Raw genomic sequence first — 41,664 nt, 5'->3', positions numbered from 1 at the left:
TCGTCGGAAGCGTAAGATGTATATAAGAGAAAGGGAAGAGCTGGGGCTGTTCATTAGATGAGCCGGCGACCACCGAGATCTACACTGGAGATGTCGTCGGCAGCGTCAGCTGTGTACGAGCGCCAGACCCCCGACCGCGCACCTTCCAGCACACGCGCACGTTGCAACCTGCGCAATTGCTGCAACCTGCGCGGATCAGCGGATCTTGAAGATCACCGCACGCTGCACGACGAAATTGATGACCGTCGCGGTGCCCTGGGCGATCACGAACGCGGCCGCGCTGTACAGGATTTCCTCGGGCCACAGGTGGCCGAACACCGTGTACAGCAGGTTCTGCACCCCGAACGTGGCTGCGTAGAGCAGGACGACCGCGATGAACCGAGCTCTCGACGGTTCCGCCTTGAACGTCCAGCGCCGATTGATCAGGTAGGCGACGGTTGTTCCCACCACGAATCCGACCGCCTTGGCGATGGACAGCTGCAGGCCGAGTCCGTACTGCAGCGCGATCGTGATCGAGAAGTCGAAAACAGCCGACAGCACACCCGTCGCCAGGAATCGGATGATCTGAGTCTTCAGGTCGAGCGCCTCGTCGGCGATGTTCTCGGTCAGTGGCAGTTCGACGGGGAGAGGCGCGTGATGCTCGTCGCCGGTCGGCCGGTCGTCTTGGGTGGACACGACCACAGAGACTAGCCCTCACCCCTGAGCCTCAGCGCAGCCTGCGGAGCGACCCGTCGAAGCGGGTACCCTCTACACCGATGTCCACGACAGCCGACGACGCACTCTTCCCCCTGGAACCCCAGGCCGGGAACACTGCGCCGCTACCCACGCACACCCGCACACTCACCGGATGGGGACGCACGGCGCCCTCGACGGGTGAGGTGCTCTCCACCTCGGACCCCGAGCTCATCGCGAAGGCCGTCAAGCAGGTCGCAGAGCAGAACGACAGCAAGCCGTCCCACCTTCGCCGCGGCGTCATCGCACGTGGCCTTGGCCGGTCGTACGGTGACAACGCTCAGAACTCCGGCGGCCTCGTCGTCGACATGACCGCGCTGAACGGCATTCACAGCATCGACGCGACGACACGCATCGTCGACGTCGACGGCGGTGTGAGCCTCGACGCTCTGATGCGTGCGGCCCTGCCGTTCGGCCTGTGGGTTCCGGTGCTGCCGGGTACGCGTCAGGTCACCATCGGTGGCGCCATCGGCTGCGACATCCACGGTAAGAACCATCACAGCGCCGGAAGCTTCGGCAACCACGTGCGCTCGATGGAACTGCTGACCGCCGACGGAGAAATTCGTCACCTCACCCCCGCCGGCCGCAACTCCAAGCTGTTCTGGGCCACGATCGGCGGAAACGGTCTGACCGGAATCATCCTGCGCGCCACCATCGAGATGACGCCGACGGAGACCGCGTACTTCATCGCCGACGGCGACGTCACGCAGACTCTCGACGAGACCATCGCGCTCCACACCGATGGCAGCGAGAACAACTACGACTACTCGAGCGCCTGGTTCGACGCCGTCGCCGCTCCCCCGAAGCTGGGTCGCGCTGCGGTTTCACGTGGATCATTGGCTCGACTGGATCAGCTGCCCGAGAAGCTGCAGAAGGATCCGCTGCGGTTCAACGCCAAGCCCCTCGTCACGTTCCCGGACATCTTCCCGAACGGTCTGGCGAACAAGTACACGTTCTCCGCCGTCGGCGAGGTCTGGTACCGCAAGGCGGGCAACTACCGGAACAAGGTGCAGAACCTCACGGCGTTCTACCACCCACTCGACATGTTCGGTGAGTGGAACCGCGCCTACGGATCCAAGGGATTCCTGCAGTACCAATTCGTGGTGCCGCCGGAGGCCGTCGAGGAGTTCAAGAAGATCATCGTCGACATTCAGCGTTCGGGTCACTACTCGTTCCTGAACGTCTTCAAGCTGTTCGGCCCGGGAAACAAAGCGCCACTGAGCTTCCCGATTCCGGGTTGGAACATCTGCGTCGACTTCCCGATCAAGCCGGGGCTGAACGAATTCGTGCGCGAACTCGACAAGCGCGTCCTCGAATTCGGCGGACGCCTCTACACGGCGAAGGACTCGCGGACCACCGCCGAGACTTTCCACGCGATGTACCCGCGGATCGACGAGTGGATCAAGGTCCGCCGATCCGTCGACCCCACAGGCGTTTTCGCCTCCGATATGGCCAGAAGGTTGGAATTGCTGTGACGATCGACGCTGTGGGTAATCCGCAGACCATTCTCGTACTCGGTGGCACCAGCGAGATCGGTCTCGCCATCACCGAGGAGTACCTGGCGAAATCGCCCGCCCGCGTCATCCTTGCGGCTCTGCCGAACGACCCGCTGCGCGACAGTGCCGTCGCACAGTTGACGACCAAGGGCGCCAAGGCAGTCGACGTCATCGACTTCGATGCTCTCGACACCGCGTCGCACCCGAAGGTCATCGACGAAGCCTGGTCCAAGGGTGACGTCGACGTCGCCATCGTGGCATTCGCCGTCGACTTCGACGCCGAGGAACTGTGGCAGGACCAGCGCAAGGCGGTGTTGACGGCCAACATCAACTACACCGCGTCCGTCTCCGTCGGCGTGCTGCTCGGCGAGAAGATGAAGGCACAGGCGTCGGGACGCATCATCGTCATGTCGTCGGTCGCCGGTGAGCGCGTGCGTCGCTCGAACTTCGTCTACGGCTCCACCAAGGCGGGTCTCGACGGCTTCTACCTCGGACTCGGAGAAGCGTTGCGCCCGTTCGGTCCTCGCGTCACCGTCATCCGCCCGGGCATGGTGCGCACCAAGTTCAGCGCCCACGTCAAGGAAGCACCGCTGACCGTCGACAAGGAAGACATCGCCGCGCTGGCAGTCGCCGCGTCGCAGAAGGGCAAGGACCTGGTCTGGGCACCCGGACCGTTCCGCTTCGTGATGATGATCCTGCGGCACGTCCCGCGGCCCATCTTCCGCAAGCTGCCCATCTAGATGAAGCGAGCGCTCGGGACCGCCGTCGACGGCGTACTGGCCGCTCTCGTCGCGACAGTCGTTGCGACGGTCGGGCTGTACGCCTTCTCGCTCGTCGAGTGGCCGGCGTTCAACTCGTCCAACGTCACACGGGCACTCACGACGCTGGGGCAGGTCGTGTGTGCCGCCCTGCTCGGTGCGGCCATCGTGCTGTACCGACGCGGCACTCGTGCATGGCTGGCACGCGGGCTCACGTGGGTGGGCCTGTCCGGCTTCGTGACGGTCACGCTCGGAATGCCTTTGGCGGCAACGAAACTCTATCTGTTCGGCATCAGCGTCGACCAGGAGTTTCGCACCGAATACCTGACGCGGTTGACGGATTCGGCTGCGCTGCGCGACATGACGTACGCGGACATTCCGCCGTTCTACCCGGCCGGATGGTTCTGGATCGGCGGACGCGTCGGCAACCTGCTCGGCATGGACGGCTGGGAAGTGTTCAAGCCGTTCGCAATCGGCTTCCTCGCCGTCACTGCCGTCGTCGCCTACACACTGTGGCGCCAACTGGTTCGCGCGGACCTGGCCGTCGCGGTCTCTGCAGTCACGACGGCTCTCGTCGTCGCCTATGCATCTCCCGAGGCCTACAGTGCCGTCATCGCTCTCCTGATCGCGCCGGCCTTCCTGCTCGCGTGGGGTGCGCTGAATCGGCCGGTGACTGCCGGCTTCGTCGGCATCGATGGTCCGCGGCATCCGATAGACGGCAACAGCGGTCCATCGATGCCGACAAAGGCGGGCAAGAACTGGGGCTGGGGCGCCGTCGTCGGGACCGGCCTGTTCCTCGGTCTCGCTGCGACGTTCTACACCCTCTACCTCGGGATGGCCGCGTTCGCCGTCGTACTGATGGCAATCGTCTCGGCGTTCCTGGGCATTCGCGCCGAGAAAACGTGGCGCGCAGCGATACCCGTCGTCGTCAGGCTCGCCGTGATCGCGGCGATCTCCGGGCTCGTCGCGCTGACGGTGTGGCTGCCGTATCTGATCGATGCGCTGACCGGTACACCGGCGACGTCCGGGACCGCACTGCACTATCTACCGGAAACCGGTGCGACATTGCCGTTCCCGATGTTCGAGTTCTCGCTCCTCGGCGCGCTCACGATGATCGGAACACTGTGGCTCGCCGTGCGGACCGCCACGTCGCGACGGGCACAGGCACTGACCATCGGCGTCGTCGCGGTGTATCTGTGGACGCTGCTGTCCATGGCCGCGACCGTCGCGGGAACGACGCTGCTGAGTTTCAGACTCGAAGCGGTACTGATCGTATTGCTCGGCGCCGCAGGCATTTTCGGTTTCATCGGGGGCTCGAAGGCGATCTACCAGGCGATCAACGAGCCGGTGCGGTTCAAGGCCGCAGCGGTCGTCGTCGCGGCCGTGGGGGCGTTGGCGTTCGCCCAGAACATCCCGCAGGTGCTTCAGACCGAGATCACCGTCGCCTACCAGGACACCGACGGTGACGGGGTGCGCGCCGACAAGCGGCCACCGAGCGCGGTGTCGTACTACGGCGACGTCGACAAGGCCATCGGTGAGCAACTCGGCAAGCCTCGCGACGAGACGATCGTGCTGACGGCAGACACGTCGTTCCTCAGCTACTACCCGTACTTCGGCTTCCAGGGTTTGACGTCGCACTACGCGAATCCGCTGGCTCAGTTCGATCAGCGGGCCGCAGCCATCGAGGACTGGGCGGAGCTGGGGTCGCCCGACGAGCTCGTCGCAGCGATGGACAGCAGCGAATGGACAGCTCCCGACGCCTTCCTGTTCCGCCGCGGCGCAGACGGTTACACGCTGCGCCTCGCCGAGGACGTCTACCCGAACGACCCCAACGTACGGCGCTACACCGTCACGTTCGACGAGTCGCTGTTCGAGGATTCGCGGTTCACCGTCACCGACATCGGACCGTTTGCGCTGGTCACGAGGGTTTCGTAGGCAAAACACATAACGTTCACGTAACGTTCGATTCGATGACAACCACCGACCAGACCGTTCTCGGGCCTTCGGGGACGACGCAGGAACAGAAGACCGGGGCGCGACGACGGCTCGACCGCGCCGACCTCGCGGCCGCCGTAGCGTTCACCGTCGGCGCCCTGTTCGTCCTGCAAGGTCAGTGGCGAAACCTGTCGAGCGGGTACCTGTACAACAGCGGCCAGGACCAGGCCATGTGGGAATGGTTCTTCGCCGTCGCAGCGCATGCCGTCGCGCACCTCGACAATCCGATGTCGAGCGATCTGCAGAACTACCCGCTCGGCGTGAACCTGATGGCCAACACGGCGATGTTCGGGCTGTCGATTCCGCTCGCACCCGTGACGTTGCTGTTCGGCCCGACCGTCACGTGGGCCATCGCCCTCACCGCGGGCCTCGGCGGCACCGCGTACGCGTGGTACTGGCTGTTCTCGCGACGCGTCGGCGCCTCGAAGGGAGCGTCGGCACTCGGAGGAGCGCTCTGCGGATTCGCCCCAGGGATGGTGTCGCACGCCAACGGTCACCCGAACTTCGTCGTCCTGTTCCTGCTGCCGGTGATCGCATCGCTCGTCATCGGCATCGCACAGGACGGCCCCACCCGCCGCAGTACCATCACGCTCGGCCTCGTCGTCGCGCTGCAGATCATGTTGGGCGAGGAGCCGCTGCTGATCTTCGCGATCGCGTTCGGCGTGTTCGCCTTCGCCTACTACCTCGGCAGCCCGCGAAGCTTCGTTCCTGCGGTGAAGAACGCGTCGAAAAGCCTTCCGTTGGCCGCGATCCTGACGCTGCTGCTCGTCGCGATTCCGTTGTACTGGCAGTTCTTCGGGCCGCAGAGCTACTCGTTCCTCGAACACGGCAACATGGGCAACGACGTCAAAGCTCTGTTCCAGTTCCCGGCTCAATCCATCGGCGGCACGGCTACACCTGGCCAGGACGTCAGCATCAACGCCACCGAGGAGAACGCCTACTTCGGCTGGCCGCTGCTCGTCCTGGGTCTGATCGCCACCCTGTGGATGTGGCGCGAGGCCCGAGTGCGCGCCGCGGCCGTGACGGTCGTCGTCGTGAGCGTTCTGTCCCTCGGATCCGAGCTGTACATCGGCAAGCGCGACACCGGAATCGAATTGCCGTGGACGTGGCTGGCCGACGTGCATCTCGTCGAGTCGGTGCTCGAAACTCGTTTTGCGCTGGCCGCCGTGCCCGCGCTCGCGTTGCTGATCGTCGTCGCCACCGACAAGGCATTCGGACGCGGATTGCGTCCGGTTCCTGCGCTGTGGTCGATCGCGTTGGCGCTGGCCCTGATTCCGCTCGTACCGACGCCGCTGCAGGCCGTCGATCGGTCGCCGACGCCTCAGTTCTTCGCGGGCGACGAGTGGAAGAACTACGTGTCCGACGGCTCGGTCGTCACCGTGCCGCTGCCGCGCCCCGAGGACGCACGTCCGCTGCGCTGGCAGATCCAAGCCGACATGCAATTCCCGCTCGCCGCAGGCTATTTCGTCGGGCCGAGCGACGCGGCCGACAAGAAGGCGAAGTACGGTGCCGTCGATCGTCCGACCGCTCTGCTGCTCGGATCCGTGCAGAACTCCGGCACGGTCCCGGACATCACTCCCGACCAACGGGCACAGGCCGTCGACGATCTGCGCTTCTGGAACGCCGACGTCGTCGTCCTGCCGCCGGGAAAGAACGCCACCGCGCTGCGCGGAACCGTCGACCAACTCCTTGGTTCGGAAGGCGAATTTCACGGCGGCGTCTGGGTGTGGGACGTGCGCCCGTTGGTGAACACTCCCTGACCTGCGAGAAACAGGGGCCCACAGGACCGTGCCCTAGCATCGACAATCGTGTCCACCGCAGCAGCCACCGCACCGAAACCGCCTTCCGCAAAATCGACGTCACGTATCTCGGCGGGACTGGTCGCTGTCGTCTCCGGTGTCATCGCCGTCCTCGCGGCGATCGTGACGCCACTGCTGCCGGTCACTCAGGATTCGGCGTCGATCAGCTGGCCGCAGAACGGAACGCTGAACTCCGTCGAGGCGCCGCTGGTGTCGTACTCGCCGCTGTCGATCGACGCGTCCATCCCGTGCGACGTGATCTCCGGTGCAGCTCCCGACACGGTCGTTCTGTCCACGACCGCACCGGGCGCGCCCGACGCCCAGGGCGTCGGACTCGTCGTGACCCGCACCGAGGGCGGCCTGCAGGCGGTGTTGCGCGAACAGGTACTGCTGTCGTTGACCGACGCCGAGCTGGCGTCGTGCTCGTCGGTGGACATCAGCTCGACGGACGTCGTGAGCACCGCGTCGGCCGCGGGCACCGACGTCACGACCACGATCGAGGGTGACCAACGCCCCCAGACGGTCGGTATCTTCTCCGAACTCGACGGCGCCGCGCCCGCAGGTCTGAGCGTGGACGTGCAGATCGACTCACGGTTCTCGTCGACCCCGACGTTGCTGAAGAAGCTCGCGATGGCCGTCGCGGTGCTCGGCACGATCGTGTCCCTGATCGCGCTGCATCGGTTGGACCTGCTCGACGGCCGTCGAGGACGCCGTTTCTTCCCCGCGCATTGGCTGCGCGTCACCGTGGTGGACGGGATCGTCGTCGGCGTGCTGGTGGTGTGGCACTTCATCGGCGCGAACACGTCCGACGACGGCTACCTCCTCACCATGGCCCGCGTCTCCGAGCACGCCGGGTACATGGCCAACTACTACCGCTGGTTCGGCGTCCCCGAAGCGCCGTTCGGCATGCCGTACTACGACATGCTCGCCGCGTTCGCGAAGGTATCGACGGCCAGCCCGTGGATGCGCCTGCCCGCGCTCGTCGCCGCGGTGCTGTGTTGGGCGGTCATCAGCCGTGAGGTGATCCCGCGTCTCGGTCGCGCCGTCCGCTTCGACAAGGTCGCCATCTGGACGGCGGGACTGGTGTTCCTCGCGTTCTGGCTCCCCTACAACAACGGCCTACGTCCCGAGCCGGTCATCGCTCTCGGCGCGCTGCTGACGTGGTGCTCGATCGAGCGTGCCATCGCCACCGGCCGACTCCTCCCTGCCGCCGTCGCCGTCCTCATCGCCGCGTTCTCGTTGGCCGCCGGGCCGACGGGACTCATCTGCGTCGCCGCCCTTCTCGCCGGCGGACGCCCCCTCGTTCGCGTCGTCATCGCACGAGCACGCATGGTCGGGTACGCCGCCGTTCTCGCCCCGATTCTCGCGTCGGGCACCGTCATCATCGCTGCCGTCTTCGCCGATCAAACGGTGACGACGGTTCTCGAGGCGACGAAAGCGCGTGCGGCCGTCGGCCCGAACGTCCCCTGGTTCGACGAGCGCACCCGCTGGGATTCGCTCATGGAGATCACGCCCGACGGCTCGCTCGCTCGCCGATTCGCGGTCTTCGCGATGGTGCTGTGCGTCATCACGACGATCGTCGTCATGCTGCGTCGCAACGGCCGCATTCCCGGTGTGGCGCTCGGCCCGTCGCGTCGCATCGTCGGCATCGTGATCGGCGCATTGGCGCTCATGATGTTCACCCCGACCAAGTGGACGCACCACTTCGGTGTCTACGCGGGCCTCGCCGCATCGCTCGCAGCCGTCGCCGCGGTCGCAGTCGCCTCCGTGACGCGGGAGAACGCGCGCAACCGCACGCTGTTCACCGCGGCGGTCCTGTTCCTGACCGCGCTCGCGTTCACCGGCTCGAACGGCTGGTGGTACGTCTCGAGCTACGGCATCCCGTGGTTCGACAAGCCGCCCATGATCCTCGGCAAAGGCTTCTCGACGGTCTTTCTCGGACTCACCGTGCTCGCGCTCCTGTACGCCGGGTGGCAGCATCTCCGCGCGCCCTATCGCGCGCCGGCCCGATCCGCGCGCTTCGGCGTGTCCGCGCTGACGGTGATGTCCGCATTCATCGTGCTGTTCGAGCTGTTGTCGTTCGCCAAGGGCATCGTGGCCCAATATCCGGCGTACTCCGTGGCCCGTTCGAACCTGAACGCACTGGCCGGGAACTCGTGCTCGCTCGCCAATGATGTTCTCGTCGAACGAGATCCGAATTCCTCGATGCTCACGCCGATCGATTCGTCCGTCGCGGACTCCCTCGCCGGGCCGGGAACCACCGGATTCACACCCGACGGCGTCCCGACCGACCTGACCGCCGACGAGGAAGACGTCTCGCAGCAGAGCACCCGCGGATTCGGCGACGACGCGGACACCGACCAGCAGACGGCATCCGCGTCCGGGGCTTCCGGCACCGAAGGCGGCACCACGGAGGCCACCGGTATCAACGGAAGCTCCGTCGCCCTGCCGTTCGGGCTCGACGCGTCGCGCACCCCGGTTCTGGGCAGCTACGGCGCCGACACGGCGGAACCCGCGACTCTCGAGACCGGGTGGTTCGCCCTGCCCGACGACCCTGCCAACGACTTCGTCGCCATCAGCGCGGCAGGACGCATTCGCTCGGTCGACTCCGACGGCATCGTCGCGTCGGGCCAGCCGCTCGAGGTGGAGTACGCGTCGGGAGACCAGGTTCTCGGACGCATCACGCCGATCGACATCGGACCGCAGCCGTCGTGGCGCAACCTGCGGGTGCCGCTGGCCGACATCCCACGTGACGCCGACCGCATCCGCCTCGTCGCCACCGACTCCGACATCTCGCCCGACCAGTGGCTCGCGGTGACGCCGCCGCGCATTCCGCGCACGACCCCGCTCGTCGACGTCATCGGACCCGATGTCCCGGTGATGCTCGACTGGACCGTCGCGCTCGGTTTCCCGTGCCAGCGTCCGTTCGGTCACAAGGACGGCGTCGCCGAACTGCCCGAGTACCGGATCCTGCCCGACCGCAGTGGTGCGGCAGCCCACAGCCCCGTCATGGACGCGTACGGCGGCGGACCGCTCGGATGGCAGCAGCTCGTCCTGTCTGCGCAGGTCGTACCGACCTATCTACGCGACGACCTGGACCGCGACTGGGGTTCGCTCGAGCGGTTCACGCCGATCGATTCATCCGCGGCGCCGGCCGAGCTGACGGTCGACACGGTCACCCGCAGCGGATGGGAGTCGGAGGGACCCATCAGAGTCGGATGAAACGGGATTCTTGCCGGTTTCTTTTCGACGCGGGTGCGATGAACCGATCACGGTCGCATAACATCGTCAATCGTGCCCGACGTCGTGACAGATACATCCGCTGTGCCCCCTGCTCCGTCGAAGAAGGGCTCGGCGGTCGATCTGCGATCCCAAGTCCGCACGACGCGGCTGGTCGCGATAGTCACGGGTCTGCTCGGCGCGCTGTTGGCGATCATGACGCCGTTCCTGCCCGTCGTGCAGACGACGTCGACCATCTCGTGGCCGCAGAACGGATCGATTCAGGACGTCGACGCGCCGCTAGTCTCCCAGGCGCCGATTTCCTTCACCGCGACCGTTCCGTGTAGCGCCGTCGCTCAGCTGCCGCCGCAGGGAGGACTGCTGCTCGCGACGGCCCCTGCGCAGGGTGAGGGCGCGGCGCTGAACAGCTTGTTCGTGCGCGTCAGCGAAGGGTCGGTCGATGTTCTCGACCGCAACGTCGTCGTCGCGTCGGCACCTCGCGCCGACGTCGAGGGCGCAGCCTGCGGGTCCATCGAGATCAACTCGGACATCGACTCCACCACGGCCGAATTCACCGGGTTGTCGGACGACGCGGGCAACCCACGCGCCGGACGCCTCGACGGCGATCTGCGACCTCAGGTCGTCGGCGTCTTCACCGACCTCCAGGGCGCAGCACCGGCGGGCATGTCGGTCACGATCGACGTCGACTCGCGGTTCTCGTCGACACCGACCCTTCTCAAGCTCCTGGCCATGATCGTCGCCGTCGTCTGCACGATCTCCGCGATGGTCGCGCTCGGACGTCTCGACGGCATCGACGGCCGCGGTCACCGCAGGTTCTTCCCGTCGCACTGGTGGAAGTTCACCGGCGTCGATGTCACCGTCGTCGGCGTGCTCGTCGGCTGGCACTTCGTCGGCGCGAACACCTCCGACGACGGTTACCTGCTGACGATGGCCCGCGCTGCCGAGAAGTCGGGCTACATGGCCAACTACTTCCGCTGGTTCGGTGTCCCCGAGGCACCCTTCGGCTGGTACTACGACGTCCTGGCCGTCTTCGCGAAGATCTCGACGGCAAGCCCGTGGATGCGTCTGCCCGCGCTGATCGCAGGCGTGCTCTGCTGGATGGTCATCAGCCGCGAGGTCGTCCCGCGCTTGGGCCGGGCAGTGCGGAAGTCCAACGTCGCACTGTGGACCGGTGGCCTGGTCTTCCTCGCCTTCTGGCTGCCCTACAACAACGGCCTGCGACCCGAACCCATCGTTGCCGTCGGTGCGCTGCTCACGTGGTGCTCGATCGAGCGCGCCATCGCCACCGGGCGGCTGCTGCCCGCCGCGGCCGCGTTCCTGATCGGCGCCTTCACGCTCGCGTCGGCGCCCACCGGTCTGATGTGTGTGGCTGCCCTGCTCGCAGGTGCCCGCCCGATGGCCCGCATCGTGGTGCGTCGTCATCGTCTCGTCGGAACGTTGCCGCTGCTGGCGCCGCTGGCTGCCGCCGGCTTCCTCGTACTCGTCGTCGTCTTCGCCGACCAGACGTTCGCGACGGTCATGGAGTCGACGCGGGTGCGTACCGCCATCGGTCCGAGCGAGGCGTGGTACCAGGACTTCCTGCGCTACTACTACCTGTTCGTCCAGACCGTCGACGGTTCCGTGGCACGCCGCTTCGCGTTCCTCGCCATGATCCTGTGTCTCTTCACGACGCTGTTCGTGCTGCTGCGTCGCCGCCGCGTTCCCGGCATCTCCAACGGGCCCGCGTGGCGTCTGATGGGCGTCGTCTTCGGAACGATCTTCTTCATGATGTTCAACCCGACCAAGTGGACCCACCACTTCGGTTCGTACGCGGGCATCGCAGGCAGCCTTGCAGCCCTGACGGCCGTTGCCGTCTCCGCGAGCGCACTGCGTTCGCGCCGGAACAGGACGATCTTCCTCGCCGGCCTGATGTTCGTTCTCGCACTGTCGTTCTCGGGCATCAACGGATGGTGGTACGTCTCCAGCTACGGTGTGCCGTGGTTCGACAAGACGGTGTCGCTGAGCGGAAACCAGTCCAACACACTGTTTCTCGTGCTCTTCGCGCTCGCGCTGGCACTCGCCGCATGGCAGTATCTGCGTGAGGGCTATGCCCCGCCGCAGCCGCGCGCAGGTACCGAACGCGGACGACGCATCAAGAAGTTCGCGGCAGCACCGTTGACCGTGATCGCAGGACTGATGGTGCTGTTCGAAGTGCTGTCACTCGTCAAGGGCGCCGTGTCGCAATACCCGGCCTACTCGCTGGCGCGCTCGAACATCCAGGCACTGACCGGAAACACGTGCGGACTCGCGAACGACGTCCTCGTCGAATCCGACGCCAATGCCGGCGTGCTGCAACCGATTCCGGACGACTTCGACCCCGAGACCGGACCGTTGGGAGGATCGACGCCGTCGAACTTCACACCGAACGGTGTGCCGACGGACCTCAGCGCCGACGCCGTGGAAGTCAAACCGGGACAAGGCAATACGGATCAGCAGAGCGTCGGACCCGCATTCGAGGAAGGCCAGAGCTCGGGCACCGGAGGAGGCGTCGGCGCCCGTGGCGTCAACGGTTCCACCGCGGCACTGCCGTTCGGACTCGACCCCGCCACCACCCCGGTCCTCGGCTCCTACCAGCCGGGCATCCAGGAGCCTGCGTCGGCTACGTCGAGTTGGTATGCGCTGCCGGAGCGTTCGGACTCTGCACCGCTGATCGTCATCTCGGCCGCAGGCCGCATCCTGTCGTACGACGACACCGGCGCGATGACCTACGGCCAGTCGCTGCTCGTCGAATACGGCACTCGCCAGCCCGACGGCACCGTCGACGTCAAGGGCACCTACCTGCCCCGCGACATCGGCCCCGCCCCGTCGTGGCGCAACCTGCGCATCCCGATCGCCGATCTGCCGGGCGACGCCGACGCCGTTCGCATCGTCGCCAACGACCCGAACCTGACCGGTGACCAATGGTTCGCGTTCACCCCGCCGCGCGTTCCGCAGCTGGAGACGCTGAACTCCGTCATCGGCAGCGAACAGCCCGTGCTGCTCGACTGGGCCGTCGGACTGCAGTTCCCGTGCCAGCGTCCCTTCGACCACCAGTACGGCGTCGCCGAGGTGCCCGGATACCGCATCCTCCCCGACCGCCCGCTGGCCGTCAGCTCCACCGACACCTGGCAGTCCGCGGACAACGGTGGCCCGCTGGGATGGAGCGAACTCCTCGCCCAGCCCGTGACCGTGCCCACCTACCTCAACCGGGACTGGGCGCGCGACTGGGGCTCCTTGGAGCGTTACGACCCGTACTACCCCCAGGCCGTCCCGGCGACCATCGACACCGCCGAAGCCACGAGATCGGGCTTCTGGACGCCCGGGAACCTGCGCGTGTTCGACAGGTAGGTTCTGCGGGTTCCCGCTGAGCCCTTCCGGCATCGATGGACCACGGCAACTGTCTAACGGTTGTGGCGGGCCATCGATGCCGTTGCTTCAGCGCACCTTTTCGGCATCGATGGTCCGTGGCAACCGTCTAACGACTGTGGCGGGCCATCGATGCCAACCGGTGCGACCGCACCAGATCGGCACCACAACGGCGCGTCGACTGTCCTCGCCCATCGCCGACACGACCATAGTTGTCCACAGGACTCCGCTATCCACAACCCAATTCGCGACCTGCGGGATACCGATCTTCATGTCGGCGCGAACGTCGAGGGTGAGCGCATGAAGAAACCGAAATGGTCACCGTCTCAACTGCACGATCTCAGCACTCACGGCGTCGTCACCCGGGCAATGCTTCGGGAAGCGAAGGTCTCTGACAGCACCCTCACCGCCCGGTGCGCGCCCGGCGGGCCTTGGCAGCACGCGCTGCCGAGCGTCTATCTACTGCACAACGGGTACCCGACGCCTCTTCAGCGGTCGATCGCCGCACTGGAGTACTGCGGTCCTACGAGCATGATCACCGGTCGCGTCGGCCTCGGCGCGCACGGTTACGGGACGGGCGCCACGCCCAGCGAGGTGCATGTGCTGATCCCGTCGGACCTACGACGCGCCTCCAAATCTTTTGTGCGCGTGGAGCGCACGGGCCGATTGCCCGACCCGACCATCAAAGGTAGCCTCCGCGTCGCGCCTTTGGTTCGGTGCCTGGTCGACACAACGCGTGCAGTGACCAGCGACAAGTTGTGCACTCAGTTGTTTGCCGAGGTTCTCCAACGCGGCGAAGTCACGATCGCCGACATCGACCGCGAACTGCGCGATGGGCCAAGACAATACGGCGCTATAAGCCGACGAGTAGTGAACGAGTTACGCGACGACGCGCATTCGGTCGCGGAAGCCGAAGCACAGAAGCTCTACGCCCGCAGCGGGCTCCCACCGATGCTGCACAACTGCAACGTGTACACCGAATCCGGCGTGTTCATCGGATGCTTCGACAACTTCCTCGACGAGGTCGGTTGGGTGTGGGAAGTCGACTCCTACGCTCACCACCTCTCCCCTCCCGACCACGCGAAGACCATGGAACGGCGAACGCATATACAGAATCAAGGTCTTCTCCTGCTGTCCACACTGCCCAGCGAGATTCGTGACAACCCTGAGAAAGTGTTGGCGGACTTGAGGTCTCACTACGAACTCGCGCGGAGCCGGCCAAGACCGCGGATCGTCGTGAAGCCCTGACCACCGACCGCATCGTTGGCCCGCGGCAACCGTCCAACGGATGCTGCGGGCCATCGATGCCAACAGGCCCGAGTCGGCCACCAACATGAATGGCCCGCGGCAACCGTCTATCGGATGCTGCGGGCCATCGATGCCGAAAAGGCCGGGACACTAGATCGGAAACAGGTGATGCTTCCGCGGGTTCTTGAACACCTTCTTCTCCGTCAACAGCTTCAACGCCTTACGGAGCTCGAGGCGGGTCTGCGACGGCTCGATGACGGCGTCGATGTAGCCACGCTCGGCCGCGACCCAGGGGGTGGCGACGTGCTCGTTGTAGAAGTTGATGAGCTGCTGACGCACGGCGGGGGCGTTCTCGCCTGCCGCGGCGAGCTGCTTGCGTCCGATGATGTTGACGGCACCCTCGGCGCCCATGACCGCGATACGGGCCGTCGGCCAGGCGAAGTTTATGTCGGCACCGAGCTGCTTGCAGCCCATCACCGCGTAGCCGCCGCCGTATGCCTTGCGGACCACGACGGTGATCTTCGGGACGGATGCTTCGATGTACGAGAACAGGAATCGGCCACCGCGCTTGATGACGCCGACCTTCTCCTGGTCGACGCCGGGCAGGAAGCCGGGTGTGTCGACGAGGAACACCAGCGGAATGTTGTACGCGTTGCAGATGCGCACGAAACGCGCTGCCTTGTCGGCACTGTCGGCGTCGAGCGCACCCGACAGGTACATCGGCTGATTGGCGACGACACCGACGGACTTGCCGTCCACCCGCGTCAGACCGGTGATGACATTCGGCGCGATTTCCGACGACAGTTCGTGGAACTCGCCGTCGTCGAACAGGCGCAGGATGATGTCGTGCATGTCGTAGCCGGCGTTGTCGGCGTCGGGCATGATCCGGTCGAGCGACAGATCGGACTCGGTGATCTCGGGCTCGAGACCCGGGTTCACGACGGGCGGATCTTCCTGGCAGCTCGACGGCATGTAGCTCAGGTAGTTACGCACCCAGTCGAACGCGGCCTTCTCGTCACGCGCGACGTGGTGCACGTTGCCGTACTGCGCCTGCTTGCGTGCACTGCCGAGTTCGTCGAGGCTGACGTCCTCACCGGTGACGGACTTGATGATGTCCGGTCCGGTGACGAACATGTACGCCTCTTCGGTGGCGACGACGATGTCGGTGTTGATCGGCGCGTAGACGGCACCGCCTGCGCACTTGCCCAGGATGACCGAGATCTGCGGGCACATGCCCGACAACGGCTCGTGACGACGGCCCAGCTCGGCGTACCACGCGAGTGACGTGACGGCGTCCTGCACGCGCGCGCCACCGGAGTCGTTGATGCCGACGACGGGGCAGCCGACCTTGATCGCGAAGTCCATCAGCCCGGCGACCTTGCGGCCGAACATCTCGCCGACGGTTCCACCGAACACGGTCTGGTCGTGGGAGAAGACCGCGACGGGACGGCCGTCGACGGTTCCGTGGCCGGTGACGACGCCGTCGCTGTACAGCGCGCCCGGATCGTTCGGAGCTTTGACCAGCGCGCCGATTTCGACGAAGCTGCCCGGGTCGAGGAGCATGTCGATGCGCTCGCGCGCGCTCGGGATGCCCTTCTTCGCCCTCTTGGCGACACCGACCTCCCCTGCCGGTTCCCTGGCAAGTTCGAGGTTGGCGCGTAGCCCGGCCAGCTTTTCCGCGGTGGTACCAGTCAAGATTCTAAACTCCGGTTCTAGCTGACTCGATGTCGTTCAGCGTCGTCGTCAGGTGTGCCGCAATACGGCCGATGTACGGTTCGTCGACGACGGCAAGGTGGTCGCCTCCGATGTACACGATCTCGAGATCCTTCACGACCGGACCCCAGCCGCCGTGTTCCTCACGGGTGGCGTACGCGGGTTCGAGCGCGATGGCGTCGTCGTGGTACTTGTCCGCCATGTACAGCGTCACGTGTCCACCGTACGGCTTCAGTTCCGCCGTCTGGATGGCACGGTTGTCGAGCCACGACGTGCGCTGGTGCTCGATGATGCCGCCGGGGATCTTCGCACCGCTGAGCTTGACCAAGTCCGTGATGATCCGGATCTGGCCCTCGTCGTCGGCATCCACGAGCTTCTCGTACGGGATCGGGTAGTCGACGCCGTACGTCTTCTTCGCGAACGCGGCGTACCGCTCCCAGCGTCGACGCACTTCCTCGCGCGTGTCCGGAATCTCGGTGCCCGGCATGACCGTGTCGAGCAGTCCGACGTACGCGACCTCGATGCCCTGCTCTTCCATCTGCCGCGCGACCTCGTAGGCGAGGATGCCGCCGAGCGACCAGCCGACGAACACGTAGGGACCCTCGGGCTGGATCTCGCGAATGAGCGGCACGTACTCGGCGGCCCGCTTCGAGATCGGGCCTTCGACGCGCTCGAGTCCGTACATCGGCGTGCCCGCGGGCAGCTTGCGGAGCAGCGGCTCGTAGGCGACGGTCGAGCTACCTGCCGAGTGGAACGCGAACACCGGTGTGGCCGTCGACCCTTCGGGACGCGGACGCAGATTGCGTACGAGCCCGTCCATCTCCCCGCCTTCGAGGTGCGGACGTACCTTCTCGGCGAGCTGCTCGATGGTCTCGGAATCCAGGACGTCGTCGAACGTGACCTCGCCGCCCGCACGCTCGGTCAACCGAGCAGCCAATTTCTCGGCGGTCTCGTCGTCGAGAATCGGCAGCGTGTTGAAGATGCCCTTCGCGGACTCCTTCGTCACGACGGCCCATGTGGCGAACGTCAGACGCTCGGCGTTGTCACGCGGCGGCACATCCGACCCGGCCGCCTCGGCGAACGCTTCACGATTACCGACGTCGGCAGCCCCGGTCTCGGGGGCAGGCTGGTATTCGGCACTCGGCACGTCGGTTTCGGGGGTCGCGACGGCCTTCTCCAGCGCCTCGTCGCGCGCCTGGCCACCGGCTTCGGCCGCGGCTTCGGCTTCCTTCTCCGCCTTCTGCTGATCTGCCAGCGCCTGAACCTCGTCGCGGTTCTCGAGCGCGTAGCGCAGGTACTTCTCGACCTCGCGCAGATTGGCGTCACGCACAGCCTGCAATTGCACTGTGGGGATGTCGAATTCGTACTCGACGCGGTTCTTGATGCGCACCGCGCTGAGCGAATCGAGACCCAGCTCGATCAGCGGAATCTCCGGCGGCAGATCCTCGGGTGCGTAGCCCATGGAGTCGGCGACGATGATAGCGAGCCGCTCCTCCATGGTCTGCTTGCCTGCCGGATCCCAACGATCACCGAAATCCTCGACCACCTCAGGCAGCTCTTCCACTCCGGTCTGGTCGCTCCGCAGGCTCCGCTCCTGTGGCGACGAAGAAGGCACTGCGACAACAGGTTCCGGCAGCGCCTCACCCGATGTCACGACGGCTTCGTGCAGCAGCGTGAACGTCGACCCGGCGAGCGCATGAACCTGGATCGACGCGCCTCCGAGGTGCGACGTCAGCGTCGTGACCAGCGTGCCACCGGCAGGCACCGAACCGTGCGACACGGACGCGCCGAGCGTGACGCCCGAGAACACCTGTGCGGCAGCCGCATTCACCAACGCGTCCAACGAATCCACAGCCGACGCGTCGACCTCCCACACGTGGCGGCCGTCCGGCAGCGCTACCCGAGATCCGGGAATCCGGGCGCTTCCGCTCGAGTTCACCCGAGTCGACAGCCAGAATTCCTTGCGCAGGTACGCGGTTCGTGGAATCGCCGCGTACGCACCGTCGTCGAACAGCGTCGTCAGGTCGAGCGCGTGACCGTGCACGTAGAGCTGCGCGAGCGCGGCCAGGAACGTCTCGGCCTCGTCTTCCTTGCGCTTGAGCGTCGGGATCAGCGTCGAATCGGCGACGCCCGCAGCCCACGCCGTCGCGGCGACCGACATGAGAGCGACCGGGTTCGGCGCCAGCTCCACGAACGTCGTATGCCCATCTCCCACAGCCACATTGACAGCCTGCGTGAAGTAGACCGGGTACCGCATACCCTTGGTCCAGTAGTCGACGCCGTGGATCGGCTCGTGGCCGGCGCGGTAGTGCGCTTCCTTGTCGACGGACGAGTACACGCCTGCGCGCAGCTTGCCCGGCTCGATACCTGCCAGTTCGGCCGCGAGTTCACCGAGCAGCGGGTCGACCGCAGCCGTGTGGCCTGCGCCCTTCACGTCGAGGATGCGGGCCATCTTCTCGGCCGCTTCCGCTTGCGCGACAAGCTGTTCGACCTGTTCGCGCGGCCCACCGACCGTGGTGTGCGTCGGTGCTGCGTAGACGCAGGGTTCGACGTCGGGGAATTGATCGGTCAGCTGAGTGACCTCGTCGGGGGTGTATTCGACGAGTGCCATCGCGCCCTGCGACGCGGCACCGAGACCCTCCTGGCCCTCGGCGAGCAGGCGGGATCGTGCGTAGATGATGCGCACGGCGTCCTCGAGGTTCAGACCACCGGCGACATAGGCCGCGGCGACCTCACCCATCGAGTGCCCGATGACGGCAGTCGGCTCGGCGCCGTGCGCGCGAAGCGTTGCCGCCAAGGCGATCTGGATGACGAAGATGGCGACCTGAGAGTTCTCGAACTCGTAGGTCTGCGAGTCGTCGAGGACGATCTCCTTGATGGAGTACCCAGCCTCGTCGATCAGCAGTTCGTCGACCTCGTCGAGCGCGGCAGCGAAGATCTTGTTCGTGCGGTACAGCCGCGACGCCATCTTGCGATGCTGCGAGCCGAACCCGGAGAACACCCACACCGGCCCGTTCGACGCGGGCGAGTCGGCCGAGAACACACCGGGCCCCGGCTTGCCTGCGGCGACCGCGCGAAGTCCGGTGATGGCCTCGGCCGTCGTCGACGCGAGAACCACTGCGCGCGAACGACCGTGGTTGCGCTTGGCCAGCGCGCGGCCGACGTCGACGAGCGGGGTCGTGCTGCCCTCTTCGGTCTCGAGCCAGTCCGCGAGATCCGAGGCAGCGCGCTTGCGTCGCGACGGCAGTGCCGCCGACACGGCGAGCACGATCGTCTCGGGAGCGAGCTCCTCGGCGAGCGTCTCCTCCGCAGCGGGCGTCTCGAGAACCACGGGTTCTTCCTCGACGGGTCGTTCCGCGGGCTCTATTCCTGCCGAAACACCCTCCGCCAGAACGGCTTCCGGGTCCACCGACGCCGCGTCGAAACCGGCTTGTCCATCGGGTCGTTCCGCAGGCTCCACTCCTGCCGTTTCGTCGGCGACGTACTCCTTCACGACGACGTGCGCGTTGGTGCCACCGAAGCCGAAGCCCGAGACACCCGCGACGGCCTTGCCGGTGTAGCGAGGCCACTCCGCGCCGTCGGGAATGACCTTCAGATGCGCCTTGTCGAAATCGATGTACGGGTTGGGGCCCGCGAAGTTGAGCGACGCAGGCAGACGGTTCTGCTGCATCGCGAGGACGACCTTGATCAAACCTGCTGCGCCTGCGGCGGATTCGAGGTGGCCGAAGTTGGTCTTGGCCGAACCGAGCAGGGCAGGCTTGTCGGCGTCGCGCCCACGGCCGACGACGCGTCCCAACGCGTCGGCCTCGATCGGGTCTCCGAGGATGGTGCCGGTGCCGTGCGCCTCGATGTAGTCGACGCCCGACGGGGCGATACCTGCATCGCGGTACGCGAAACGAAGTGCGTCGGCCTGGGCGTCGGGGCTCGGAGCCAGAAGACCGTTGGAACGCCCGTCCTGATTGACGGCGGAGCCCGCGATGACGGCGAGGATGTCGTCGCCGTCGCGCTTGGCGTCCTCGAGACGCTTGAGCACGACGAGACCGCCGCCCTCGGAGCGAATCATGCCGTTGGCGTCGGACGAGAACGCTTTGATCTTTCCGTCGGGCGCGAGCACGCCGGTCTGACCGAATCCGACGGTGATCGGCGGCGCTAGCAGCATGTTGACGCCACCGGCGACGGCGAGATCGGACTCACCGGAACGCAGGCTGCGGACTGCTTGGTGGACGGCGACGAGCGACGACGAGCACGCGGTGTCGACGGCCACGGACGGGCCACGGAAGTCGTAGAAGTACGAGACGCGGTTGGCGACGATGGCGGTCGACGTTCCGGTCAGCGCGTACGGGTGCGCGTTCGGGTCGCTGACGGCGAGCAACTGGTAGTCGTTGGACGAGCTGCCGATGAAGACACCGACCTGCGAACCCTTCACCGAGCTCGCCGGGATGCGTGCGTGCTCGAGCGCTTCCCACGTCAGTTCGAGAGCGAGTCGCTGCTGCGGGTCGACGTTGACGACCTCGTTGGGCGACATCGCGAAGAATTCGGCGTCGAACGTCTTGACGTCGTCGAGGTATCCGCCCTTGGTGACGGTCGCGTCGACGGCTGCCTTGATCGCCGGATCGGAGGTGAACTCCTCCCAGCGGCCCTCGGGCAGATCGGTGATGCCGTCGCGTCCTTCGCTCAGCAGCGACCACATCTCCTCGGGCGTCGACCCTGCACCGGGGAAGCGCGTCGACACGCCGACGATGGCGATGTCGTGCGAGTCGCCGGGCTGCAGCCCGTGCGTGTAGAACGAGTCGTCGACCGTGTCCGTGACCTCGGGCTCGCCCTCGATGATGATCGTGGCGAGCGAGGCGATGGTCGGGTGCTGGTAGACGACCGTCGCCGTGAGCGTGACGCCGACGAGCTCCTCGATCTCACCACTGAGAGCGACGGCGTCGCGCGAGGACAGCCCGAACTCCTCCATCGGCCGGTCGTCGGAGATCTGCTCTGCCGACTGGCCGGTGGCCTCGGCAACCCAGTTGCGCAGCCACTCACGAAGCTGAGCGACGGTCATGTCACCCCCAGCGCCGTCGCCGGCCACGGTGGGCATCGTCTTCTCAGCATCGTTTTCGTGGTCTGCCATCAACTCACCAAGTTACCTGTCGATTGAGGAACGGGACGTCTGCGCGCCGAGGTCAGTTCTGCAGTTCCGCGTCCGGGAACGCGGTCTGCTGGTATCCACCGCGCAGCGTGCCCTCGATGTACGCCGCCTTGCAGGCACGGCGGGCGATCTTGCCGCTGGACGTACGCGGGATGGACCCGGCGGGAACGAGCAGGATGTCGCGAGCGGTGACGCCGTGACGAGCCGAGATCGCAGCGCGCACCTCGTCGGCGATCGGCTGCGGATCCGCCTTGCCTGCGCCGGGAGCACGCTCGGCCACGATGACGAGCTGCTCGGACGAGTCGCCCGGATCCTTCGTCAGTGCGGCGCCTGCGAATTCGAAGACGACGTCGGGCAGCTGGTTGGCCGGGACCGCGAACGCTGCGACGAAGCCGGGGCGCAGGGCCTTGCTCGCTTCCTGCGCCGAGAACTCGATGTCCTGCGGGTAGTGGTTGCGACCGTCGACGATCACGAGGTCCTTGACGCGACCGGTGATGTACAGCTCGTTCTCGTAGTAGACACCGAAGTCGCCGGTGCGCATCCAGTTGGCACCCTCGGGCGCTTCCTCGGCGTGCGACGCGGTTCCGCTCAGCGTCAGGAGCTTGTTGTGGAACGTCTCGCTGGTCTCCTGCTCACGACCCCAGTAGCCCTGACCGATGTTCTCGCCGTGCAACCAGATCTCGCCTACGCGCTCGTCGGGCAGCTCGGTGGCGGTCTCGGGATCGACGATGGCGGCCCACTGGCTCCGCGCGACGTGTCCGGTGGAGACCTGCGGAATCGCTCCCTCGGCGTCCTGATCGACGACGACGAACTCGCCCGCGTTGAGCTTGTTCCGATCGACGTAGACGACCTTGGCCTCGTCGGTGTGCCTCGGGGTGGAGACGAACAGCGTCGCCTCGGCCATGCCGTACGACGGCTTGATGGCGGTCTTCGGAAGCCCGTAGGGGCCGAACGCCTCGTTGAACTTTCTCATCGACGTCGTCGTGACCGGCTCGCTGCCGTTGATGAGGCCGATGACGTTCGACAGGTCGAGGGTCTCGCCTGCTTTCGGCAGGCCGCGGGTCGCGGCGTGCTCGAACGCGAAGTTCGGGGCGGCGGCGAAGGTACCTGCACCGTCGGAGACGGCAGCGAGTTCCTTGATCCAGCGCCAGGGACGCTGGACGAACGCGCGCGGGGACATGATGGTGATGTACTTGCCGCCCAGCGCCGGGAGGATGACGGTCAGCAGACCCATGTCGTGGAACATCGGCAGCCACGTCACGCCGCGCGAGTCCTCGTTGAGCTCCATGCTGTCGACCATCTGCAGCGCGTTGACGCCGACGGCGCGGTGCGTGATCTCGACACCGGCGGGCACACGCGTCGAACCCGACGTGTACTGCAGGTAGGCGATGTCGTCCAGCTTGGCGGGCGGCTCGACCCAGGTCTCGCCGACGCTGTCAGGGATGGCGTCGACGGCGATGACACGGGGACGCTGAGCGGCGGGAAGAGAGCGGAAGAAGTTACGTACACCGGCGGCGGAATTCGTGGCGGTGAGGATGGCCGTCGGCTCGCAGTCACCGAGGACCGCGTGCAGCCGGTCGGTGTGGCCGGGCTCGTCGGGATCGAACAGCGGGACGGCGATGGTGCCCGCGTAGATGGCACCGAAGAACGCGACGACGTAGTCGAGCCCCTGCGGCGCGAGGATGGCGACGCGGTCTCCCGGCTGGGTCACCTGCTGCAGACGCGCGGCGACTGCGCGGAGTCGGGTGCCGAACTGAGACCAGGTGAGCTCGTGAGCTTCCCCGTCGCGTTCGCGGGAGTAGTCCATGAAGCGGTATGCCAGCGTGTCGGCGTTCTCCGCGACGTTCACCTCGACGTGGCGGACCAGCGTCTTGCCCTCGCCGATGTTGATGTGGCCGTTCTCATCGATGTACTCATCGAATTTGTGGCTCATTGTGTTCAATCTCCTCCGACGGGATTCCGCTGCCGGCTGTGCCCCGAACGGCAACGGCCCGCGCCCGACTATGCTCCGGCTCACGCCTGGTTCGAACAGCGTGAATATTAGTAGCTGCTAACTATCTCGATGACCAAATCTTTTCGTCGCACCGCGTCCGCGGTCATTCGCCTTTCAGCAGATCCACGACGGGTGCGAAGGCTTCCATCTGTGTGGGGAAAACCCCGACATAGGACATCGTCGTCATCTTGCGAACGTTACGGATCTGGTCGGCTATTTCCTCGTACGTGCCGAATGCCAGGTACGGGGACGTCAGAATGTCCTCGACGCTGAGCTTCACGTCGACGTCGACGTTCGGCGGGTACCCGTTGTCGAGCGCGGCCAACGCCATCTCTGCCATCTGCTCGCGGTCGTCGGTGACGACGATGGTGGTGATGGCCCAGTTGAGCTCGATCGAGTCGAAACGATCGCCCGCTGCCTTGCGGATCAGTTCGACGCGCTCCAACGTCTTGTCGAGGGTCATTCCCGACAGCTGGAGCTTGCCCTCCTTCGTCGTACTCGGCACGACGGAGATGATGTCGGCGTACTTCGCCGCGAGCGCCAGCATGCGCGGTCCGCCGCCTCCGACGCAGATCGGCGGGCGCGGACCCTGACGCGGGCGTGGGCTTCCCTTGAGACCGGTGATCGTGAAGTGCTTGCCCTCGAAGTTGCACTCCTTGCCGCGCAGCAGCGTGTCCAGGATCTCGAGGCTCTCTTCGAGCTTCTCGATACGGACACCGGGCCGGTCGTACTCGATTCCGGCCTTGTCGTACTCGTCGCGCATCCAGCCGGCGCCGAGACCCAGTTCGAGACGGCCACCGGAGAGGACGTCGATCGTCGCCGCGTCCTTCGCGAGGATCGCCGGATGACGGAACCCGCTGGCGAGGACGGCGGTGCCGAGGCGGATCTTGTCCGTCGCGACCGCGAGTGCTCCGAGGGCGGCAATCGGCCCGACCTGGTTCCCGAGGTGATCGGGGATCATGAAGCTGTCGTAGCCCAGCTCTTCGGCCTGCTGCGCCAGCTTGATGAACTTACGCGCCCCGCCCTCTTCGGCATTGCCCTCTCCGCCTGCGGCGAAGCGGAACTTGCGCAGTGCCGCGGTCTGCCCTTCTGCGGGCTGAGCTGAGCCCCCGGGAGACAAACCTGGGGCCTGGGCGGAACACATCTATTGGTCTCCTCGGTGCGGGTTTCGGCGTGGTCGATCGATGCCGATCTCGGCTGGTCCAAGGCGTCACTCTATAGGTTCGCCACGTGCGAATACACCTGGCGGGGTCACCCACGACCAGCTTTGTGCCCGATCATCGACCGTCCCGAGCGGTCGTTGTGAGAACTACACGGCCGTAGTCAGGAGTGCGCAATCTCCGGTGCCGACTCGATCAGACCAGCTGCCCACGACGCCGTCCACTGCGTCGAAGTGGTACCCGCGTCGTCGACGACGAAACTGTTGTACGACGCGTGCACCGGGTTGCCCGCGGCCCCCAGCAGGATGCCGATGCTTTGCGGAATGTTCCGCAGCGACAAGCCTTCCGACGGCGCGGCGCAGATCAGATCGCCTGCCGCGCAGATCTGATTGACCTTGTCGTCGAGCGTTCCGAAACCACCGGGACGCGGTCCTGTCATCGTGATTCCCGGCAGGTCCAATCCGCCGAGAGCCACCTCGGCTCCGACGCCGTCGACGGCCGGTCCGATGTCGTTTCCGGACGTGCCGTCGCGCCTGCCGTCGGCGATGAGTGTCACGCCGAGAACGCGGTCCGCGGCGATCGGTCCGTTGCCCGCGCCGATGTCCGACGCGATGTCACCGGCGATGACCGCGCCCTGCGAGAAGCCCGTCAGAACGAAGTTCGTCAGGGGGCAGTGCTCGCTGTAGCGAGTCATCTCGTCGCGCGCCACTGCCGAACCCTCGGTGCGGCTGTTGTTGTACGACTGCTGCCCGTCCGGCGGGAACGCGATCGGATTCGAGAACTGCGCGACGTACGGAACGGTGTAGACCGTTGCACGGCTCGGGTCGAACTGCTGCTGCAGCGCTCGCGTCACGTTCAGCATCAGGGACGCGGGGTTCGCGGTCGGGTTGTACGGGTCGTCGTTCGCCGCGGATTCCCACGTGCCCGGAATGGCGATGACCGCGACGTCGGCGCAATCGGCGGGTTGCGACGACGGCTGTTCGGGACCCGGCCCCGGAATCGGCGACGGAATCTCCTTCGGGAGCCTTCCGGCCAACAGGTACCAGAGCGCCACGATGACAAGCCCGAGTACGACTGCTACCGCGAGAAGCTTCGGTAGCAGTCGTCTTCTGCGTTTCGTTCGATTCGCCACGACGTGTCTCGTCAGGACTTGCAGTAGGTGTTCTGCGCGGCCGTGATGTAGGTCTGGGCCTGCTGGCCTGCCTGCTCGGCGCTGATCTCCGTGCCCGACGCGCTGGCCTCGACGCCGACGTTCGCGGTCACGAAGGTCGAGATCTCGTCCGCTGCGACACCCTGCGACTGCGCAGAGCAGATGTAGTTGGCGGTCGAGATCGCGATCTCACCGTTTCCTGCCGGCGTGATGCCGTCCTTCTTCAGCTCGTCGAGGAACGCCTGCCCGCGTGCGTCGATCGGACTCTCGGTCGTGCCGGGGAAGTCGTCGGGCACGGGCTGCGGCTGCTCGGGGGGAGCCGTCGCCGCCTCGCCCGGAGTCGTCGTCGGCGCAGTCGAACTGGTCGTCTCCGACGCCGACGTGGTCGCCTCCGCCGATGTGGACGTCGACTCGGCGGCGGCGGAGGTCGTGGTCGACGGAGTTCCGGTGGCAGTGGAATCGTCGCTGCCGCACGCCACCAACAGTCCACCGGCGGCGACGGCCAGTAGGCCCATGGACAGTGTTCGGGCCAGAGTCGTGTGCATCATCGTGTCTACGTCCTTGGTCGTCGTCGTTTCAACGCGTCACGGTACAGAGAACCGCTGAGAGAACTCTGAGGGACTACTCGTCGGTAACTGCGGGAGTTACGGGGCGATCGTGACCTTGCCGTCCTTGACCGTGATGATGCCGAACTGGAAGTTCTGCTGGATTCCGCCGCCGTCCATCTCGAACTGATCGCTCGTGATGTAGCCGAGGCGTCCGTTCTCGTAGCCGACGCTCTTCCACGCGTCGAAGATCTCGCCGTTGCGGATGGCCCATGCACCCGTCACAGGGCTCCAGTAGATGTTGCCGTTCTCGAACTCGTTGAACCGACCGCCATCCTTGAGCGGACCCATCTCGCTGGTCTTCGGGAAGCCGAGAGCGCTGTTCTCCCAACCCAATTGACCGTACTTGTCGAGAATCATGCCCTGCACGGAATGCGTACCGAGATCGGGGCTGTGGTACATCGCTCCGATCTCGAAGCCCTGGACCGCGCCCGGCTTCGACGGCGTCGCGACCTCGTCGAGGACGGGGTAGCCGAGCGGTCCGGTCTCGTAGCCCTGACGCGCCCACTCGTCGAGGATCGCTCCGCGGACGGCGTGCGCACCGGTCTGCGGCGTGAAGTAGATCATCCCGTTCTGGAACGCGCCCGCGCGTCCGCGGCCGTCCGGCGTGCCGAACTCACCGGTCTTCGGGAAGCCGAGCGGGCCCGCAGGTCCGCCGGATCCCTGGTAGTTTCCGCCGATCGCGCCTGCCACGACCTGCGCACCGGAGTCCTGCGAGAAGAACACCCGTCCGAAGCGGAAGTCCTGGGCGCGTCCACCCGCGACGTTGTATTCCGGCGTCAGGCAGTCGCCGAGCCAAGCGTTGGCTCCCGACGCGTTGCCGATGGCACCCGTCGGGCTGCACGCGGGCTTGTCCGCTTCGACACCGAGAGCGTTGGCGAGCTGCGGCCACAGCTGGTGCAGCTCGAACTGCCAGTACTCCCACGAGTGCGTGCCGGACGGCCGGTAGTTGACCTGCGCGGGAATGCCGAGCTTGTTGAGCTTGGTCGCGAACGTCTGCGACGTCAGTCGCGACAGAATCTCGAGGCCCATGCCGGCGTAGTTGGAGCTGACGCCGGGGATTCCCGACGGTGCGTCGTACGGCCCCGCGGCACCGTTGCCGCTCGAGATGTACAGGCTGACGCCCTTCAGCTTCTCGGCGAGCAGGTACGGATCGTGCTGCGCCCACAGATCGTTGGTCGGCGCGCCCCACATCGCCTTCGAGTCGAAGCCACCTGCGTCGGCCATCGCGTACTGGATTGCCTGCGGCATGCCGAGCGTCGTCGTGGTGAGCATTCCGGACAACGATCCGGCGAACTGGAAGAAGCCCTCGTTGCGCGCGGCGAGGAACATGGCCGCGGTGCCGCCCATCGACAGGCCGACGACGCCGCGTGTCTGGTTGGTGCGCCAGTCCCGCTCGAGAATCGGGGGCAGTTCCTTCGTCAGGAACGTCTCCCACTGGTAGTTCTTGCCGTTGTCCTGGTCGACCCAGTCCGAGTAGAAGCTGGACTGTCCGCCGACCGGGAGGACTACGTTGACGTTCTTGTCCGCGAAGTACGACTCGGCGTCGGTCTCGGCGGTCCAGCCGTTCTCCATGTCGGTGGCGCGCAGACCGTCGAGCATCCACACGGACGGGAAGGACGCCTGAGGGTTCAGATTCCAGTCACGCGCGAGCAGCAGCTGCACCTGAATCGGAGTGCCCATCGACGGCGACTGGATCCAGAGTGCGACGCGGCGGTCCGACAGCCAGTCGACGGCGGTGACCGTCGCCCCGGACGCCGTCTGCGTACGGTCGGGCGACGACGCCACAGCTACCGGCGACGCCTGCGCGATTCCGACGGCGCCGAACGGCGACGCCAATGCGACGGCCACTGCCGCGGCGATCGCAGCCCGACGAGCCTGAATTCCGGCTGTGCGGCGCCGATCGGTCCGAGCAAGCCCAGTGCGCATGATGGTGACTCTCCTTCTGCAAGTGCTGCTGCGAGGTCGCGTCGACCCGTGTCGGATGCCGACGAGGGGTAGGTCACCGACCTCTTTAGCTGTCTTTCTTACACGCGAACGACGTAGAAACGACCGAGGCTCGCTGTGGCTGGTGATGCAATTGTGAATTTGTCTTCGGAATGCCGACCGGTCCGTACACGCGCGAAAGCCGTCCTACGCAGGGCGCAGGACGGCTTTCGACGATCATGAGACGAACGACCCGAATCAGGCGTTCAGGGCCTCGAGGATCTGGCCGCGAGCCTTCCAGAGCTCTGCGGACCAGTACGGCCACGAGTGGATTCCGTTGGACGGGAAGTCGAACGTCGCCGGGATTCCGAGCGTTGCCAGGCGGACCTGGAATGCGCGGCTGTTGGCGAGCGCGAGCGCTTCGAGAGCCATGCCGTTGGCCGTGTTGTAGAAGTCGATCGGTGCGCGCGGGTGATCGAACTCGCCGGGCAGGCCGCTGGCTGCCGAGATGTACATCGACAGGCCCTCGAGCTGCGGAGCGAAGACGAACGGATCGTTACGCAGCCATGCCGGGCTCCACGGAGGTCCCCACATGGAGTCGACGTTGAACCAGGACTGCGACAGCATGGCGACGCGGATCGCTTCGCGCATACCGGGAGCCGAGATGTTCAGGTAGCCCGAGAACGAACCGGCGAACTTGAACTGCTCGCGGTGGTACGCAGCCAGCGTCAGAGCGGCCGATCCACCCATCGAGATGCCGAGAACGGCGTTGTTGGTACGCGAGACGCCGTAGCCCTCGAGGAACGCGGGCAGGTCCTGCGTCAGGAAGGTCTCCCACTTGTAGGTGACTTCCTGGCCGTTCAGGTTCGACGCGGCATACCAGTCGCTGTAGAAGCTGGCCTGGCCACCGACGGGCATGACGAGCGTGACGTCGTCGTTCGCGAACTGGTCCTGGGCGTTGGTCTCGAACGTCCATGCGTTGCGGTCGTCGCGAGCACGGAGGCCGTCGAGCAGGTACAGAGCCGAGCTGCCGCCGCGGGCTGCCCACTGGACCTGGACCTTGATGGGGCCCATCTCGGACGGAACCCAGAGGTCCTCACGGCCACCGGCCGGAGCCTTGTGGGTGATGGGGCTGGGAGCCGCTACCGCTGTGGCACCGCCGACGGCTCCGAGAGCGATCGGAAGTACGAGTGCGGCTGCACCGAGTCCCATGAGTCGCTGACGCCATCGCTGGGTCAACCTCGGTTTGTTGCTGAGGCCGGCAAATCGCATGAATCGTGCTCTCTCTCGTCTTCTGCGGATTCCGCGTCTGCTGCGGCCCCCGGCAATTCCAACAGGGCTGTTCTTCGGCCCTGTCGGGCCGTAGTACGGGCTGTTCAGTTATTCGACAATCAAGTGTGAAACAGGTACGGACCCGTCCGCGCCCGCGAGGGTCGGCGGCCGTGACCGAAAGGGAGGCTATTGCACCCGGCGGCCCCGATGCAAAACCGTGATCTTGATCTCAGGTTTGCTTCGGGGCCGATATCAAGTCGTGACACTATCCTGTCGGCCCCCCGCGCGACACCCCGTGAAAGTAGTGAAATATCACAGCAAGTTGTCGTGCGGGGACCGCCGTCAGGTGTTTCAGCCGATGTTGGCGCTCAGGTCCGGTGCCATGATGTGCACCTGCTCCTGCCAGTAGCCCCACTGGTGGGTGCCGACGGCCGGGAACGCGTACGTCACGTTGTTGGCGCCGATGCTGGCCATCCGGACCTGGAATGCCCGGCTGTTGGCCAGTGCGATCGCTTCGAGTCCCATCGCGTTGCCGGTGTTGTAGTAATCGATGAAGCTGCGCGGCTGATCGAGACCACCCGGGAGACCGCTACCGGCGAAGACCCACACTCGGGTGCCGTTGTCGCGCAGTCGCGGGGCGAAGACGAACGGGTCGTTGCGCAGCCACGCCGGGTTCCACGGCGGGCCCCACATCGCGTCGATGTTGTAGCGGCCCGAATCGAGCAGAGCCAGACGCATCGCTTCGCGCATGCCAGGTGCCGAGATGTTCAGGTAGCCGGACAGCGAGCCCGCGTAGGAGAACTGATCGGGGTGGTAGGCCGCCAGCGTCAGCGCCGCGGATCCACCCATCGAGATGCCGACGACGCCGTTGCGGTTCCGGTTGAAGCCGAGCTGATTGGCGAGATTGTCGCGCAGGTTCTGCGTCAGGAACGTTTCCCACTTGTAGGTCGTCTGCTGACCGTTGAAGTTCGACGGCGCGTACCAGTCGGAGTAGAAGCTGGACTGACCACCGACGGGCTCGACGACGTTGATGTTCCAGGCAGCGAGCGTCGCGCCTGCATCCGTCTCGTGCTCCCAGCCGGAGATGTCGTTCGTGGCGCGGAGGCCGTCGAGCAGGTAGACGACGCGGTCGGTGTTACCGTCCGCGGCCCGCCAGACACGGCTCTTGATCGGGCCCATGCTCGAGTCCGTCCAGAAGTCGAACGCACGCGGATCGAACGCCGCGTTGGCGGTCGCACCCGTTCCCACCACTGCCAGCCCGAGGGGTAGTGCCACAGCCATCACCAGTGACGTCAGCAAACGGCGTGTGCGCCCCCCGGCACTCTTCTTCGTTCCAAACAGCATGCAATCGACCTCTCAGCGGTTTTGGTGGGCCGTAGTGCTACGACTCGCCCGTTCAGCGTGGTGATTTCGGTCCCGACGGCCCATCAGTCACACACATCTTCGACATACATCGGCCGAAACTCGACCTCCGTTACGAAAATGAGATATCCCATCTTGGCGTCGAACCGATATCGGCGCAACTAATTGTCGGCTTGGAGAACCGGCTCTTCCAAACCACATCTCTGTATTTCGTATTTCGGCACTCGGTCGAAACGGTAACCCGCATAGAACAACGACCGCTTGATGTTCCTGATGAACAGGTCTTTCGTCAACGGGGCCCGGTACGACGCGATCAATTCCTGTGTATCGGGGCAGGACAGCGCGACCCGCGCCTCGGTGTTCCAGTCCTCGTCCATGTACCAGGGCAGATACGGATGCTCGCCGACCATGCCGAGATCGGCGACGACCCAGTCCGGGAAGAGGTTCTTGTCGTGGCCGATGCGTCCGTTGTCCAGCCGCTCGGTGTGGGACGCCAACGGGTACGCGAGGCCCATCTGATCGATGACGCGTACGTCGAGACCGACGTTCATGCTCGTCATGCCCAGATTGAGGAAGTACACGGTGTGCCCTGCGCCGCCGGGTGGAATCGGCAACGGTGGCGGCACGACGTCCCAGTACGTGAATTGAGACGACGGAAGCAGCAAGCCGCCGTCCGGCGTGTTGTCTATGGCTTCGACCATCGCACGCATACGCGGGTAGTCCAGGTAGTCCGACGCCAGGATCGGGTGCGCATGACCGGTGTTGAGCGCGTAGAAGGCGCGCTCGTCGACGATGCCGGATCGACCGACGATCGACCCCTCGGGCATTCCCGTCGTGTTCGCCGCGAAGAATGCCCAGATCACCGTGACCACCCAGACGAAGGCACCCGCACAGAGGAGAACGACACCGCGGGTATCGGACTTCGTGGCGGGGGCGGTCAGCGGCAACACCGAGATCGGCAGCAGAAGGGTGAACAGTGCCGGGAGCAGCGTGCGTCCGTGCATGAAGTCGCCGCCGACGCGTACCGCGTACACGAGCTGCAGCACACCTGCGAGCAGTACGAACACGAGAACCGCAGTCGGCGACCGCAGCGCACGTTGCGCGCCTCCCAGTGTCTTCGGGAGTTGCACCTTCCGCGGCGTGCCCGTCGTGACGACGGCGCCGACGAGGAGCAACAGCAGTGGCAACCACAGCATGTACGGGCCGAGAAGATTCCACAGGTAGTCCAAGCCCTGTGCCCATTTGGCGCCGCCCGCATCCTTCGCCACCGCGGTGTTGGGGTACGGCAGGCCGTAGTAGCCCATGCGCCAGATCTGGTAGGCCACGGGGACGGCGCCGGCGAACACGAACACGAGGAACCGACTCGGCCAGGTCTGCGGGGCCAGGAAGATCATGGCGAGCGCGAGCCCGGACAGGATGACCAGCTCGGGGCGAACGAGCGGGCCGAGGCCCGCCCAGAACGACAGGAACAGCAGCTTCGCCTGGTCACTCCGCAGGCTGCGCTCCCGCGCCGCCTCGCCGATGTCTCGCGTCGCCCACCGGACCATGAGCAGCCACAGCGTCGCGATCCAGAAGATGACCAGGCAGGTCTCGAGTCCCGACGTCGCGAAGTCACGTGCAGGCGGGACGGCGATGTAGACGAGTACGCCGGCGGGAAGAAAGATGCGCTTCGCGCCCGTGCGCGGAAAGTTGGGCCCTGGGCCAACTATCCGCTCACGAGCACGAAGTGCATAGGTGCCGATCATTGCGATCGCGATGGCGGCGGTCGACAGGACGAGCGCGATCGTCAGCACGACGTACTCGATGCGCGCCTCGCTCAGCCAGCTGCCCGCGTAGACGAGGTACGTCCAGATCGTGCTGGTGTTGGTCTCGACGCGTTCGCCCGCGTTGAAGACCGGCCCGTTGCCCGCCAGGAGGTTGCGGACGGTGCGAAGGACGATCAGACCGTCGTCGGCGATCCACCGTCGTTCCCAGGCGCCGAACAGGAACAGCAGGCTGGAGACGGCGACGCCGATACCGAAGATCGCTGTGGTGAGGGGGGTACGCGAGCTGACCGAGGGCGCGTCGGGTGCGGGGTCGGTCAGTGCCTCACGCGAGGTAGACAGCGACACCCACTACTCCGATCCACGCAAGGGCGAGCACCTGCAACACCCTGTCGCCCAGCGCGATCTCCTCCGGTTCACCGGCCTGACCCCCGTCGACGTCCACCGCGTACCGCAGGATCGCGATGGTGAACGGAATCATCGAGATCGCGAACCAGTTTGTCGAGGTTTCGGCGTCTTGTTCGAAGGCCCACAGTCCATAGCAAATCACGACGGCCGTCGCGGACAACGTCCAGACGAACCGAAGGTAGGTGGTCGTGTAGTTCTCGAGCGACTTACGGATCTTCGCGCCGGTACGTTCTGCCAGCTGAAGCTCGGCGTAGCGCTTGCCCGCGGCCATGAACAACGAGCCGAACGCCATGATCAACAGGAACCACTGCGACAGCGGAATCGAGGCGGCAACGCCACCCGCGATGGCGCGAAGCAGGAAGCCCGACGAGACGATGCAGATGTCGAGCACGGCCTGGTGCTTGAGCCCGAAGCAGTAGGCGAGCTGGATCGCGATGTAGACGGCGATGACCAGCGCGAGCTTCCAGTTCGCGAGGAACGACAGTCCGATCGCCAGCACGATGCAGGCGATGGCCATGCCGTACGCCAGCGGGACGGGCAGTACGCCCGCGGCGATGGGCCGGAAACGCTTGGTGGGGTGCGCACGGTCGGCCTCGACGTCCATCGCGTCGTTGACCAGGTAGACACCCGATGCCGCGAAGCAGAAGACGACGAACGCCAGACCCACGGGCAGCAGGACGTCGGCCTGCGTCACCGATCCCGCGGCGAGCGGGGCAGCCAGGACCAGGACGTTCTTGACCCACTGACGTGGACGCAGGGCCTTGATGATCCCGTCGACCAGGTTCTTCGGGGGCGCCCCGACGGCAGTAGCTTCCTCGCTCATGAATCTCCTTCGAACTTGCGCACGGCGGCTGCGGACAGAGCGCCGAGCGCAGTTCCGGCAAGTACATCTGTGGGGTAGTGCACACCGAGGACGAGCCGCGACAGCAGCATCGGAGGCACCAGGACCGCAGGCAAGGGTAGACCGGTGAGCCGTCCGAGCAGAATCGCGGCTGCCGTCGTCGAGGTGGCGTGCGACGACGGGAAGCTCAGCTTGCTGGGCGTCGAGACGTTGATCTGGACGCTCGGGTCGTTCGGTCGAGGGCGACGGACGACGCGTTTGATCACGATCGACGCCGCATGCGAGCCGACGGCACCGACGGCGACGCCTGCCCACTGCTTGCGACGCGTCGAGTCCAGAGCCGCGCCGACGCCTGCGACGGCCACCCAGCCGAGCGCGTGCTCGCCGAAGTGGGACATGCCGCGTGCGACGGAGATCGCGCCCGGCTGGGCTGCGACGGTCTTCTGGATCTTCGACAGGATGCGAACTTCGGCGGCTGCCTCGCTCTGGTTCTTACGCCTCGTAACGAAAGACACGTTCCCAGGTTTCCTTACTGGTGAGGTGAGGGACGGCGTCGCGATAGCGACCCTTGAGATCGGGGAAGCGGCGAGACAGTTCCGTCCGCAGCGCCATGGCTTCCTTGAACAGAGCCGCCGCCTTCTCGCGGTCACGCTGCCGGTACACGACGCCACGGCCGTCGGCAGTGGTGACGGTGACCCCGTCGACCTGGGACAGCAGGAACCAGCGTGCGTCGAGCGTCGGCACGTTGAGCTGCGGGCGCTCGTGATGACGCGTGTGCGCGGGCTTGACGTTGTGGATCAGGCCCTTCGCGAGACGGCCGATCTTCGCGAGCGGGTTGGTGGGCAGGCCGACGGCTCCCACCTCTTCGCCGGACGCCAGCGGCAGTTCCGTCGAGGAGCCGACGACGACGGCGTCCGGGTAGTTCTTGCGCAGCGCGTGCACATCGCCGAGCGACGTCGGCAGGATGTCCAGGATGTGTTCGGGTCCTTCGAGGAAGTCGCGGATCGCCTTGTTCTGGATTGCGACGGTCGAATACTCGAGGCACAGCAGATGCTTGATCGTCGCCTTGACGGTGTCGAGGACGAGTCCTCGGCCGTTGCCCGGCATGTGCAGCGCCGCGACGACGAGACGGTTACGCAGGTGGAAGTACGCCTGCCAGTCGATGGCATCGTCCTTGTCGCTCCACGCCATGTGCCAGATCGCGGCACCGGGCAGAGTGACCGTCGGGTAGCCGGCTTCCCGTGCGCGCAAACCGTATTCGGCGTCGTCCCATTTGATGAACAGCGGGAGCGGCTGGCCGAGTTCCTCCGCGACGACGCGCGGGATCATGCACATCCACCAACCGTTGTAGTCGACGTCGATACGCCGGTGCATCAACTTGCTGGAGCGCAAAGGGTTTTCGCTGAAGTCGTGGTCGTACTCGACGTTCTGGGCACCGGTCCACATGAAGTTGGTCCGGTTGACAACCTCACCCATGACGTGAAGGTGACTGCGCGCCTGCAGATTCAGCATCTGTCCGCCGACGAGAGTCGGCACTTTCGCGAAGCGGGACATCGCGAGGGCACGCAGGATCGAGTCCGGCTCGATCTCGATGTCGTCGTCCATGAACAGGATGTGCTGCGCCGACGTGTTGTTCAGCGCCTCGTACATGATGCGGCTGTACCCGCCGGAGCCGCCGAGGTTTGCCTGATCGTGGACGGCAAGCCTGCCACCCAGAGTTGCGGCGGCCGCGTCGAAACCGGGTTCGTCCTTGGCTTTTCGGGTTCCCTGGTCCGGCATGACGACGGCGTCGATCACCTCGAGAACCAGCGGGTCCGATCCGAGCGCCTCCAACGCCTTGACGGCGTCGGTCGGGCGGTTGAACGTCGGGATTCCGACGGCGACGCTTGCCTCGCCCGGCGCCTCGATCGGCGCGTACCAGCCTGCGCTCTCGAGCACGACCTCGCTGTCGGAGGTGATGTCGAACCAGATCCAACCGCCGTCCTCGAACGGGCCGAGATCGATCAGGAACTCTTGTGTCGCATCGGATTCGACGACCTCGCGGCCCTCGACGTGGATGCGCGACGCATCGGCCTTGGACCGGTAGACGTCGATGCGGCAGTGCCCGGAGACCTCGACGCGCAGCACGACGGACGTCAGGATGCTGTAGCGCCGCCAGTAGCTGGCCGGGAACGCGTTGAAGTAGGTGCAGAACGAGACCTCGGACTCAGCACCGACGGTCAACGACGTGCGCGAGAGCGAATGCGCCCGTCGCGCATTGGTCGTCGCTTCCTCGAGGTAGAGCGTGCGCACGTCGAGCGGCTCACCGGATCGCGGCAGCAGAATTCTCTGCAGAAGCGACTTGCCGAGAACCTCGGTGACGTCCTGGACACCGTCGTCGAGCAAGTGTTTGGCCGTCATTTGTCCCCCGTCAGCGCAGCGCCCGACTCGAAGTGCGGGACGAGCGTGTTGTCGTACATGTTGAGCGCGCTGGCGATGGCCATGTGCATGTCCAGGTACTGGTAGGTGCCGAGACGACCACCGAACAGCACACCCGCGTCGGCCGTTTCCTTCTTGGCCAGGTCGCGGTACGCCTCGAGCTTCGCGCGGTCGTCGGGGGTGTTGATCGGGTAGTACGGCTCGTCGCCGCTTTCCGCGAACCGCGAGAACTCGCGCATGATCACCGTCTTGTCCGACGGGTACTCGCGCTCGGGGTGGAAGTGGCGGAACTCGTGGATACGGGTGTACGAGACGTCGCCGTCGTTGTAGTTCATGACGGGCGTGCCCTGGAAGTCGCCCGTCGGCAATACCTCGGTTTCGAAATCGAGTGTGCGCCAACCGAGTTCGCCCTCGGCGTAGTCGAAGTACGCGTCGAGGGGACCGGTGTAGACGATCGGAGCGTCGGGACTCTCGGCCGTTAGCTCCGCCTTGACGTCGAACCAGTCGGTGTTCAGCCGAACCTCGACGAGCTCGTTGTCGGCCATCTTCTCGAGCCACGCGGTGTAGCCGCCGACGGGAAGGCCTTCGTAGGTGTCGTTGAAGTAGCGGTTGTCGAAGTTGTAGCGGACCGGCAGACGCGTGATGTTGCCCGCGGGCAGATTCTTCGGATCGGTCTGCCACTGCTTGGCCGTGTAGTCGCGGATGAACGCCTCGTACAGCGGGCGGCCGATCAGCGAGATTGCCTTCTCTTCGAGGTTCTGCGCGTCCTTGGCGTCGAACTCGCTGGACTGCTCCTCGATGAGGGCGCGCGCCTCTGCAGGCGAGTAGTACTTGCCGAAGAACTGCGAGATCAGACCGAGGCCCATCGGGAACTGGTACGACTGACCGTTGTGCATCGCGAAGACGCGGTGCTGGTAGCTCGTGAACTCGGTGAACTGGTTGACGTAGTCCCAGACCCGCTTGTTCGAGGTGTGGAACAGGTGCGCGCCGTACTTGTGGATCTCGATGCCGGTCTCCGGCTCGGCCTCCGAGTACGCGTTGCCGCCGATGTGGTGACGACGGTCGAGAACGAGGACGCGCTTGCCCAGCTGCGACGCCGAACGCTCCGCCACGGTCAGGCCGAAGAATCCGGATCCGACGACGATGAGGTCGTATCGGCCGGTCACGGAGGCATCTCGGGCAGAAGACGAAGGAGTTACAGCAGTCACGGGCAACCAGGGTATCCGACGCCGGCAGATGTGCCGTCCATGGTTGGTTTGCCGGCGGATTGCCCAGTCACCGGCGCAGCAGGTATGTATCCATCACCCAGCCGTGCTCGGCCTTGAGCTGCGCCCGCACCTGCTCGATCTCGCCGATGCAGTCGTCGAGCGGCCCGGCCACCAACTGTTCATCGTCCGTTCCCAGGTTGGCTCCCCAATGAATACTCCACCGGCCGTCGCCGACGAGGCTGCGGCAGGTCAGGTGGCCGTCGAGCATGACGACGACGTTGTCCGCCCCCGCGTTCACGTCGTCGAGCAGGGCCCGTCCGGTCGTGATCACGATCGGCCCGCCGATGCGATTGAGCACCAACCGGTGCGCCGCTGCGAGCATCGACACACTGCTGATGCCAGGGGTGACGTCGAAATCGATGCCCAGCCTCTCGACGACTCGAATGGTGCTGTCGTAGAGCGCCGGGTCGCCCCAGACCAGGAAACCGATCGTCGACGACGGATCCAGCTGCGCCAGGACCTCCTCGTACGCGCGGGCACGGGCGTCGTGCCAGTCGAGCACCGCGGTGCCGTAATCGCCGGGCTTCCGGTCGCGCTCCGGATCGGGCACCTGAATGACCGTCGGCTCACCGGGAACGTGGCGACGCAGGATCTCGGCGCGCGCCTGGGCGAGGTCGCCCACCGAGGAGCCCTTGTCGGCGACGAGAAAGACGTCGACCTCACGGAGCTTGGCGACGGCCTGGACGGTGATCTGGTCGGGATGGCCTCCGCCGATTCCGACGAGATGCGCCCTCACGCGTCGCCCCCCGGCCGTTCCGGTCGTTCCGCGGGCTCCACTCCTGGTCGTTCGCGGCACGCGTCGTACAGGTGCGATTCGACGCCCGGAGTGCGGCCCACCGCAGGCCCGACCAGGATCACTGCCGCCTGCCGAAGCCCCGCGGCCTCGACCTGATCCGCGATGTCGGCGAGTGTTCCCGTCAGAACGAGCTGATCCGGCTTGCTGGCGTGGAACACGACGGCAGCGGGGCAGTCGGACCCGTAGAACTCGACCAGCTCGTCGGCCAGAACCCGGGCGCGCGTGATCGCGAGGTGCAGCACCAGCGTCGCGCCGGTCGCCGCGAAGTTCGTGAGCGCCTCGGCGTCGGGCATCGCGGTGGAGCGTGCCTGGGTCCGCGTCAGGACGACGGACTGCGTGACCTCGGGAACCGTCAGTTCGACGCGCAACGTCGCCGCTGCGGCCGCGTACGCCGGCACCCCAGGCGTGACGTCCCACGGCACACCTGCCCGGTCCAGGCGCGCGGACTGCTCCGCGAGCGCCGAATAGAGAGACGGGTCACCCGAGCACAACCTGGCGACGTCCTCACCGCGTTCGTGCGCGGCGACGAGCTCGGCGGTGATCGCGTCGAGATCCATCCTTGCCGTATCGACCTTCCGAACATCGTCGGGGCAATGCGCGAGGACGGCGTCGTCGATGTAGGTGCCCGCATAGACGCAGACCGGGCTGGTTCGGAGTAACTCCGCCGCGCGCAGCGTCAGCAGATCTGCGGCGCCCGGGCCGGCGCCGATGAAGTGAACAGTCACGAGCAGCAGCCTAAATCGGGTCGCTCCTGCGGACTCCACGCCCAACCCCAGGCACGGAGCCCGACGCGCCGCGGCCCCTCGGATCCCCGCACTGGCTAACTCTCAAGCTAAGGTTTAGCCTTGTGTCTGATGAGGTTGTTGTTACTCGTGTGACTTGATTCAAGCATCAACAGTCACACACGTAACAACAGCATCGAAGCTTGCGGACATTGGATCTGAACGGAAGCAGAACGCGTCGCACCGTCGCCGGAAGCTTCGCGGCGGAGGCCATGGCAGTACCGGTCGCCCGTCGCACCCAACAACCAGGGAGAAACGCCTTGCACCGTCGAACGAAGCCGTCGATCGTTCTCGGCGCAGTCGCCTTGCTGGCCGTCGCGGGCCCCGTGACGGTCTACAGCATCTCCGGCGACGCTGCGTCCACCGATGTTCGATCGGCCAACGAGACCACCCCTGTCACCGTGCCGACCAAGATCGTCGAGACAGCGCTCGAATCCGCGCCGGACATCGTCCTCCCCCTCGCAGAACTCACGGGTCTGCCGTTGCCGGACCTGCGCCTCTCCGACCTGAAGTACCTACCTCTTCCGGACAACATCACGCTTCCTGCGATCCCGGAGATCCCCGGCCTGACCGTTCCGGCACCGACGAGCCCGTCGGCGCAAGCTCCCATTCCCGGCCTGGAGCGCAACAACGCATCGGCACCGATTTCCCCGTCCGCCGACGACCCGGGCGCCCCCTTGGGTGCCGTCGTCAAGGAACTGCGTCAGGACGACCCCTTCAGCATGGTCGCGCTGACGTCGACGGCTCTCGACGGGGCTGTCGCGCAGGTCCGCCGCCAGCTCGACGACGGTTCGTGGGGCCCGTGGATCGCGACGGAACCGATCGACACCGCCGCGAGCGACGCCGCACCCGTGCCCGACAAGAAGGGCACCGAACCGATCTTCGTCGGCGCGACGAAGGCCGTGCAGATGCTGCTGACGCCGCGGCCCGGATCTGCCGTTCCCGCACAGGAACTCGCACCGGCACCCGAGGCAACACCTGTTCCCGAGGCGCAGGCACCCGCTCCCGAAGCGCAGGCACCCGCTCCCGAAGCGGCAGCACCCGATCTCGGGTACACACCCGCGTCGGTCTCGAAGCCGCTGCGCCAGCAGGAAACTCCCGTCGCGGACGCATTGGCCGACATCAGTGCCGTGCTCATCCAGCCGGGAAGCTCGCCTGCGGACTCCGCGCTCGCCGACCTCGCGACGCCCGTCGCCGGTGATGCAGGGCCGAAGGTCATCTCGCGTGCACAGTGGGGTGCCGACGAATCGATCCGCTGCGCCAACCCGACGTACGACGACTTCCTCGGTGGCGCAACGGTTCACCACACCGCAGGCAGCAACGACTACTCCAAGTCCGAGTCGGCCGAGATCGTCCGCGCGATCTACGCCTACCACGCACAGACGCTCGGCTGGTGCGACGTCGGCTACAACGTGCTGGTCGACAAGTACGGCCAGATCTTCGAGGGTCGCGCAGGCGGACTCGACAAGCCGGTCCAGGGCGCGCACGCCGGTGGCTTCAACGAGAACACCATGGGCATCGCGATGATGGGTGACTACACGTCGCAGTCGCCGTCGCAGGAAACCCTCGACTCGGTCGGCAAGTTCCTCGGATGGCGTTTGGGCAAGGCAGGTCTCGACCCCAAGGGTGAGACCACGATGACGTCCGAAGGCACGAACTACACGTTCATCGGCCAGGGCCAGAGCGTCGACCTGCCGGTGATCTTCGCGCACCGCGACGTCGGAAACACGACGTGCCCCGGCGACGCCGCCTACTCGAAGATGGACGAGATTCGCGACATCGCGGCCGCGAATCTCGGGGGTGGAAGCGTCGACACCGCTCCTGCACCGTCGGTGGACGAGCCGGAACAGGCAACGCCGTCGTCACCGGGAACGGATGCGAGCAGCACTGTCGGACAGAACATTCCGGCGCTCGTCGACGAACTGGTTCGCCTCGCGAGCTCGAACCCGATCGCGAAGAAGTGGCTCGACTCCGGCGGCGAGACGGGATCGCTCGGCACCCCCGTCAGCGGTCTGGTCCAGGTCAAGGGCGGCGGAGAAGCCGCAGCGTTCACCAACGGATCGATCTTCACTTCGCTTGCCGGACAGGCTGTATCGGTGATCGGAAAGATCTTCGAGCAGTTCATGGCCCTCGGCGGCGAGAACGGTGAACTCGGTCTGCCGATGACGGACGAGTACCGGGTTCCGGAAGGTCTGCGCACCGACTTCGAGAACGGGTCGCTGATCTTCAACGAGCTCACCGGCATCGTCACGACCGTCATCAAGACGTACAACGACACGTACGAGCAGGAGATGCAGAACCCCGTCGCGGCCCCGGTCGAGCCCGCTCCCCCGGCTCCGGCCCCGTAGCAGTTCCGCCCAGAGAAATGCCCCCGCACAACGGCGTGCGGGGGCATTCGGCGTTCTCGGAGCCGTGGGC

At 65.9% G+C, this 41,664-nt stretch carries 25 protein-coding genes; 8 read left to right on the top strand and 17 right to left on the bottom strand.

Annotated elements, in window-relative coordinates:
- Positions 1-195: 195 nt before the first annotated feature.
- The gene (locus RhoFasB10_RS23515) at positions 196-681 is read right to left on the bottom strand and encodes a GtrA family protein (RefSeq protein ID WP_084423913.1); all 486 of its coding nucleotides are present in this window, start codon (positions 679-681) and stop codon (positions 196-198) included.
- A 74-nt stretch (positions 682-755) separates the two neighbouring features.
- On the opposite strand from RhoFasB10_RS23515, the gene RhoFasB10_RS23510 reads away from it, so the two are divergent.
- The 7 genes from RhoFasB10_RS23510 to RhoFasB10_RS23480 all read left to right on the top strand — a co-directional run bounded on the left by RhoFasB10_RS23510 (position 756) and on the right by RhoFasB10_RS23480 (position 14,652).
- Complete coding sequence (locus RhoFasB10_RS23510) at positions 756-2,207, top strand: FAD-binding oxidoreductase (RefSeq protein WP_068430031.1); 1,452 nt, start codon at positions 756-758, stop codon at positions 2,205-2,207.
- Positions 2,204-2,968 (top strand): decaprenylphospho-beta-D-erythro-pentofuranosid-2-ulose 2-reductase, encoded by a 765-nt coding sequence (locus tag RhoFasB10_RS23505; RefSeq protein ID WP_114331132.1) that lies wholly within the window; start codon positions 2,204-2,206, stop codon positions 2,966-2,968. Before RhoFasB10_RS23510 ends, RhoFasB10_RS23505 begins: the two co-directional genes overlap by 4 nt.
- Positions 2,969-4,921, top strand: coding sequence for a galactan 5-O-arabinofuranosyltransferase (locus tag RhoFasB10_RS23500; protein WP_167678846.1), 1,953 nt, complete (start codon positions 2,969-2,971; stop codon positions 4,919-4,921).
- A gap of 35 nt (positions 4,922-4,956) precedes the next feature.
- Positions 4,957-6,741 carry a glycosyl transferase gene (locus tag RhoFasB10_RS23495; protein ID WP_167678844.1) on the top strand — a complete coding sequence of 595 codons (1,785 nt, stop codon included), beginning with the start codon at positions 4,957-4,959 and terminating at the stop codon, positions 6,739-6,741.
- Positions 6,742-6,789: 48 nt separating this feature from the next.
- The gene (locus RhoFasB10_RS23490) at positions 6,790-10,002 is read left to right on the top strand and encodes an arabinosyltransferase domain-containing protein (protein ID WP_167678842.1); all 3,213 of its coding nucleotides are present in this window, start codon (positions 6,790-6,792) and stop codon (positions 10,000-10,002) included.
- Positions 10,003-10,104: 102 nt separating this feature from the next.
- The gene (locus RhoFasB10_RS23485; RefSeq protein WP_308115142.1) at positions 10,105-13,386 is read left to right on the top strand and encodes an arabinosyltransferase domain-containing protein; all 3,282 of its coding nucleotides are present in this window, start codon (positions 10,105-10,107) and stop codon (positions 13,384-13,386) included.
- 60 nt (positions 13,387-13,446) lie between these two features.
- Positions 13,447-14,652, top strand: coding sequence for a hypothetical protein (locus RhoFasB10_RS23480; protein WP_157105394.1), 1,206 nt, complete (start codon positions 13,447-13,449; stop codon positions 14,650-14,652).
- A gap of 150 nt (positions 14,653-14,802) precedes the next feature.
- On the opposite strand, the gene RhoFasB10_RS23475 is transcribed toward RhoFasB10_RS23480, so the two are convergent.
- The 16 genes from RhoFasB10_RS23475 to cobM form a co-directional block, all read right to left on the bottom strand.
- A complete protein-coding gene (locus RhoFasB10_RS23475; protein WP_068430012.1) occupies positions 14,803-16,347 on the bottom strand; it encodes an acyl-CoA carboxylase subunit beta in 1,545 nt (514 codons plus the stop codon).
- 4 nt (positions 16,348-16,351) lie between these two features.
- The gene (gene pks13 / locus RhoFasB10_RS23470; protein ID WP_206031282.1) at positions 16,352-21,415 is read right to left on the bottom strand and encodes a polyketide synthase Pks13; all 5,064 of its coding nucleotides are present in this window, start codon (positions 21,413-21,415) and stop codon (positions 16,352-16,354) included.
- Positions 21,416-21,536: 121 nt separating this feature from the next.
- The gene (gene fadD32 / locus RhoFasB10_RS23465) at positions 21,537-23,435 is read right to left on the bottom strand and encodes a long-chain-fatty-acid--AMP ligase FadD32 (protein WP_068430010.1); all 1,899 of its coding nucleotides are present in this window, start codon (positions 23,433-23,435) and stop codon (positions 21,537-21,539) included.
- 163 nt (positions 23,436-23,598) lie between these two features.
- Positions 23,599-24,639, bottom strand: coding sequence for an LLM class F420-dependent oxidoreductase (locus RhoFasB10_RS23460; RefSeq protein WP_167678836.1), 1,041 nt, complete (start codon positions 24,637-24,639; stop codon positions 23,599-23,601).
- A gap of 179 nt (positions 24,640-24,818) precedes the next feature.
- Positions 24,819-25,787: a cutinase family protein gene (locus tag RhoFasB10_RS23455; protein WP_068430009.1), complete on the bottom strand. Its 969-nt coding sequence runs from the start codon at positions 25,785-25,787 to the stop codon at positions 24,819-24,821.
- 11 nt (positions 25,788-25,798) lie between these two features.
- The gene (locus RhoFasB10_RS23450; RefSeq protein WP_068430127.1) at positions 25,799-26,350 is read right to left on the bottom strand and encodes a DUF732 domain-containing protein; all 552 of its coding nucleotides are present in this window, start codon (positions 26,348-26,350) and stop codon (positions 25,799-25,801) included.
- 99 nt (positions 26,351-26,449) lie between these two features.
- Positions 26,450-28,339 carry an alpha/beta hydrolase-fold protein gene (locus tag RhoFasB10_RS23445; RefSeq protein WP_167678834.1) on the bottom strand — a complete coding sequence of 630 codons (1,890 nt, stop codon included), beginning with the start codon at positions 28,337-28,339 and terminating at the stop codon, positions 26,450-26,452.
- A 255-nt stretch (positions 28,340-28,594) separates the two neighbouring features.
- Positions 28,595-29,608 carry an alpha/beta hydrolase family protein gene (locus RhoFasB10_RS23440; RefSeq protein ID WP_068430007.1) on the bottom strand — a complete coding sequence of 338 codons (1,014 nt, stop codon included), beginning with the start codon at positions 29,606-29,608 and terminating at the stop codon, positions 28,595-28,597.
- A 351-nt stretch (positions 29,609-29,959) separates the two neighbouring features.
- The gene (locus RhoFasB10_RS23435) at positions 29,960-30,952 is read right to left on the bottom strand and encodes an alpha/beta hydrolase family protein (protein WP_174551479.1); all 993 of its coding nucleotides are present in this window, start codon (positions 30,950-30,952) and stop codon (positions 29,960-29,962) included.
- Between the two features lie 179 nt (positions 30,953-31,131).
- Entirely contained in the window at positions 31,132-33,081 is a 1,950-nt protein-coding gene (gene zomB, locus RhoFasB10_RS23430) for a flagellar motor control protein ZomB (protein WP_302050742.1), read from the bottom strand.
- Entirely contained in the window at positions 33,059-33,964 is a 906-nt protein-coding gene (locus tag RhoFasB10_RS23425; RefSeq protein WP_068430006.1) for a decaprenyl-phosphate phosphoribosyltransferase, read from the bottom strand. Before RhoFasB10_RS23425 ends, zomB begins: the two co-directional genes overlap by 23 nt.
- A complete protein-coding gene (locus RhoFasB10_RS23420; protein ID WP_068430003.1) occupies positions 33,961-34,497 on the bottom strand; it encodes a phosphatase PAP2 family protein in 537 nt (178 codons plus the stop codon). Before RhoFasB10_RS23420 ends, RhoFasB10_RS23425 begins: the two co-directional genes overlap by 4 nt.
- Entirely contained in the window at positions 34,475-36,382 is a 1,908-nt protein-coding gene (locus RhoFasB10_RS23415) for a glycosyltransferase (protein WP_167678832.1), read from the bottom strand. The genes RhoFasB10_RS23420 and RhoFasB10_RS23415 overlap by 23 nt, the downstream gene beginning before the upstream one ends.
- Positions 36,379-37,608, bottom strand: coding sequence for a UDP-galactopyranose mutase (gene glf, locus RhoFasB10_RS23410; protein ID WP_346764470.1), 1,230 nt, complete (start codon positions 37,606-37,608; stop codon positions 36,379-36,381). Before glf ends, RhoFasB10_RS23415 begins: the two co-directional genes overlap by 4 nt.
- Positions 37,609-37,675: 67 nt before the next feature.
- Complete coding sequence (gene cobF / locus RhoFasB10_RS23405; RefSeq protein ID WP_068429995.1) at positions 37,676-38,404, bottom strand: precorrin-6A synthase (deacetylating); 729 nt, start codon at positions 38,402-38,404, stop codon at positions 37,676-37,678.
- Entirely contained in the window at positions 38,401-39,189 is a 789-nt protein-coding gene (gene cobM / locus RhoFasB10_RS23400; RefSeq protein WP_068429993.1) for a precorrin-4 C(11)-methyltransferase, read from the bottom strand. The genes cobF and cobM overlap by 4 nt, the downstream gene beginning before the upstream one ends.
- Before the next feature lie 269 nt (positions 39,190-39,458).
- Here cobM and RhoFasB10_RS23395 point away from each other — a divergent pair, with 269 nt between their 5' ends.
- Positions 39,459-41,594 (top strand): N-acetylmuramoyl-L-alanine amidase, encoded by a 2,136-nt coding sequence (locus RhoFasB10_RS23395; protein ID WP_240931424.1) that lies wholly within the window; start codon positions 39,459-39,461, stop codon positions 41,592-41,594.
- Positions 41,595-41,664 lie beyond the last annotated feature (70 nt).

The sequence above is a fragment of the Rhodococcus sp. B10 genome (genome assembly GCF_011770055.1).
GTDB lineage: Bacteria > Actinomycetota > Actinomycetes > Mycobacteriales > Mycobacteriaceae > Rhodococcoides > Rhodococcoides kyotonensis_B.
This window is presented reverse-complemented; position numbering and strand designations above follow the sequence as displayed.

Bases quoted from the DNA above. Each gene is read 5' to 3' on its own strand.
- RhoFasB10_RS23510 (WP_068430031.1), top strand. From the start codon at position 756: ATGTCCACGACAGCCGACGACGCACTCTTCCCCCTGGAACCCCAGGCC.
- RhoFasB10_RS23500 (WP_167678846.1), top strand. From the start codon at position 2,969: ATGAAGCGAGCGCTCGGGACCGCCGTCGACGGCGTACTGGCCGCTCTC.
- RhoFasB10_RS23495 (WP_167678844.1), top strand. From the start codon at position 4,957: ATGACAACCACCGACCAGACCGTTCTCGGGCCTTCGGGGACGACGCAG.
- pks13 (WP_206031282.1), bottom strand. From the start codon at position 21,415: ATGACCGTCGCTCAGCTTCGTGAGTGGCTGCGCAACTGGGTTGCCGAG.
- fadD32 (WP_068430010.1), bottom strand. From the start codon at position 23,435: ATGAGCCACAAATTCGATGAGTACATCGATGAGAACGGCCACATCAAC.
- RhoFasB10_RS23460 (WP_167678836.1), bottom strand. From the start codon at position 24,639: ATGTGTTCCGCCCAGGCCCCAGGTTTGTCTCCCGGGGGCTCAGCTCAG.
- RhoFasB10_RS23450 (WP_068430127.1), bottom strand. From the start codon at position 26,350: ATGCACACGACTCTGGCCCGAACACTGTCCATGGGCCTACTGGCCGTC.
- RhoFasB10_RS23445 (WP_167678834.1), bottom strand. From the start codon at position 28,339: ATGCGCACTGGGCTTGCTCGGACCGATCGGCGCCGCACAGCCGGAATT.
- RhoFasB10_RS23440 (WP_068430007.1), bottom strand. From the start codon at position 29,608: ATGCGATTTGCCGGCCTCAGCAACAAACCGAGGTTGACCCAGCGATGG.
- RhoFasB10_RS23435 (WP_174551479.1), bottom strand. From the start codon at position 30,952: ATGCTGTTTGGAACGAAGAAGAGTGCCGGGGGGCGCACACGCCGTTTG.
- RhoFasB10_RS23425 (WP_068430006.1), bottom strand. From the start codon at position 33,964: ATGAGCGAGGAAGCTACTGCCGTCGGGGCGCCCCCGAAGAACCTGGTC.
- RhoFasB10_RS23415 (WP_167678832.1), bottom strand. From the start codon at position 36,382: ATGACGGCCAAACACTTGCTCGACGACGGTGTCCAGGACGTCACCGAG.
- RhoFasB10_RS23395 (WP_240931424.1), top strand. From the start codon at position 39,459: ATGGCAGTACCGGTCGCCCGTCGCACCCAACAACCAGGGAGAAACGCC.